At 74.5% G+C, this 44,178-nt stretch carries 42 protein-coding genes (1 of these 42 cut by a window edge); 24 read left to right on the forward strand and 18 right to left on the reverse strand.

Annotated features, from left to right (window positions below; translation table 11 throughout):
• The 7 genes in view from QWY28_RS10375 to QWY28_RS10405 are tightly spaced (each overlapping or abutting the next) and all read left to right on the forward strand, a layout consistent with a single transcriptional unit that may run on beyond the window.
• Positions 1-1,009: the 3' portion of a branched-chain amino acid ABC transporter permease gene (locus QWY28_RS10375; protein ID WP_300952457.1), read on the forward strand. The gene continues 5 nt to the left of window position 1, outside the view; 1,009 of the gene's 1,014 nt are visible here — the last part of the coding sequence; the start codon falls outside the window, past its left edge; it ends in the stop codon at positions 1,007-1,009.
• Positions 1,006-2,055 (forward strand): branched-chain amino acid ABC transporter permease, encoded by a 1,050-nt coding sequence (locus QWY28_RS10380; protein ID WP_300952458.1) that lies wholly within the window; start codon positions 1,006-1,008, stop codon positions 2,053-2,055. The genes QWY28_RS10375 and QWY28_RS10380 overlap by 4 nt, the downstream gene beginning before the upstream one ends.
• Positions 2,052-2,771 carry an ABC transporter ATP-binding protein gene (locus tag QWY28_RS10385; RefSeq protein ID WP_300952459.1) on the forward strand — a complete coding sequence of 240 codons (720 nt, stop codon included), beginning with the start codon at positions 2,052-2,054 and terminating at the stop codon, positions 2,769-2,771. The genes QWY28_RS10380 and QWY28_RS10385 overlap by 4 nt, the downstream gene beginning before the upstream one ends.
• A complete protein-coding gene (locus QWY28_RS10390; RefSeq protein ID WP_300952461.1) occupies positions 2,768-3,472 on the forward strand; it encodes an ABC transporter ATP-binding protein in 705 nt (234 codons plus the stop codon). The genes QWY28_RS10385 and QWY28_RS10390 overlap by 4 nt, the downstream gene beginning before the upstream one ends.
• Entirely contained in the window at positions 3,473-3,802 is a 330-nt protein-coding gene (locus QWY28_RS10395; RefSeq protein WP_300952462.1) for a muconolactone Delta-isomerase, read from the forward strand.
• Positions 3,802-4,446, forward strand: a complete 645-nt coding sequence (locus QWY28_RS10400; protein WP_300952463.1) for a hypothetical protein — start codon at positions 3,802-3,804, stop codon at positions 4,444-4,446. The genes QWY28_RS10395 and QWY28_RS10400 overlap by 1 nt, the downstream gene beginning before the upstream one ends.
• Positions 4,443-5,837, forward strand: coding sequence for an FAD-dependent oxidoreductase (locus tag QWY28_RS10405; protein WP_300952464.1), 1,395 nt, complete (start codon positions 4,443-4,445; stop codon positions 5,835-5,837). The genes QWY28_RS10400 and QWY28_RS10405 overlap by 4 nt, the downstream gene beginning before the upstream one ends.
• Before the next feature lie 30 nt (positions 5,838-5,867).
• On the opposite strand, the gene QWY28_RS10410 is transcribed toward QWY28_RS10405, so the two are convergent.
• Together QWY28_RS10410 and QWY28_RS10415 are read right to left on the reverse strand one after the other, a co-directional pair.
• Positions 5,868-7,124, reverse strand: coding sequence for an MFS transporter (locus QWY28_RS10410; RefSeq protein WP_300952465.1), 1,257 nt, complete (start codon positions 7,122-7,124; stop codon positions 5,868-5,870).
• Between the two features lie 120 nt (positions 7,125-7,244).
• The gene (locus QWY28_RS10415; RefSeq protein WP_300952466.1) at positions 7,245-8,117 is read right to left on the reverse strand and encodes an oxidoreductase; all 873 of its coding nucleotides are present in this window, start codon (positions 8,115-8,117) and stop codon (positions 7,245-7,247) included.
• A 100-nt stretch (positions 8,118-8,217) separates the two neighbouring features.
• Between QWY28_RS10415 and QWY28_RS10420 the strand changes: the two genes are divergently transcribed.
• Positions 8,218-9,078, forward strand: a complete 861-nt coding sequence (locus tag QWY28_RS10420) for a helix-turn-helix transcriptional regulator (protein WP_300952467.1) — start codon at positions 8,218-8,220, stop codon at positions 9,076-9,078.
• A gap of 99 nt (positions 9,079-9,177) precedes the next feature.
• On the opposite strand, the gene QWY28_RS10425 is transcribed toward QWY28_RS10420, so the two are convergent.
• Both QWY28_RS10425 and QWY28_RS10430 read right to left on the reverse strand, forming a co-directional pair.
• Positions 9,178-9,939, reverse strand: coding sequence for a Type 1 glutamine amidotransferase-like domain-containing protein (locus QWY28_RS10425; RefSeq protein WP_300952468.1), 762 nt, complete (start codon positions 9,937-9,939; stop codon positions 9,178-9,180).
• Between the two features lie 12 nt (positions 9,940-9,951).
• Positions 9,952-11,232, reverse strand: coding sequence for an endo-1,4-beta-xylanase (locus QWY28_RS10430; protein WP_300952469.1), 1,281 nt, complete (start codon positions 11,230-11,232; stop codon positions 9,952-9,954).
• 115 nt (positions 11,233-11,347) lie between these two features.
• Between QWY28_RS10430 and QWY28_RS10435 the strand changes: the two genes are divergently transcribed.
• Genes QWY28_RS10435 through QWY28_RS10475 form a run of 9 tightly spaced genes read left to right on the forward strand, consistent with a single transcriptional unit; the run spans position 11,348 to position 20,322 of the window.
• A complete protein-coding gene (locus tag QWY28_RS10435) occupies positions 11,348-12,640 on the forward strand; it encodes an ABC transporter substrate-binding protein (RefSeq protein ID WP_300952470.1) in 1,293 nt (430 codons plus the stop codon).
• Between the two features lie 7 nt (positions 12,641-12,647).
• Complete coding sequence (locus QWY28_RS10440) at positions 12,648-13,646, forward strand: carbohydrate ABC transporter permease (protein WP_300952471.1); 999 nt, start codon at positions 12,648-12,650, stop codon at positions 13,644-13,646.
• Positions 13,643-14,545, forward strand: a complete 903-nt coding sequence (locus QWY28_RS10445) for a carbohydrate ABC transporter permease (RefSeq protein WP_300952473.1) — start codon at positions 13,643-13,645, stop codon at positions 14,543-14,545. The genes QWY28_RS10440 and QWY28_RS10445 overlap by 4 nt, the downstream gene beginning before the upstream one ends.
• A gap of 11 nt (positions 14,546-14,556) precedes the next feature.
• Positions 14,557-15,639, forward strand: a complete 1,083-nt coding sequence (locus QWY28_RS10450; RefSeq protein ID WP_300952474.1) for a LacI family DNA-binding transcriptional regulator — start codon at positions 14,557-14,559, stop codon at positions 15,637-15,639.
• On the forward strand, positions 15,636-17,942 hold the full coding sequence (locus tag QWY28_RS10455) for a beta-glucosidase family protein (RefSeq protein ID WP_300952475.1): 2,307 nt from the start codon (positions 15,636-15,638) through the stop codon (positions 17,940-17,942). Before QWY28_RS10450 ends, QWY28_RS10455 begins: the two co-directional genes overlap by 4 nt.
• A 3-nt stretch (positions 17,943-17,945) precedes the next feature.
• Entirely contained in the window at positions 17,946-18,935 is a 990-nt protein-coding gene (locus QWY28_RS10460) for an acetylxylan esterase (RefSeq protein ID WP_300952476.1), read from the forward strand.
• Positions 18,936-18,960: 25 nt separating this feature from the next.
• On the forward strand, positions 18,961-19,359 hold the full coding sequence (locus tag QWY28_RS10465; RefSeq protein WP_300952477.1) for a hypothetical protein: 399 nt from the start codon (positions 18,961-18,963) through the stop codon (positions 19,357-19,359).
• A gap of 10 nt (positions 19,360-19,369) precedes the next feature.
• Positions 19,370-20,020, forward strand: a complete 651-nt coding sequence (locus QWY28_RS10470) for an AzlC family ABC transporter permease (RefSeq protein ID WP_300952478.1) — start codon at positions 19,370-19,372, stop codon at positions 20,018-20,020.
• Entirely contained in the window at positions 20,017-20,322 is a 306-nt protein-coding gene (locus QWY28_RS10475) for an AzlD domain-containing protein (protein WP_300952479.1), read from the forward strand. Before QWY28_RS10470 ends, QWY28_RS10475 begins: the two co-directional genes overlap by 4 nt.
• Here the strand turns inward: QWY28_RS10475 and QWY28_RS10480 are convergent.
• The 3 genes from QWY28_RS10480 to pgm form a co-directional block, all read right to left on the reverse strand.
• A complete protein-coding gene (locus QWY28_RS10480) occupies positions 20,279-21,229 on the reverse strand; it encodes an SMP-30/gluconolactonase/LRE family protein (protein ID WP_300952480.1) in 951 nt (316 codons plus the stop codon). The two genes, QWY28_RS10475 and QWY28_RS10480, sit on opposite strands and share 44 nt — an antisense overlap.
• Positions 21,230-21,635: 406 nt before the next feature.
• A complete protein-coding gene (locus QWY28_RS10485) occupies positions 21,636-22,034 on the reverse strand; it encodes a VOC family protein (protein ID WP_300952481.1) in 399 nt (132 codons plus the stop codon).
• A gap of 421 nt (positions 22,035-22,455) precedes the next feature.
• Positions 22,456-24,096, reverse strand: a complete 1,641-nt coding sequence (pgm, locus tag QWY28_RS10490) for a phosphoglucomutase (alpha-D-glucose-1,6-bisphosphate-dependent) (protein ID WP_300952482.1) — start codon at positions 24,094-24,096, stop codon at positions 22,456-22,458.
• A gap of 184 nt (positions 24,097-24,280) precedes the next feature.
• On the opposite strand from pgm, the gene QWY28_RS10495 reads away from it, so the two are divergent.
• Entirely contained in the window at positions 24,281-25,075 is a 795-nt protein-coding gene (locus tag QWY28_RS10495) for a crotonase/enoyl-CoA hydratase family protein (protein ID WP_300952483.1), read from the forward strand.
• Between the two features lie 32 nt (positions 25,076-25,107).
• Complete coding sequence (locus QWY28_RS10500) at positions 25,108-26,742, forward strand: hypothetical protein (protein ID WP_300952484.1); 1,635 nt, start codon at positions 25,108-25,110, stop codon at positions 26,740-26,742.
• Here the strand turns inward: QWY28_RS10500 and QWY28_RS10505 are convergent.
• The 4 genes from QWY28_RS10505 to QWY28_RS10520 form a co-directional block, all read right to left on the reverse strand.
• Positions 26,739-27,392 (reverse strand): hypothetical protein, encoded by a 654-nt coding sequence (locus tag QWY28_RS10505; protein WP_300952485.1) that lies wholly within the window; start codon positions 27,390-27,392, stop codon positions 26,739-26,741. The two genes, QWY28_RS10500 and QWY28_RS10505, sit on opposite strands and share 4 nt — an antisense overlap.
• Positions 27,393-27,459: 67 nt before the next feature.
• Positions 27,460-28,392 carry an oxidoreductase gene (locus tag QWY28_RS10510; RefSeq protein ID WP_300952487.1) on the reverse strand — a complete coding sequence of 311 codons (933 nt, stop codon included), beginning with the start codon at positions 28,390-28,392 and terminating at the stop codon, positions 27,460-27,462.
• Positions 28,389-29,204 (reverse strand): maleylpyruvate isomerase family mycothiol-dependent enzyme, encoded by an 816-nt coding sequence (locus QWY28_RS10515; protein ID WP_300952488.1) that lies wholly within the window; start codon positions 29,202-29,204, stop codon positions 28,389-28,391. The genes QWY28_RS10510 and QWY28_RS10515 overlap by 4 nt, the downstream gene beginning before the upstream one ends.
• A gap of 21 nt (positions 29,205-29,225) precedes the next feature.
• Positions 29,226-30,995, reverse strand: coding sequence for a GAF domain-containing SpoIIE family protein phosphatase (locus tag QWY28_RS10520; protein WP_300952489.1), 1,770 nt, complete (start codon positions 30,993-30,995; stop codon positions 29,226-29,228).
• A gap of 63 nt (positions 30,996-31,058) precedes the next feature.
• Here QWY28_RS10520 and QWY28_RS10525 point away from each other — a divergent pair, with 63 nt between their 5' ends.
• A complete protein-coding gene (locus QWY28_RS10525; protein WP_300952490.1) occupies positions 31,059-32,822 on the forward strand; it encodes an NHL domain-containing thioredoxin family protein in 1,764 nt (587 codons plus the stop codon).
• A gap of 7 nt (positions 32,823-32,829) precedes the next feature.
• On the opposite strand, the gene QWY28_RS10530 is transcribed toward QWY28_RS10525, so the two are convergent.
• Positions 32,830-33,435 (reverse strand): LysE/ArgO family amino acid transporter, encoded by a 606-nt coding sequence (locus tag QWY28_RS10530; RefSeq protein WP_300952491.1) that lies wholly within the window; start codon positions 33,433-33,435, stop codon positions 32,830-32,832.
• Positions 33,436-33,527: 92 nt separating this feature from the next.
• Here QWY28_RS10530 and QWY28_RS10535 point away from each other — a divergent pair, with 92 nt between their 5' ends.
• Positions 33,528-34,403, forward strand: a complete 876-nt coding sequence (locus QWY28_RS10535) for a LysR family transcriptional regulator ArgP (protein WP_300952492.1) — start codon at positions 33,528-33,530, stop codon at positions 34,401-34,403.
• On the opposite strand, the gene QWY28_RS10540 is transcribed toward QWY28_RS10535, so the two are convergent.
• A complete protein-coding gene (locus QWY28_RS10540; protein WP_300952493.1) occupies positions 34,396-35,457 on the reverse strand; it encodes a hypothetical protein in 1,062 nt (353 codons plus the stop codon). The genes QWY28_RS10535 and QWY28_RS10540 overlap by 8 nt on opposite strands.
• Before the next feature lie 158 nt (positions 35,458-35,615).
• Positions 35,616-37,487 (reverse strand): acyl-CoA dehydrogenase, encoded by a 1,872-nt coding sequence (locus QWY28_RS10545; RefSeq protein WP_300952494.1) that lies wholly within the window; start codon positions 37,485-37,487, stop codon positions 35,616-35,618.
• Between the two features lie 244 nt (positions 37,488-37,731).
• On the opposite strand from QWY28_RS10545, the gene QWY28_RS10550 reads away from it, so the two are divergent.
• Together QWY28_RS10550 and QWY28_RS10555 are read left to right on the forward strand one after the other, a co-directional pair.
• Positions 37,732-38,640, forward strand: coding sequence for a sulfite exporter TauE/SafE family protein (locus QWY28_RS10550; protein WP_300952495.1), 909 nt, complete (start codon positions 37,732-37,734; stop codon positions 38,638-38,640).
• A gap of 58 nt (positions 38,641-38,698) precedes the next feature.
• Positions 38,699-39,157: an RrF2 family transcriptional regulator gene (locus tag QWY28_RS10555; protein ID WP_300952496.1), complete on the forward strand. Its 459-nt coding sequence runs from the start codon at positions 38,699-38,701 to the stop codon at positions 39,155-39,157.
• Here QWY28_RS10555 and QWY28_RS10560 read toward each other — a convergent pair.
• Positions 39,119-39,895 (reverse strand): hypothetical protein, encoded by a 777-nt coding sequence (locus tag QWY28_RS10560; RefSeq protein WP_300952497.1) that lies wholly within the window; start codon positions 39,893-39,895, stop codon positions 39,119-39,121. The two genes, QWY28_RS10555 and QWY28_RS10560, sit on opposite strands and share 39 nt — an antisense overlap.
• A gap of 116 nt (positions 39,896-40,011) precedes the next feature.
• On the opposite strand from QWY28_RS10560, the gene QWY28_RS10565 reads away from it, so the two are divergent.
• Positions 40,012-40,461 (forward strand): nuclear transport factor 2 family protein, encoded by a 450-nt coding sequence (locus tag QWY28_RS10565; protein WP_300952498.1) that lies wholly within the window; start codon positions 40,012-40,014, stop codon positions 40,459-40,461.
• A gap of 7 nt (positions 40,462-40,468) precedes the next feature.
• On the opposite strand, the gene QWY28_RS10570 is transcribed toward QWY28_RS10565, so the two are convergent.
• The 3 genes from QWY28_RS10570 to QWY28_RS10580 are packed head-to-tail and all read right to left on the reverse strand — an operon-like array spanning position 40,469 to position 43,555.
• Positions 40,469-41,113: a DUF2461 domain-containing protein gene (locus QWY28_RS10570; protein WP_300952499.1), complete on the reverse strand. Its 645-nt coding sequence runs from the start codon at positions 41,111-41,113 to the stop codon at positions 40,469-40,471.
• Positions 41,114-41,142: 29 nt separating this feature from the next.
• The gene (locus tag QWY28_RS10575; RefSeq protein WP_300952500.1) at positions 41,143-42,252 is read right to left on the reverse strand and encodes a hypothetical protein; all 1,110 of its coding nucleotides are present in this window, start codon (positions 42,250-42,252) and stop codon (positions 41,143-41,145) included.
• A 1-nt stretch (position 42,253) separates the two neighbouring features.
• Positions 42,254-43,555 carry a C39 family peptidase gene (locus QWY28_RS10580; RefSeq protein WP_300952501.1) on the reverse strand — a complete coding sequence of 434 codons (1,302 nt, stop codon included), beginning with the start codon at positions 43,553-43,555 and terminating at the stop codon, positions 42,254-42,256.
• Positions 43,556-44,178 lie beyond the last annotated feature (623 nt).

Here is a 44,178-nt window from a genome sequence, read left to right on the forward strand (position 1 = left end):
CGACACCACCACCTCCCCACCGGAGACCCAACCGGACGACGGGAAGACCCGCTCCGGTCGACCGAGCCTGCCGCTGCTGCCCCTGGGCATCGTCGGCGCGGTGGTGGTCGCGCTGCTCCTCGTCTACACCGTCGGGGGCAAGGACTCCGGACTGGTCACCCAGTCGATCGTCACCGGGCTGCTGCTCGGCGGCGTCTACGCGCTGGTCTCGGTGGGCCTCACCCTGATCTTCGGCGTGCTCGGCATCGTCAACTTCGCGCAGGGCGCGATGCTCACCTTGGCGATGTACCTCGTCTACCAGATGGTCGACGCGGGCGGCATCCCCGTGTACGTCGCGACGCTGCTCGCCATCCCGGTGATGTTCCTCTTCGGCGTCCTCGTCCAGGCCGCCCTGCTGAACAAGCTGACGATGGCCGACAACGAGGAGGGCCCGCTGCTGGTGACCCTCGGCCTGAGCCTGCTGATCGTCAACGTGCTGCTGATGATCTTCGGCGGTCGTCCGAAGCGGGTGCCGAGCTCGGTCGAGGGCTCCTTCGAGGTCCTCGACGCGATCGTGTCGTGGGAGCGGCTCATCGCCTTCGCGGGAGCGCTGCTGGTCGCCGGCGCGCTGACGCTGATCCTGCGCGGCACGTCGTTCGGCCTCTCGATCCGCGCCGTCTCGGCCAACACCCAGGGTGCGTCGCTGGTCGGCATCGACGTGCGCCGCATCTACGCGATGACCTTCGGCATCGGCTCGGCCTGCGTGGCCGTGGCCGGCGGCCTGATGGTGCCGTTCCTCAGCCTCACCCCGACCGTGGGCGAGCAGTTCACCATCCTCGCGTTCGTGATCGTCGTGCTCGGCGGCCTCGGCAGCGTCAAGGGAGCCGTGGTCGGCGGACTGGTGATCGGGCTCGTCCAGACCGTCGGGGCGCTCTACCTGCCGGGGACGGGGTCGCTGATCCTCGTCTTCGCGGTCTTCGTCCTCGTCCTGTTCTTCCGTCCGCAAGGGATCTTCGGAGTGAAGCAATGACCGCCCTCACCACCGAGCGCGCACCCAGCGTGAGCTCGGACGACCCGCGGCTGAAGGACCGGTCGACCGCGCGCACCTACCTCGCGCTGGTCGTGCTCCTCGCCGTCGCCGCCGTCCTGCCGTTCGTGCTGGACGAGCAGACCGAGACCGTCGCCGTGCGCACGCTGATCTTCGCGATCATGGCGGTCGGCTGGAACCTGATGAGCGGCTACGGCGGCATGTTCAGCTTCGGCCACGCCGCATTCTTCGGCATCGGCGCCTACACCGACGCCTACCTCCTGGTCGAGCACGGCATCTCGCCGTGGATCGCGATGGTGGTCGGCGCCTCGATCTCGGCGGCGGCCGGCACGCTGATCGCCTTCCTCTGCCTGCGCTACCGGCTGGCCGGCGCGTACTTCGCCCTGGCGACCTTCGCCTTCGCGCAGGTCTTCCTCCTCGTGGTGCAGAACCTCGACTTCCTGCGTCGCACCGAGGGCTTCAACGTCCCGCTCCTGACCGAGAACTCCTGGTGGATGCTGCAGTTCGAGCAGGGCAGCCACTTCTACTACTGGATCCCGTTGGCGATCCTCGGCGCCGGTCTCCTCGGGACGGTCGCGTACGTCAACTCCCGCTCGGGGCAGTACGTCCAGGCGGTCCGCGACGACGAGGTCGCCGCGGCCTCGCTCGGCATCAACGTGATGCGGGTGCGGCTCGTCGCGGTGGCGATCAGCTGCGCGTTCACCTCGCTCGCCGGGGCGTTCTACACGCAGTACTACTTCTTCGTCGGCCCGGAGCAGGCTTTCGGCTCGGCCGTCTCGGTCAACGCCATCGTGCCCGCCGTCATCGGCGGCATCGGAACGGTCTTCGGCCCGGTCGTCGGCGCGATGGTCGTCGGCCCGCTCTCGGAGTGGATCGCGACCGTGCTGCGCGAGCCCCCGCCGTTCCTGGAGTTCCTCCAGGGCGTCACGGGCCTGGACGTCGCCGTCTACGCCGCACTGCTCATCCTGATCGTGCTGTTCATGCCCAAGGGCATCTACGGCACCCTGCGTGATCGGTTCCGCTCATGAGCCTCCTCCAGGTAGAAGACCTCACCAAGTCCTTCGCCGGCCTGACCGCCGTCGACTCCGTCGACGTCACCGTCGCGGACCGCGAGTTCCTCGGGATCATCGGTCCCAACGGCGCCGGCAAGACCACGCTGTTCTCCCTGCTCGCCGGGCAGCTCCCCCCGACCCGCGGCCGAGTGGTCTTCGACGGGCGCGACATCACCGGCTGGTCGCCCGCGAAGGTCGCGGACGCCGGGCTCGTCCGCACCTTCCAGCTGATGCGGCCCTTCGAGTCGATGAGCGTGCTCGACAACGTCGCGATCGCCGCCCACCACCGGCACCGCTCGCGCAAGGCCGCGCGGCGGCACGCGCTCGAGGTGATCGACCGGGTCCAGCTCGACCGCTACGTGCACAGCCCGTCCGGCAGCCTGCCGACCGCCGGGCTCAAGCGGCTGGAGCTGGCCCGGGCGCTGGCCCTCGAGCCGCGCCTGCTGCTGCTCGACGAGGTGCTGGCCGGGCTGGTCCCCGCCGAGCGGGCGCCGATCATCGAGCTGCTGCGCGAGATCCACGCCGACGGCGTCACGGTCATGTTCGTCGAGCACATCATGGCGGCGGTCATGGCGCTGTCCGAGCGCCTGCTGGTCATGGCCGAGGGCCGCGAGCTCGCTCTCGGCGACCCCCAGCAGGTCATCGCCGACCCCCGCGTCATCGAGGCCTACCTCGGAGAGGACTACGCATGATCCTGGAGCTGCAGGACCTGCACGCCGGCTACCGGCGGCTGGAGATCCTCCACGGGCTGTCGATGCGCGTCGACCGGGGCGAGATCGTCTCGCTGATCGGTGCGAACGGCGCCGGCAAGACCACCACCCTGCGGGCGATCCACGGGCTGGTCGCGACGACCGGCGGCCGGATCGTCTTCGACGGCCACGAGGTGCAGAAGATGCGGGCGCACCAGATCGTGCGCTCCGGCCTCGTCCACGTCTCCCAGGACCGGGCGCTCTTCGGCGACCTCCAGGTGGTCGAGAACCTCGAGATGGGTGCCTACACCCAGTCCCGGTCCACGGTCCGCTCGTCCCTCGACGAGGTCTACGAGCTCTTCCCGATCCTCGCCGAGCGGCGCACGCAGCGGGCCGACACCATGTCCGGCGGCCAGCAGCAGATGCTGGCGATCGGCCGCGCGATGATGGCGCGACCCACGTGCCTCACGCTCGACGAGCCCTCCGTCGGGCTCGCGCCGAATCTCGTGGCGCAGGTGCTCGAGGCGATCAAGCGCATCCGCGACACCGGCGTGACCGTGCTGATCGTGGAGCAGAACGCCTCCCAGGCGCTGGCTATCTCCGACCGCGCGTACGTCATCGAGAGCGGGTCGATCGTGCTGGAGGGGACCGGCTCCGAGCTGGCCGACGACCCTCGCGTGCGCGAGGCCTACCTGGGGGTCTGAGTGGCCGAGTTCCTGGTCCACATCGAGATCGTCTGGCCCCCCGACGCCCCGGTCGAGCAGCGCGAGGAGATCTTCGCGCGCGAGCTCGAGCAGGGGCAGCGGCTGGCGCACGCCGGCCAGCTGCGGCGCCTGTGGCGGGTACCGGGCCGCTGGGCGAACTGGAGTCTGTACGAGGTCGCCGACGCCACCGAGCTGCACACGGCGCTGACGTCGCTGCCGCTCCACCCCTGGATGGACATCGAGGTGCACGCGCTCGCCGAGCACCCCAACGACCCCCGCGCGCTGGGCATCGAGCCCACCGCGCCGCGCCCCGAGGAGGGCGTTCGCTGATGCGGATCCTGGCCATCACCCCGATCGTCATCGACGACGCCGAGCTCGCGCGTCGCCAGCAGCGCTACGACGAGCTCGCCCCCGAGGGCGTGACCGTCGTGCTCGAGCACCTCGGCGACGCGGCCGACCTGCCGCGCGCCCTCGAGACCGCCGACGACGTCCGTGCCAGCGAGCTGGCGCTCCTGGAGCGGTACCGGGCCGTGGACCCGGACGGCTGGGACGGCTTCCTGCCCGACTGCGTGCTCGACCCGGTCAGCGGGCTGGACCACGACCTCCCGCGGCCGGTCTTCGGGATCGGTCACCTCGCCTCGGCGTTCGTCGCAGGCCAAGGCGCCAGCCTCGGTGCGGTGGCGCGCAACGAGGCGATCGCCACCGAGCTGGACCGCAAGCTCGCGGAGTACGACGTGGTGCCGGTCGGTCCGACCACCGTCCTGGACCTCTCGGTCGAGGACATCGCCGACGACACGACCTGGGCCGCTGCGGTGACCGACCGCGCCGGCGACCTCGACTGCGACTTCGTGCTCAACGCCTGCTCGGCGGTCGACGTCGCTCCCCAGGAGCGGGCGCCGTACCTGCTCGACCCCACGCGCACCGCCCTCGCGATGCTCGGGCTCCGCGCCCAGGCGACGGGAGCGACCCGGTGAGCGCGCCGACGCGCGCCCCGCAGGACGTCGAGACCGAGGGCCCGGACCTCGTCGTCGCCGGCGCCGGCGGCGGGCTCGTGGCCGCGCTCCGCGCGGCCCAGCTCGGGCTGTCGGTGCTGGTCGTCGAGCGCAACGAGCACTTCGCGAAGGCCAACAACACCGCGATGTCGACGGCGATGGTCCCCGGCGCCGGCTCCCGCTGGCAGCGCGAGGCCGGGGTGGAGGACTCCCCGGAGCGGTTCGTCGCGGACGTGCTCGCCAAGACCGGCGGCACGGCCGACGAGCGGCTCGCGCGGGCTCTGGCAGAGGTCAGCGGCCGCCTGGTCGAGTGGCTCGCCGACGAGGCCGGCCTACCGCTCTCGCTGGTGACCGACTTCTCCTACCCCGGCCACTCGAGCCTCCGTTGCCACACGGTGCCCGGACGCTCCGGCGAGGCCATGCTCGGCGGCCTCGTGCGCGCGGTCCGCGAGCACGCCCTGATCGACCTGCTCGTCCCCGCCCGGCTCGTCGACGTCGTCGTCGACCCCGAGGACGGCGGCGTCCGCGAGGTCGTCGTGGAGTCCCCCCACGGCCAGGAGCGGATCCCCACCCGCGCGGTGCTGCTCGCCACCAACGGCTACGCCGCGGACCGCGAGCTCGTCGCGCGGCATCTCCCGGAGATCGCGACGGCGACGTACCACGGCAGCGAGGGGTCGACCGGCGATGCACTCCGCCTCGGCGAGCGACTCGGTGCGGCCACGGCGTACCTCGACGCCTACCAGGGCCACGCGGCGCTCACCCCCGCGGCGACCCTCGCCGGCTGGGCGACGGTCATGCACGGCGGCGTGGTCCTCGACGTCGAGGGGCGCCGGTTCGGCGACGAGACGAGCGGCTACTCCGAATACGCCGCGCGGCTGGGCGCGCAGCCCGATGCCCGCGGCTGGATCGTGCTCGACGAGCGGATCCACGAGGCCTGCCTGGTCTTCGACGACTACCGGGCGACCGTCGACGCCGGTGCCGTCCGGGAGGCGGCCGACGTCGAGGCGCTGGCCGCCGTGGTCGGCTGCGACGCGGGCGAGCTGGCGCGCACCCTCGACGCCGCCCGGGACAGCGCCGAGGGGCGCGCCGAGGACGCGTTCGGCCGGACCGCCTGGGAGGCGCCGCTGCAGGCGCCGTACCGCGCGGTGCCGGTGCAGCCGGCGCTCTTCCACAGCCAGGGCGGGCTCGTCGTCGACGAGCACGCCCGGGTCCTGACCGAGGCCGGTACGCCGGTGCCGGGGCTGTACGCCGCCGGGGGCGCCGCCGCGGGCATCTCCGGGCACGGCGCGGCCGGCTACCTCGCGGGCAACGGCCTGCTGCCGGCGCTCGGGCTCTCGCTCCTCGCCGCGGAGGACGTCGCCGCGTCCGCCTGAGGGCCGGCCTGCCGGCGTGCGGCCCGGGGGCTAGACGGCCACCCGGGCGTCGGCGTCCGCCTCGGCGGTGGCGGCCGCGGCGGCCTGCACCGCGCGGTGCAGGCGGCCCTGCTGCGTGGTCATCAGGACGACGGCGAGGACGGTCGCGCCGACGGTCACGGTGAACGCCGCGGTGGCGCCGTCGGCGTCGGCGAGCCGGCCTGCGAGGCTCGAGCCGAGCGCGTAGCCCAGCCCCGTCGCGCTCGCGAGCGTCGTCATCGCCGCGCCGACCCGGGCCGGCGGGACGACCCGCTCGGCGAGGGAGAAGACCGCGATCATGTACGGCGCTACCGCGAAGCCCAGCAGCAGCACGGTGACGAACGCGGCGGCCAGCGAGTCGGCCAGCAGCAGCGGCAGCGACAGCACGAGCAGCGACCCGGCCGCCACCAGCGCCCGGCGCTCGTGGCCGATGCGCTCGGGGACGTACGCCGTCGCGATGCCCGCCACCGCGCTGCCGACGCCGAGCGTGGCGTGGACCAGGCCGGCGAGCCCGGGGCGGCCGGACTCGTCCGCGAGGACCGTCGCGCCGGTCTGGGTCGCGCCGAACAGCATGCCGATCGAGACCTGGGCCAGCGCGAGCACCACGAAGACCGCGGTGACGAGCGGGCCGGTCGCCAGCGGGGTGGCGCCGCGGCGGGTGAGCCGCGCGGAGGGGTCGAGCGCGAACGCGGTGCCGAAGACCGCCAGCAGCGCGGCCGCCAGGAGCAGCGCGCCGCCGGGGGAGACCGCCGCGACGGTGACGCCGACGAGCGCCGGGCCGATCGCGAAGGACGCCTCGTCGGCCGCGCCCTCGTAGGAGAACGCCGCGTCGACCAGGCGCCGCTGCAGCGGCCCGGTGCCGTGGGTGAGCGGCCGCCAGCGGACCCGCGCGAGCGGACCGACCTGCGGCAGCACGAGGCCGGTGGCCGCCGCGGTGAGCACGATGAGGGCGTCCGAGGACCCCTCGGCGTGGACCACCGCGACGACCGAGGCCAGGCCGAGGGCGCCGAGGAGGGACTGGACCAGGACGACCGGGCGCTGGCCGGTGCGGTCGGCGACGGCGCCGGCGACGGGCGCGCCGACGGCGTTGGCGACCGCGAGGGCGCCGGCGCTGAGGCCGCCGAGCGCGTAGCTGTCGGTCGTGGTGGAGACGAGCAGGAGGGTGCCGAGCTGGCTCATCGCCAGGGGGAGCCGGCCGAGGAACGCCACGACGACGTACGCCGGGCCGGCGAGCTCGAGGAGTCGACGGTAGGACGCGAGGGGGGTCACGCAGGAGGGCCTTTCGGGTGCGCCGGAACGACGCGCCGTACCCACCTCCGAGAACGCGTTGAACCCTCTGCGCCCCCGATCCTACGACCGCTCTCGGGCGCCGCCGGAATCCCGGACGGCTCAGCCGCCGATGCGGTCCAGTGCGGCCACGTCGTCGGCGGAGAGCACCAGGTCGGCGGCGGCGACGTTCTGCCGCAGGTGCGCCACCGAGGAGGTGCCGGGGATGAGCAGGACGTTCGGCGAGCGCTGGAGCAGCCAGGCCAGCGCGACGGCCATCGGGCTCGCGCCGACCCGCGCGGCGACCGTGTCGAGCTCCGCGGACTGCAACGGCGAGAACCCGCCGAGCGGGAAGTACGGCACGTAGGCGACGCCCTGCTCGGCGAGCGCGTCGAGGAGCTCGTCGTCCTCGCGGTGGGCCAGGTTGTAGTGGTTCTGCACGCACACGACCGGTGCGATCCGCTGCGCCTCGGCGACCTGAGCAGCCGAGACGGTGCTCAGCCCGAGGTGGCCGACCAGCCCCTCGCGCTGCAGCTCGGCCATCGCCTCGACCCGCTCGCCGATGGAGGCGTCGGGCTCGTCCATCACGCGGAGGTTGACCACGTCGATGGCCTCGAGGCCGAGGTTCTCCAGGTTGTCCAGGACGCCGCGGCGCAGCTCCTCGGGCGACTGGGCCGGGAGCCAGGCGCCGGTGTCGTCGCGGCGGCCGCCGACCTTGGTCACCACGACGAGGTCCTCGGCGTAGGGGTGCAGCGCCTCGCGGATGAGCCGGTTGGTGACGTGCGGTCCGTAGAAGTCGCTGGTGTCGACGTGGTCGATCCCCAGGGCGCGGGCCTCGCGCAGGACGGCGAGCGCCGCGTCGGGGTCGGCGGGCGGGCCGAGGACGCCGGGGCCGGCGAGCTGCATCGCGCCGTACCCCATCCGGTGCACGGTGCGGCCCGGCGCGAGCTCGAAGGTGCCGCCGAGGGCGGTCTGCTGGGTGCTGTCGGTGGTCATGCGTCCACGGTCGCGCCGGGGCGGGCGGCGGGGAAGGTCCCGCTGTTCCTGGGGGTCGCAGGGCCAGGGAGCCGGCCGCGGCCGGGGCTACGGTGGCGAGGTGAGCGAGGAGAACCGGCTGGGCGACTACCTCCGCGCCCGCCGCGAGCAGGTGACGCCGGCGATGGTCGGCCTCCCGCCCGGCGGCGTACGTCGGGTGGCCGGCCTGCGCCGCGAGGAGGTCGCGATGCTGGCCGGGATCAGCGCCGACTACTACCTGCGGCTGGAGCAGGGCCGCGACCGCAACCCGTCCGCGCAGGTCCTCGAGGCGATCGCGCGGGTGCTGCAGCTCGACGAGACCGCCACCGACCACCTGCTCCGGCTCGGCGTGCCGCGCCCCCGCCCACGCAGCGTCCGGCTCCGGCCCGAGACGGTGCCGCCCGAGGTGCTCCAGCTGCTCGGCGTGCTCGGTCAGCCGGCGTTCGTCGAGGGCCAGTGGCTCGACGTGCTCGCGGCCAACCCGCTGGCGACCGCGCTCAACCCGAACCTGCGGGTCGGCGAGAACCGCCTGCGCTCGCTCTTCCTGGACCCTGCCGAGCGCGACCTGCACCCCGCGTGGGAGACCCTCGCGCCGCGCCTGGTCGCCGGGTTCCGCCGCCGGGTCGCCGACGTCGCCGACGACCCCCGCGTGGCGCAGCTGGTCGGCGAGCTCACGCTCGGCAGCGAGGTCTTCGCCCGGCTGTGGGCCCGCCACGACGTCAAGCAGGTGCGCGGCAAGACCGTGCGGCTGGACCACCCGCAGGTCGGGGAGATGACGCTCGCGATGTCCAAGCTCGCCGTCGAGGGCTCCGCCGGGCTGCTGCTGGTGGTCCACCACGCCGAGCCCGGCACCGCCAGCGCCGAGCGGCTCGCGCTGCTGTCCTCGCTGGCGGGCGGCGGGGGCGTCGGGGGCGTCGACGATCGTTCAATTGCGCGGTTCTGACGCCTCTACCGGCGGGTAACCGGTCGCCATCGTTCAATTGCGCGATTGTGGCCGAGCACGACACCTGACCGCGCACGACGCCGGACCGACGAACGCCGCTCAGCCGAGGAACCGCACGTCGACCGGCGACTCGGCGACGTCGGGCGCCTCCATGCCGTCCTCGACGTCCAGCGCGTCGCCGGAGAGGTGGACCCGGTAGGCCCGCGCGTCGGGGCGCGAGGAGACCGCCTCGACCAGCTCGCCGTCGCGGAAGACGAGCGCGCAGCCGTCGTCGGCGGCGTACCCGGACGGCAGCCGGCGGGTGCCGACGAGGTCGAGGTACGTCGGGCGCCGCTCGGACTCGCCGTCGTAGTGCGGGCACGCCGACCCGCGCAGGAGGCCGAGGCCGTCGGCCAGCGGGGCGAGCGGGCCGTAGGAGTCGGTGACCGAGCCCTCGAACCAGCAGTTCATCCCGGCGCTGATGCCGGCGAGCACCACGCCGTCCTCGGCCGCCTCCCGGAGGATCGCGTCGAGGCCGTGCAGCCGCCACAGCGCCAGCAGGTTCGCGGTCGAGCCGCCGCCGACGTACACGACGTCCTGGGAGAGGACGAAGGAGCGCAGGTCCTGCTCGGGCAGCCCGGGGATCTCGTCGTAGCGGAACAGCGGCAGCGTGCTGGTCTCCGCCCGACCGGCGAACGCCTCGCGGAACCGGTCCTGGTAGTCGACGGAGTCCCCGCTCGCGGTCCCGACGAAGCAGACCCGCGGCAGGCCGCCCGCTCCGCGCCGCCGCGTGGCCAGCGAGAGCAGGTGGTCGTCGAGCAGCGGGTTGTCCGGCTCCATCGAGAAGCCGCCGCCGCCCAGGGCCATGATCGTGGTGCTCATGACGCGATGGTGTCAGCCGAGCACGACCTCCGCCGCGGAGGCACCGGGCGGGAGCGTGAAGGTGGCGGTGGCGCCGCCGGCGGAGACGGCGTACTCGCCCGCCCAGCCGGAGACCTCGACCTGCCCCGCGTCGTCGGTGCGCAACGGGGTCGCGTCGAGCCACCACTCGCCCCGGACGAGCGAGCGGAGGGCGTCGTACGCCGGCTTGGGGGTGCCGTCGGCGCGGACCAGGCCGGCTGGGGCGCCGAGCCAGGCGCCGCGGTCGGTGATCCCCCAGTACGTCACCGCCGCGACCGCCGGGTGCGACATCAGCGTCCGGTAGTGCGCGACGACCTCCGCGGCCTGCCGCTCCTCGCCCTCCGGCGTCGAGGGCCACGCGTCGACCACGTGGTCGTTGAGGTCCTCGACCTCCGGCGGCATCAGCTCGCCGGAGAGCAGCGTGGTCTCGGTCAGGTGCAGCGGCAGCCCGTGCCGGGCGAACCGGTCGAGCACCTCGAGGGTCCGCTCCTCGCCCCACCAGCCCTGGTGCATGTGGCTCTGCAAGCCGAGGGCGTCCACCCGCACGCCCGCGGCGAGGACCTCCTCGACGAGCCGGTCGTAGGCCGGTGACATGTCGAAGTCGTTGAGGACGTACGTCGCCGCGGGGTCGCCCGCCCGGGCTTCCTCGAAGGCCAGCCGCGCGGTCTCCACGCGGCCGAGCCGGCGGCACAGCCGGGTGATCGCGTTCTCCTGCTCCTCGTTGGCGAAGACCGGCATGATCACCGCCTCGTTGATCGCGTCCCAGGTGCTGACCAGGCCGGCGAGGTCGGCGGTCTCACGGCGGACCCGCGCGCGGACCGTCGCCTCGAGCTCGTCGTCCGGCAGCCCGCGCAGCCAGTCCGGGGCGAGGGTGTGCCACACGAGCGGGTGGCCCTTGACCGCGACGTCCCGGTCGCGGAACCACCGGGCTGCGGCGCGCAGCCGCTCGGTGTCGGGCCGGCCGGGCTCGGGCTCGAAGCCGGCCCAGTAGAACGGCAGCGTGGCGGTGTCGAAGACGCCGAGCCACAGGTCGGCCAGCTCGCGGGCAGCCTCGGCGCCCGCGCCGCCGAAGACGTCGTCGACACCTCCCGGCGCGCTGCTCGGCAGCCCGGCCTCCGCCGCCGCGAGCGGCACGAAGTCGAAGCCGATGCAGCCGAAGGCGACGGCGTGCCGACGCTGCTCGACGACCACCGCCGTGCGGTCGAGGGGCGTGCCGTCGGCGCGACGGACCGACACCGTCGCCGTGCCGCGACGGTGCTCGAGGGAGGACGTCATGGGGCCCGACCGTAGCCGTGGAAAACGTTATCGACAACGATTGACAAGTCGGGTTCGGCGGTGGCACGGTCCTGTGACCCACATCACCGAGGGTGGGGCGGACAAAGGGGTTCAGATGTCGAGGAAGACTCGAGGCGCGGCGCTCGCCGTGCTCAGCGCGAGCATGCTGCTGGCCGCCAGCGCGTGCGGCGGCGACGACGCGTCGTCCGGCGGCGACGCCGACACGGTCACCTGGTGGCACAACTCGAACAACGAGCCCGGCAAGGGCTACTACGAGCAGGTCGCGAAGGACTTCGAGGAGGCCAACCCGGGCGTCGACGTCCAGGTGACCGCCATGGCGCACCAGGACATGGTCGACAAGCTCGCCGCCGGCTTCCAGAGCGGTGACGTCCCGGACGTCTACATGGAGCGCGGCGGCGGCGAGCTCGCCGACCACGTCGAGGCGGGGATGACCCGCGACCTCACCGAGGACGCGGCCGAGGAGATCGGGAAGATCGCCGAGGGCACGCTGGCCGGCTGGCAGGTCGACGGCAAGACCTACGCGATCCCGTACTCCGTGGGCGTCGACGGGTTCTGGTACAACACCGAGCTCTTCGAGCAGGCCGGGATCGAGGCTCCGCCGGAGACGATGGACGAGCTCGTCGACGTCATCGGCCAGCTGAAGGACGCCGACATCACGCCGATCTCGGTCGGCGCCGGCGACAAGTGGCCCGCCGCGCACTACTGGTACTTCGGTGCGGTCCGCACCTGCTCGCAGGACACGTTGAACTCCGCCATGGAGAGCATGGACTTCTCCGACCCCTGCTTCGTCGAGGCCGGCGAGGTCGTCGACCAGGTCCTCGAGACCGAGCCGTTCAACCCCGGCTTCCTCACCACCCCCGGCCAGGAGGGCGCGAGCTCGGCGTCCGGCCTGCTCGCCACGGGCAAGGTCGCCATGGAGCTCCAGGGCCACTGGGAGCCCGGCGTCATGCAGGGCCTCACCGACGACGGGAAGGGCCTGGGCGAGAAGACCGGCTGGTTCCCGTTCCCGCAGGTCGAGGGCGGCGAGGGCGACCCGGCCGGCCAGCTCGGCGGCGGCGACGCGTGGGCGGTCGCCGAGACCGCTCCGGACGTGGCCGTCGACTTCGTGAAGTACCTGTTCTCCGACGAGGTCCAGCAGGGCTTCGCCGAGAACGACATGGGCCTGCCGACCAACCCCGCCGCGATCGAGTCGCTGTCCGACCCGGCGCTGGCCGACCTCATCCAGGTCCGCGACGAGGCGGCGTACGTCCAGCTGTTCTTCGACACCCTGTTCGGCCCCTCGGTCGGTGGCGCGATGAACGACGCGATCGCGCTCCAGTTCGCCGACCAGGCCACCCCGCAGGACGTCGTGGACGCGACCCAGCAGGCCGCCGACCAGGAGGGGTGAGCGACCCGTGATTTCCACCGGCGCCGCCGTCGCGGCCACCCCGGCGGCGGCGCCGGTCGGCGAGCACGGCACCGGCGACCCCTCCGGGCGGTCCCCGGTGCCGGGCAGCCCTCCCGGCAGCTCCCGGTGGCGGCAGCGGCTCGAGATCGCGCTGTTCGTCACCCCCGCGCTGGCCCTGATGGCGACCTTCGTCGTCTGGCCGGTCGTCTCCGCGGTCCGCATGTCGTTCTTCCGCTGGAAGGGCTTCGGCCCGATGGACGACTTCGTCGGCCTGCGCAACTACGAGCAGGTGCTGGGCGACGCGGTCTTCCGGGACGCGGTCGTGCACAACCTGACGATCGTCGGGCTGTCGGTCGCGGTGCAGCTGCCGCTCGGCCTGCTGCTCGCGGTCCTGCTCAACCGCCGCATCCGCGGCCGCGGGCTGCTCCGCACGATCGTGTTCGTCCCGTACGTCCTGGCCGAGGTGATCGCCGGCGTCGTGTGGTTCCAGCTCCTCCAACCGCGCAGCGGCCTGGTGGAGGAGATCCTCACGACCGTCGGCATCACCCCGCCCGAGCAGGGCTTCCTCGGGACCCCGGGCCTCGCGCTGTGGACCGTCTTCGTGGTGCTGACCTGGAAGTACCTCGGCCTCGCCGTGCTGCTCTTCCTCGCCGGACTCCAGGGCGTGCCCGACGAGCTCTACGAGGCCGCGCAGCTCGACGGCGCCAGCTGGTGGCAGGTCCAGCGCCGGGTGGCGCTCCCGCTGCTCGGCCCCACCATCCGCACCTGGGCGTTCCTGTCGATGATCGGCTCGCTCCAGCTCTTCGACATGGTGTGGATCCTCACCGGCGGCGGGCCGGCCAACGCCACCACGACCATGGCGACGTACCTCGTCAGCCAGGGCACCCAGCGCGGCAACTACGGCATCGCCGGCGCCGCCTCGGTCGTGCTGTTCGTGATCGCCTTCGTGATGGCGCTGCTCTACCAGGTGCTCGTCCTGCGCCGGGACACAGGAGACCAACGATGACCACGCTCCAGACCCCCCTCGACGCGCCCCCGGCGGCACCCGACGGCCCGCCCGGGCGGGCCCCGCGGCAGAAGGGCAGCGCCTTCGGCGGCGGCGGGCCGCTCGTCTACGGTCTCGCGCTGGCCGTCGTGGCGCTCACCCTCGGGCCGGTCGTCTACGGCGCGCTCGGCGGGTTCCGCAGCAACGAGCAGCTGATCCGCGACCCCGCCGGGCTGCCCGACCCGTGGGTGAGCGGCAACTACGAGAAGGTCGTCACCAACGGCGACTTCTGGGGCTACGCGCTGAACTCCACCGTCATCGCGCTCATCACGACCGCGGTGGCCGTGGTCGCCGGCGTGATGGCCGCCTACCCGCTGGCCCGGTACCGGTTCCGGCTGCGCGAGCCGCTGTTCATGGTCTTCGTGCTGGGGCTGCTCTTCCCCGTGGCGGTGGCGATCATCCCGCTGTTCATCCTCATCACCCGCGACCTCCAGCTCGGCAACACCTGGTGGGGCGTGGCCCTGCCGCAGGCGGCGTTCGCGCTGCCGACGACGGTGGTCATCCTGCGGCCGTTCCTCATGGCGCTGCCGCGGGAGCTGGAGGAGGCGGCGTTCATCGACGGCGCCTCGCGGATCGGCGTGTTCCGCCACATCGCGCTGCCGCTGGTCGCCCCCGGCCTGGTGACGGTCGGCGTGCTGGCGTTCGTCGCCTCGTGGAACGCCTACCTGCTTCCGCTCCTGCTGCTGCAGGACGACATGCGTACGCTGCCCCTCGGCGTGGCCGACTACTCGACGCAGTACTCGGCCGACACCGCCGGCGTCCTGGCGTTCACCACGATCGCCATGATCCCCGCGCTGGTGCTCTTCCTGGCCATGCAGCGGCGGATCGTCAGCGGCCTGCAGGGCGCGGTGAAGGGATGAGGGGCTCCGAGGTGGATCTGGACCAGCAGGCCGACGACCCGGGCGTGCCCGTCGCTCCCGGTGGTGCCGGGGGCCGCGTGACGATGCAGCAGGTCGCCGCCGAGGCCGGGGTCTCGGTCTCCACGGTCTCCAAGGTGCTCAACGGCCGGTACGGCGTGTCCCCGGCGACGGCCCAGCACGTCACGGGCGTCATCACCCGCCTGGGCTACGAGGCGAGCCTGGTCGCGCGCAGCCTGCGCAACCGGCGCACCAACGTCATCGGCGTGCTCGTCGCGGACTTCGAGCCGTTCAGCACCGAGGTGCTCAAGGGCGCCGCCGACGCCATCCGCGACTCCGGCTTCGAGCTGGTCGCCTACTCGGCCGGCGGCCGCGTCGACGAGCACGTCGGCTGGGAGCGGCGCTACCTCTCCCGGGTGATGGGCACGCTCGTCGACGGCGCGGTGCTGGTCACCCCGACGGTCACCGACGTGCAGTACGACGGACCGGTCGTCGCCGTCGACCCGCACACCGGCCGGTCGAGCCTGCCCACCGTGGCCGGCGACAACCTGCAGGGCGCGCGGCTCGGGGTGGACCACCTCCTCGGGCTGGGCCACACCCGGATCGGGATGGTCACCGGTCGCCCGGACCTGGTCTCGGCGCAGCTGCGCGAGCGCGGCTACCGCGAGGCGCACGCCGCCGCCGGCCTGCCCGTCGACGAGTCGCTGCTGGCGCTCGGCGCGTTCGAGGCCGAGCAGGCGCGCGAGGCCGCCCACCGGCTGCTCGCGCTGCCCGACCCGCCGACCGCCGTCTTCGGCGCCAACGACCTCTCCGCGCTGGCGGTCCTGGAGGTCGCCGCCGAGCGGGGGCTCGACGTGCCGCGCGACCTGTCGGTCATCGGCTTCGACAACGTCCCCGAGTCGGCGCTCTCCGACCCCCCGCTGACCACCGTCGAGCAGCCGATCCGCCGGATGGGCCGCGACGCGGTGGCGCTCCTGCTCGCGCTGCTCGACGGCGCCGCGGTCGCCGACACCCAGCTCACCCTCCCCACCACGCTGGTCACCCGCCGCTCCACCGCGGCCCCGGCCGGCCCTACCTCGAACGGAGCGGTCTCGTGACCGACCCCTGGCAGGACACCTCCCTCCCCACCGACGCCCGGGTCGCGGACCTGGTGGGCCGGATGACGCTGGCGGAGAAGGTCGCCCAGCTCTCGGGCATCTGGGGGGTCGACCCCGACGTGGGCGACATGGCGCCGATGCTGCGCGAGGCGCTCGCGGCGGGGCAGCGGTTCGAGGACCTGGTCCGCGACGGCCTGGGCCAGCTGACCCGCCCCTTCGGCACCGACCCGGTCGAGCCGGCCGACGGGCTGCGCTCGCTCGCCGAGCGGCAGCGGCAGGTCGTCGCGGCCAACCGGTTCGGCATCCCCGCCCAGGTGCACGAGGAGTGCCTCACCGGCCTCGCCGCGTGGCAGGCCACGGTCTTCCCCAACCCGCTGTGCTGGGCCGCGACGTTCGACCCCGACCTGGTCGAGCGGATGGGCGCGCGGATCGGCACCACGATGCGCGGCCTGGGCGTGCACCAGGGGCTCGCGCCGGTGCTCGACGTCGTGCGCGACCTGCGGTGGGGCCGCGTCGAGGAGACCATGGGCGAGGACCCGTACCTCGTCGGCGCCATCGGCAGCGCCTACGTCCGCGGCCTCGAGAGCACCGGCGTCGTCGCCACGCTCAAGCACTTCGCCGGCTACTCCGCCTCCCGCGCCGCCCGCAACCTCGCCCCCGTCCCGCTCGGCCCCCGCGAGCTCGCCGACGTGATCCTGCCGCCGTTCGAGATGGCCCTGCGCGCCGGCGCCCGCTCGGTGATGAACTCCTACACCGACACCGACGGCGTCCCCGCCGCCGCCGACCGCGCGCTGCTCACCACGCTGCTGCGCGACACCTACGGCTTCACGGGCACGGTCGTGGCCGACTACTTCTCCATCGCCTTCCTCGAGTCCCTGCACCACGTCGCCGAGGACCTCGACGAGGCCGCGCGCCTCGCCCTCGAGGCCGGCATCGACGTCGAGCTCCCCTCGACCAACGCGTACGGCGAGCCGCTGCTCGCCGCGGTCGGCGCCGGGCTGGTCGACGAGAAGCTCGTCGACCGGGCGCTGGTCCGCGTGCTGCAGCAGAAGTGCGAGCTCGGCCTGCTCGACCCCGGCTGGGCGCCCGTCGAGGCGGGCGACGGCCCGGACGGCGCCGTCGACCTCGACCCGCCGGAGGCCCGCGCGATGGCCCTCGAGGTGGCCCGCCGCTCGGTGGTGCTCCTCGCGAACGAGGGCGACGCGCTGCCGCTCGCGCCGGGTGCGCGGCTCGCGGTCGTCGGCCCCCGCGCGGACACGCCCGAGGCGATGCTCGGCTGCTACTCCTTCCCGATGCACGTCCTCGTGCACCACCCCGGCACCGAGCCCGGCCTGGAGATCCGCACCGTCCGCGAGGCGCTCGCCGAGACCTTCGAGGTCACCTCCGCCCTCGGCTGCCCCGTGCTCGGCGGCTCCGACGCCGACATCGCCGAGGCCGCCGCGGTCGCCACCGACGCCGACGTCTGCGTGGTCGTGCTCGGCGACCGGGCCGGCCTCTTCGGCAACGGCACCTCCGGCGAGGGCTGCGACGTCGCCGACCTGACCCTCCCCGGCCGGCAGGAGGAGCTGCTCGAGGCGCTGCTCGCCACCGGCACCCCGGTCGTCGCGGTGCTCCTCGTCGGTCGCCCCTACGACCTCACCCGCCAGGTCGACCGGCTGGCCGCGCTGGTGTGCGGCTTCTTCCCGGGCGAGGAGGGCGCGACCGCCGTCGCCGACGTGCTCGCGGGCCGGGTCGCCCCGACCGGCCGGCTCCCGGTCTCCTTCCCCGGCCCCGGCTCGACCCAGCCGTCGACGTACCTCGCCTCGGCGCTGGGGCAGCGCAGCGAGGTCAGCGTGGTCGACCCGACGCCGCTGTTCCCCTTCGGGCACGGACAGTCCTGGGCCGCGGCGACCTGGGACGACGCGACGGTGGTGGGCGGGCCGGAGTGGGCCACCGACGGTGCCTGCGAGCTGGTCGTCGGGCTCACCGGCGACCCCGAGCAGGCGACCTCGGAGGTCGTGCAGGTCTACCTCCACGACCGGGCGGCCTCGGTCGTGCGACCGGTGCAGCAGCTGGTCGCCGCGGCGCGGGTCGACCTGGCGGCCGGGGAGCGGGCGGAGGTGCGGTTCGCGCTGCACGCCGACCTGACGTCGTTCACCGGACGCGACCTGGTCCGGCTGGTCGAGCCCGGCGCGGTCGAGCTGCGGGTCGGTGCCTCGAGCGGCGACGTCCGCTCGGTCGTCGAGCTGCGGCTCACCGGCTCCGTGCGGGAGGTCGGGCCCGACCGGGTGCTGGAGCCGACGGTCACCGTCGTCCGCGGCTGAGCCGTGGAGACCGACTGGCCGCTGGAGCAGCTGCGGGCCTACCGGCCCGAGCTGCCCGAGCCGGCCGACCTGGACGCGTTCTGGGACGAGACGCTCGCCCCGCAGCGGGCCCGCGGTCCCCACGCGACGTACGACCGCGTCGAGTCGGGGCTGGTGGCCGTCGAGTCGTGGGCGGTGGAGCTGGCGGGCCACGACGGCCACCCCGTCCGCGCCTGGCTGCACCTGCCGGCGGCGGCGCTGCGAGACGGGTCCGCGCTGCCGGGGGTGGTGCAGTACCAGGGCTACAACGGCGGTCGTGGCCTCCCGCACGAGCACGTCCTGTGGGCGCTCGCCGGCCTCGCCCACCTCGTCGTCGACACCCGCGGCCAGGGCAGCGGCTGGACGGTCGGCGCGACCGGCGACCCGGCCGGCTCGGGTGCCGCGCAGCCGGGGTTCCTCACGCGCGGGATCGAGGACCCGGGCGGCTACTACTACCGCCGGGCGTACGCCGACGCCGTCGCCGCCCTCGACGCGCTGTGCGCCCACCCGCTCGTCGATGGCTCCCGGGTCGCCGTCGCCGGCGCCAGCCAGGGCGGGGCGCTCGCGACGGCCGTGGCCGCGCTGGCGCCGGAGCGGGTGGCGGCCGCGCTCGTCGACGTGCCGTTCCTCGCCGACGTGCGCCGGGCGGCGGCGGTCGCGCAGACCGACCCGTACCTCGAGCTGGTCCGCTACCTCGCCGCCCACCGCGACCGGGTCGAGCAGGCCTTCGGCACGCTGGCGTACGTCGACGCCGCGGTGCTCGCGCGCCGGGCGACCGCACCCGCGCTGTTCTCCGTCGCGCTGCGCGACCGCACCTGCCCGCCCTCGACGGTGTTCGCGGCGTACCACGCCTGGGCCGGCCCGGCGGAGATCGAGGTCTACCCGTTCAACGACCACGAGGGCGGCGGTCCGCACCACGTCCAGCGGCAGGTGGCGTGGCTGCGGTCGGCGCTGGGGGCCAGACTGGCCCCGTGAGGTCCCCCGGGTCGAGGCAGGGCAGATGAGGTTCACCGAGCACGAGCTGACCGCCGCCCTGACCGGCGCGGCCAAGACCGTCTTCGCCGCGCAGGACAAGGACGTACGCCGTGGCCGCCGCGACGTCGACGAGGCGTGGCAGGCGCTGACCACGCTGCAGCGGTTCCGCCTTCTCGACGCGCTGGGCGACCAGGTGCTCCCGGTGCTCGTGGGCCTGCCCGACGTCGACGTCGAGCCCGGGACCCGGCCGGCCTACACCGACGAGGAGGTCACCCGCGTCGTCGAGGAGCGGCTCGGCGACTCCGTCGGGCGGGTCCGCCGCGCGCTCCTCGTCAAGGGCCGTGTCGCCCTCGTCCAGGCCGCCCTCGCCGCCGTGCCGCCCCGCCAGGACCCCGACGCCCTGATCGTGCCCGACCACCTCTGATGCCCGGCCGATGAGCGAGTCGTTCCGTCGGGGGCTGCGGGCGGGCGTGCCCTTCTCGCTGGTCGGCTTCCTGCTCGCGATGTCGTTCGGCGTGCTGGCGGTGCAGGCCGGCTTCAGCGCACTCCAGGCGATCGTGATGTCGGCGGTGGTCCACGCCGGCTCGGCGCAGTTCGCCGCCGCAGCGATCCTGGGTGCCGGCGGCGGCCTGGTGCCGAGCGTGCTGGCGGGCAGCCTGATGAACGCCCGGTTCCTCGCCATGGGCATCGCGGTCGCCCCGTCCCTCCGCGGCGGCCCGGGCCGCCGCGCGCTCCAGGGCCAGACGGTGGTCGACCCGTCGTGGGCGCTCGCCAACCAGGGGGACGGCTCCTTCGACCGGCACCTGCTGATGGGCGCGACCGTGCCGCAGTACGTCGGGTGGGTCACCGGCACCGTGGCCGGGGCGTTCCTCGGGGACGTGGCGGGCGACCCCGACCGGTTCGGCCTCGACGTGGTGTTCCCGGTCTTCTTCCTGTCGCTGCTCGCCGCGGAGCTGAGGGACCCCCGGTCGCGCGGGGTGGCTCTCGCCGGCGCGATGATCGCCCTCGCACTGGTGCCGTTCACCCCGCCCGGGGTGCCGGTCCTCGCTGCCGGGACCGCTGCACTCGTGGGTCTGGCGCGATGACCACCTGGCTGGCGATCGGCGCGCTCGCGGTGACGACTGCCCTCATCAAGGCGTTCGGCCCCGTGCTGGTGGGCGGGCGGGCGCTGCCTCCGAACGCGACGAAGGTGATCGCGCTGCTGCCCCCGGTGCTCCTCGCAGCCCTCGTGGTCACCTCGACCCTCAGCGAGGGCCAGCGGCTGCACGTCGACGCCAGCGCTGCCGGGGTCGCGGTCGCGGGGGTGATGATCTGGCGCCGCCTGCCGCTGCTGGTCGTCGTCCTCACCGCGGTCGCGGTGACCGCCTCGCTCCGTGCCCTGGCCTGACCTGGTGAGCCCGGGCCGTCGGCTGCGGCCGCCCGCCGACCGAGACCTCGGCGACGAGCGTGCGGCCGTCGTGGTCCTGCGGTTCGTCCAGCCCTTCGGTCGAGCTGGTCACGACGAGGACGTGCGGCGCGCCGACGCTGATCGCGATGCTGGTCGGCTGGCGGGCCGGCACCTCGATCCGCTCGACGAGGTCCCCGGACGGGTGGTAGCGGTGCAGGCACGACGACCCGTGGATCGCCGACCAGAGGAAGCCCTCGGCGTCGAGGGTCATGCCGTCGGGCGTCCCGTCCACCTCGACGAACACCTCCCGCCCGCCCAGGTCGCCGGTGGCGGGCTCGACGTCGTACCGGAGGATGACCGACCGCGGGGTGTCCGCGAGCCACATGGTGCGGCCGTCCGCGCTGAACACCGGCCCGTTGGGGACGGTGCACCCGGTCAGCACGGTGGTGACCTGCCCGTCGGGCTCGAGCCGGTGGAGCGCCCCGGCCCCGTCCGTGCTGTCCCATGCCATCGACGTCGCCCAGAACCGCCCCGACGGGTCGGTCGCCGCGTCGTTCATCCGCCGCTCGACGGGGCCCCCGTCCGCCGGCCGCCCGAACCAGCCGAGCTCGCCGGACCGGGCCAGGCGCGCGATCCCGGTTCCCGCCGCAGCGATGAACGCCGGGACCCCGCCCGTCGCCTCGCGCGGTTCGGCGAGCGCGACGGCCCCGAGCGGCACGTCCAGACGCACCAGCTCGCGTGGCGGCTCGTCGCTCCGCGGGTCCGCGCGGAGCAGCCGGCCGGCGATGATGTCGACGAAGTACAGCCGGCCGTCGAGGAACCGCGCCCCTTCCCCGAGCCCGTGGCGCTCGGGGCCGAGGGGACGCCAGTCGCTGCGCAGCACGCTCGCGCGGGAGGTTCCACCCATGCCCGCCCGTCCCCCGGGAGCCCGAGCGTCAAACGGCGGTCACCGTCCGGCGACGCCGGTGGTGCCGGTGGGGCCGCGGAGGCAGTGGCGGCCGTGGGGTCGGTCCAGAGGTGGACGCCGGGGTCGGTGACGGGGTCGAGGGGTCGGTAGCGCCGTCGGGCGTGGGCCTCGAGGCGGTGGTGGCGTCGGCAGGGTGGTGCGAGGTTGCGGGCACGCCAGGGGCGGTCGTCGATCGGCACAGGTCGACGGTGTGCAGAGCGAGCTCGTGAAGGGCTTCTCCGCGCTGAGGGTGAGATCGCCGAAGCGTCTGACCGCGCGTCGTGACCGGGGCGGGGCAGCAGCGGGTCCACCACGCCGAGCGGGTGCACGGCCTGCGCGCGCCGCGGTGGCGCCCGGCGCGCTGCGCTCAGGCGGTCGGCTCGCCCGGGGGGTGCTCGCCGAGGCAGAAGAGGTTGCCCTCCGGGTCGCCCAGGGTCGTCCACCGGACCCACGGCACCTCGTCGAGCACGTCCCACCGGTGCTCGGCCCCGGCGGCGACGAGCCGCTCCACCTCCGCCGCGCGCTCGCCCCACGGCACCGTGAGGTCGAGGTGCACGGTGCTGCCGGACTCGTCGGTGCGCTGCATGAACATCATCCCGAACCCGCCGGGCGTCGGCGGCAGGATCACCAGGCCCGGCATCGGCGAGGTCGAGGGTGCGCCGAGGACCGTCGACCAGAAGGCGCCGAGACGCTCGGGGTCGTGGGCGGCGACGTTGACGGCGCCGAGGCTGATCGTGGCGGGCGAGCTGGTTGCAGGTGTGGTCATGGCCGCACGCTAGGCGGCACCGCCGACGTCACGTCCGGAGTGGGACCCGGTCCCCGCCGTCCCGGCAGCCTCGACGTCCCCCGCGCCCCGGCGGACGGCGGCACGAACTCCGGCCGGGCGGGGCGACCACGCCGGCGAGGACCCCGAGGAGGCGAACCGCCGCGACCGTGAGGCACCCGACGGACAGCCCGGGGGAGGAACGAGTCCTGCACCGCGGTGGGCAGGGACGGGTCGCCGCCGGCGACGACCCGCGCGACGTGCACGGAGTCGCCCGCCTCCTCCGCGCGACCGGTGGCCGGGAACGCGCTCGCGGCTCGGCGCGCGCCGAAGCCCGAGGAGGACCCGACGCCGGCTCGCGCCGGCGGCAGCGCCTGCATGATCGACTCCGTCGCCGACGCCGTGGGCGCCTGGACGAGCCGGATCAGCCCAGCGCGGCGGTGACGAGCGCCTGCGCCTCCTCCTGCACCTGCGCGAGGTGCTCGGGCCCGCGGAAGGACTCGGCGTACACCTTGTAGACGTCCTCGGTGCCGGACGGCCGCGCGGCGAACCAGGCCGAGGAGGTGGTCACCTTGAGCCCGCCGATCGCGGCGCCGTTGCCGGGCGCCTCGGTGAGCGTGGCGGTGATCGGCTCGCCGGCGAGCTCGGTGGCGGTGACGTCGTCGGCGGAGAGCGCCGACAGGGCCGCCTTCTGCTCGCGGGTGGCGGGTGCGTCGATGCGGGCGTACGCCGGCTCGCCGTGCGCGGCGACGAGGTCGGCGTAGTGCTCGGAGGGGGACCGGCCGGTGCGGGCGACGATCTCGGAGGCGAGCAGCGCGAGGATGATGCCGTCCTTGTCGGTGGTCCAGGCGCTGCCGTCCATCCGCAGGAACGACGCGCCCGCCGACTCCTCGCCGCCGAAGCCGAACGAGCCGTCGACCAGTCCCGGCACGAACCACTTGAACCCGACAGGGACCTCGACCATCGGGCGGCCGAGCGACGCCGCGACCCGGTCGATCATCGAGGACGACACCAGCGTCTTGCCGATCCGCGCCCCCTCGGGCCACCCGGGCCGCGCGCCGCCGAAGAGGTGGCCGATGGCGACGGCCAGGAAGTGGTTGGGGTTCATCAGCCCGGCGTCGGGCGTGACGATCCCGTGCCGGTCGGCGTCGGCGTCGTTGCCGGTGGAGACGTCGTAGTCCGCCCGCCGCTCGATCAGCGAGGCCATCGCGTGGGGCGAGGAGCAGTCCATCCGGATCTTCCCGTCCCAGTCGAGGGTCATGAAGCGCCAGGTGGGGTCGACGAGCGGGTTGACGACGGTCAGGTCGAGGCCGTGGCGGTCGGCGATCTCCGACCAGTACGCCACGGACGCGCCGCCGAGCGGGTCCGCGCCGATCCGCACGCCGGCCTGCCGGATCGCCTCGACGTCGACCACCGAGGGCAGGTCGTCGACGTAGGTGCCGAGGAAGTCGTAGGAGCCGGCCGTGGCGCGGGCGCGCGCGAACGGCACGCGGCGTACGTCGCCGAGCCCGCTGGCGATCAGCTCGTTGGCCCGCGCGGCGATCGCCGAGGTGGCGTCGCTGCCCGCGGGGCCGCCGTGCGGCGGGTTGTACTTGAAGCCGCCGTCGGTGGGCGGGTTGTGCGAGGGGGTGACCACGATGCCGTCGGCGAGCCCGGCACCGGTGGTGCGCCCGCCGTTGGCGCGGAGGATCGCGTGCGAGACGGCGGGCGTCGGCGTGTAGCCGTCGCGGGAGTCGACGAGCACGGTGACGTCGTTGGCGACCAGCACCTCCAGCGCCGAGGTCCAGGCCGGCTCCGACAGCGCGTGGGTGTCACGACCGAGGAACAGCGGCCCGTCGTACCCCTGCTCGCGCCGGTGGTCGCAGATCGCCTGGGTCGTGGCGAGGATGTGCGCCTCGTTGAACGAGGTGGACAGCGACGTGCCGCGGTGCCCGCTGGTGCCGAAGGCGACCTGCTGCGCGACGTCGTCGGGGTCGGGCACGCCGGTGTAGTAGGCGGTGACGAGGTGCGCCACGTCGACGAGGTCACGGGGGTCCGCGGGCTGTCCCGCGCGCTGGTCGGCCACGTCGTGATCATTGCCCATCCCGGTGCCGTGGCAACCGGTCCCGGGAAAGCGTCACGGCCGCCGGTGTTCCTCGCACGTGGGGGGACGACGAGGGGGCACCAGCGGCCGTGACGTGCACAAGATACCCGGCCCGGAGCGCTGCGGCCACATCCGGGTCCGGCGAGCCGCTCCCTAGGATCGGGACATGACCGTGACGTGCACCGTCGAGGACGGCATCGCCCAGGTGCGGCTGGCCCGACCGGACAAGCTCAACGCGCTGACGCTGCCCATCCTGGCCGAGCTGGCGGCGACCGCGCACCGCCTGCGGCGGGACCGGTCGGTCCGCGCGGTGGTGCTCGCCGGGGAGGGCGACGCGTTCTGCGCGGGCCTGGACTTCGCGACCGTGCTGCGCCGGCCGGCCGCCATCGTGCCGGCGTTCCTGCCGGTGCCGTGGCGGGGGACGAACACCTTCCAGGAGGCGTGCTGGGCGTGGCGTCGCCTGCCGGTGCCGGTCGTCGCCGCCGTGCACGGGCACTGCCTCGGCGGTGGCCTGCAGATCGCGCTCGCGGCCGACTTCCGGGTGGCCGCGCCGGACTCGCGCTGGGCGGTCCTCGAGGGCAAGTGGGGGATCATCCCGGACATGACCGGCATCCGGTCGCTGACCGAGCTGGTCGGACCGGACACCGCCAAGCTGCTGACGATGACCGCCGAGGTCGTCAGCGGCAAGGAGGCGCACGACCTCGGGCTGGTCACCGAGCTGGCGCCCGAGCCCGTGGAGGCGGCCACCGCGCTGGCCCGCAGGCTGGCCACGCGCTCGCCGGACCAGCTGGCCGCGGCGAAGCGGCTCATCGAGGGCGCGACGACGCGGAGCGCGCGGCGTACCTTCGCGCTCGAGCGGCTCGAGCAGGCCCAGCTGCTGTTCCTCCGCAACACCGCGGCGGCCCGCGCGGCGGCGTTCAAGGGCGTCAGCGCGACCTTCGGCCCGCGCGTCCGGCCCTGAGGCGCCGCCGCCGGACCCTAGGCTCGACCTCCGTGAGGGGCGGGGGGTCCGGGCCGAGGTTCCGGCGCACGATCGCCCTGGTCGCGGTCGCCCTGCTCACCTGGGCGCTCGGCCCGTGGGTGCTCGTCCTCGCCCTCGGCGCCCTCGCGGTGCCGCGCGTACGCCGCTGGCTGCGGCCGACCTGGCGGGTGCTGGCCGGCTGGGCGGCCGCCGTGGCGGTGCTGGTCGGCCTGGTCGTGGTGCTCCCCGACGGCCGGCTTCCGGTCCCGCCGGGCGTGGGCGCGCTGGTGACGCCGGGCTACACCGGGCGGCCCTTCACGCCGCAGCCGTGGGAGCTCGAGGTGCCGCAGAACCCCTTCCTCGCCCCGAACGGCCTCAGCTCGATGCACCACGACGCCTGGGCGACCGACGCGACCGTCCACCCCGGCCCGCTCGGTGAGTCCCCCCGGGTGCGCACCGCGTGGTACGGCCTCGAGGAGTGCGCCACCCTCGCCTTCGACCGCCACGAACGGCTCGTCGCGCTCTGCGGGGACCTGGCGGGCCCGCGGATGCACGTCATCGACCCCGAGACGCTGCGGCCGCTGGTCACCAAGGACCTGCCGGACCGGCCCGACGTCGAGGGCAAGCAGCCGTGGGAGAACCTCTGCGCGGGCGCCTACTTCTACCTCGACGCCGAGGACCGGGCGGTCGTCGCCACCACCGACCGCCGCGTGCTCGTCGTCGGCACCTCCGACGCCGACGGCGACCCCGACCTGACCACCGAGGCGACCTACGACCTGTCCGGGCGGCTGCCGGCCGACGACTGCCTGATCGCGGTGCTGCCGGACTGGCAGGGCCGGATCTGGTACGTCAGCCAGGACGGCCGGGTCGGGTTCGTCGAGCCCGGCAGTGGCGACGTGACCGTGCTCGAGCTCGACGAGGAGGTCGCGAACTCCTTCGCCACCGACGTCGACGGAGCGGTGTACGTCGTCACCACCCACGCGCTCTACCGGCTCGAGGTGTCGCCGGCGGGCGTCCCCCGGGTGCGGTGGCGCACGCCGTACGACCGGGGCTCGCGGCTCAAGGACGGCCAGGTCTCCCAGGGCAGCGGCACCACCCCGACGATCCTGCCGGGCGGGCTCGTCGCCATCACCGACAACGCGAGCCCGCGGATGCACGTGCAGCTGTACGGCACCCGGCGCGGCGAGCTGGTGTGCCAGGAGGCGGTCTTCGCCGACGACGCCAGCGCGACCGACAACTCGCTGGTCTCGGTCGGCACCGGCGTGGTGGTGGAGAACAACGCCGGCTACTCCGGACCGTGGCGCACCGTCCTCGGGCGCACCACGCCGGGCGGCTTCGCGCGGGTGGACCTGGTGACCGGCGAGGACGGCGAGCGCACCTGCGAGACCGTCTGGACCTCCGACGTCGCCGCGCCGACGTCGGTGGCGAAGCTGTCGCTGGCCACCGGCCTGCTCTACGCCTACGAGAAGCGGAGCAGCCCCTGGGGCGCCGCCGCCTGGTACCTCGTCGCGATCGACGTCCGCACCGGCCGCACCGCCTACCGCGTCCGCACCGGCCTCGGCAGCCTGCTCAACAACCACTACTCCGCCGTCACGCTCGCCCCCGACGGCTCCGCGTACGTCGCCACGATGGCCGGCATGGTCCGCGTCCGCGACCGCGAGGACTAGTCGCGCGGCTGCTCGTCGCGCCGGCGGCGGCGGTTCACCTCGCCGCGCGCCACGGCGAACGCCACCGCCAGCGGCAGGACGTAGCCGAGCACGTCGACGACGCGGTCCACCCACGCGGGCCGGTCGGGCAGGTCGGGCCACGGGATGCTCGGCAGGTCCGGCCACGGGATCGACGGGAGGTCGGGCCACGGGATCGACGGCAGGTCGGGCGCAGGGACGGCCGGCAGGTCGGGCAGCAGCGGGTCGAGCAGCCGCCAGAGCAGGCCGAGCAGCAACGGGCCGAGGACGACCGCGGCCGCGATGCCGGTCTGCCACGCGGCGTACCGGTTCGGGTGCGCGAGCAGGCGCGCCTCGTGCTTGGCGGCGGGTGAGCCCTCCTCGGGCACGAGGTCGATGCCGCCGGCCCCGGTGAGCGCGCCGAGGTGGTCGGCGTGCACGCTCGCCCGGCGGGGCGAGCCGAGCGCGCTGAACCTCACCTTGACCGCGCCGAGCCCGGGCCGGTCCTCGTCGTGGAGCTCGACGGAGTCCTCGGCCGAGCGCTTCTCGGCGACCGGCTCGCCGTCGACGTACCACCGCAGTCGGCGGCGCACCGACCCCTCGGCCTCCACCCGGTGGTGGCGGCCGTCGACGGTGCGCTCCCAGACCTGCATGCCCCGACGCTAGGCGCCGCCCACCGCCGGCACATCCGACGGGGGTCGGCCGCGGCGAGACCTTGGTCTAGGGGTAGGCGACCCCGGTCACGTCCTCGCTGATCTCCCACAGGCGCCGCTGCGCGACCTCGTCGTGGGAGAGCCGGTTGCTGCTCACGACCCGCGGCGGGCCGGACATCTCCTGGAGGCCGCCGGGGCCGCAGTACGTCGCGCCGGGCAGGTCGGCCGTCGCCGCCATCAGCGTCGGCTCGGCGCCCGCGGCGGCGGACTGCGAGACGGCGCGGATCGCGGCGTCGAGGATCGTGGCGATGCCGCCCGAGGACCGGCCGTACTGCCCGTTCGCCGCCAGGTGCGTGCCGGCGAAGCCGGGGTGCGCGGCGAGCGCCTTCACCGGCAGCTCGGCGCGCCGCAGCCGGCGGTCGAGCTCGTAGGTGAAGAGCAGGTTCGCCAGCTTGGTCTGCCCGTAGGTGGGCCAGCGGGCGTAGCGGCCCTGCTGGACCCGCGGGTCGCCGAGCGGCGCGCTGCGGGCGAACCGGTGGAACTGCGAGCTCACCGCCACCACCCGGCCGTCCTCGCTCGCGACCAGCTGCGGCAGCAGCAGGCCGGTCAGCAGGAACGGCCCGAAGTGGTTGGTGGCCAGCTGCATCTCCAGGCCGTCGGCGGTGCGGGAGTACGGCGTGCCCATCACCCCGGCGTTGTTGACCAGCAGGTCGATCGGGCCGAGCCCGGCGGCCTCGGCCGCGCCACGGCGCACCGAGCCGAGGTCGGCCAGGTCGACGACGAGCTTCTCCAGCTGCGCGTGTGGGACCTCCTCGCGGATGGTCTGCTCGGTGGCGTCGAGCTTGGCGGCGGTCCGCCCGGCGAGCACCACGCGCGCACCGCGGCGGGCCAGCTCGAGGGCGGTGTGGTGGCCCAGCCCGCCGACGCTGGTGCCGGTGACGAGCGCGGTGCGGCCGGCCTGGTCCGGGATGTCGGCCAGGGTCCAGGCGTCGGCGCTCACGGGGTCGTCGCCATCTGCGCGAGGACCTGCCGGCCGAGCTCCTGGTCGCCCTCGACCGTGGCGGCCTTCGCCGCCTCGGGCCGGCGCCCGCCGGCGAGGACGACGAAGGTCTCGCGGTCCATCCGCAGCGTCACCGTCGGGTCGGCGGGGAGCGCGTCGAGCAGCTGCCCGCGGCCCTGGTCGTTGACGGCGAAGGCGCGCGGCACGCTCCCGTCGACCTCCAGCAGCAGGGTGGTGCCGGCGGGCGCGCCGACCCGCTTGGCCAGCACGAAGCCCATGCTCTCGGCGAGGTAGTCGGCCGTGTGCTGAGCCGCCGGGCTGTCGAGGCCGCCGGGCCGGCCGACCGCGCGGCGTACGTCCTGCTCGTGCATCCACACGTCCAGCGGCCGGTTGCGCAGCAGCGTCTCCCAGCTCCACGGGACGCCGCCGAGGACCCGCTCCGGCTTGGCGGAGGCGTCGGTCGGCGGGTCGGCGAGGAGGGCGGTGTGCCGGGCGGTGGCCGCCTCGCGCAGCTCCATGATCAGCTCGTCGGCGGTGGCGGTACGCCGGTTGGCCGGGCCGATCTCGGTGTAGAGGCCCATCATCGACGTGACGTGCGCCGGCTCGCCGACCTCGGCGTGCTCCTCGACGCCGGTGGCGAGCACCTTCTCCAGGTGGGCGACGTGCGCCACGACCGCGCGGACGTCCCATCCGGCGAGGTCGGTCGGCCGCGACCAGTCCTCCTCGGGCAGCTTCTCCAGCAGGCCGGTGAAGTCGTCGACCGCCCGCCACCAGACCTCGACGTACCCCGCCAGCCGTTCCTGATCGCTCACGCGTCGGAGCCTACTGACCCCTCATCCCGGCTGCTCCTCCCCGAACCGCACCGCGAGCACCGCGACGTCGTCGGAGGCGCCAGAGGCCCCGAGGTCGAGCAGCACGTGGTCGAGGAAGTCGGCGACGGGCTCGGCGACGTGCCGGGCCGCGGCGGCGGCGAGGCGGTCGAGGCCGAGGAGGAGGTCCTCGCCGCGGCGCTCGACCAGCCCGTCGGTGTACAGCAGCAGGGTCGATCCGGGCGCGACGTGGGTGCGGTGGTCGCCGCGCGGCACGCCGGGGGAGACGCCGAGCATGAGGTCGGGGGTGCCCTGCAGCCAGCGGGTCGTGCCGTCGGCCTCGACGAGCAGCGGCGGCGGGTGGCCGGCGTTGGTCCACCGCACCACGCGGTCTCCGGCGGCGTCCTGCTCGAGCCGGGCGTAGACGAGGGAGGCCATCGCGTCCACGTCGAGGTCGCGGACCGCGCGGTCGAGCCGGGCCACGTTGAGCGACGGCGCGTCGTCGACGGCCCACGCGATCGCGCGGAGCATCGTGCGCAGCTGCCCCATGACGGCGGCCGCGGCGATGTCGTGGCCGACGACGTCGCCGATCATGAGCGCGGTGACCCCGTCGGGCATGACGACCGCGTCGTACCAGTCGCCGCCCACCTGGTGTCGCTTGGCCGACGGGCGGTAGCGCGCCGCCAGCTGCAGGTCGTCGGGCTGGGGCAGCCGCGGCAGCATCGCGCTCTGCAGCGTCACCAGCGCCTCGTTGCGCTCCTGGTGGAGCCGGCCGCGGACGACGGCTTGGGCTGCGTACGCCGCCATCGCCCGGTACGTCGCCAGGTCGCCGTCGCTGAAGCCGCGCCGCTCGGCCCACACCAGCACCAGCGTGCCGATCTGCCGCTTGCGCACGGCCAGGGGCAGGAACATCCGCGCCTCGCCGACCTGCGCCTCGGTCGCGAGGGCCGGCCACCGCTCGTTCTGCTCGGCGACCGACCCGAACCACAGCGGCGCACCGCCCAGCAGGGCCAGCCCGACCGGGTTCGTCGCGTCGGCCGGGAGCGCGGCGTGGCGGGTGGCGGACTCCCAGGGCGACCCGGTCGGGACCGGCTCGACGTAGCGCAGCACCTCCGGCGCCGCGTCCGGGCCCTCCGGGCCGAGGTCGGCGGTGACCGCCGCCCGGTCGTGGTGCAGCCACAGCCCGGCGCGCAGGCAGTCGACCTGCCCGAGGGAGACCTGCTCGACGGCCGCGGCGACCTCGCCGAGGGTCTGCGTGGTCGAGAGCTGCTCGCTGAGCGCCAGCAGGATGCGGCTGCGGCGGGCGAGCTCCTCGGCGTCGCGCTGGCCGGCGACGGCCTCCTCGCGCAGCCGGCGCTGGGCGATCTCGGTGGAGCAGGCGGCGGCGAGGTCGGCGAGGCTGTCGAGCTCGTCCTGGCGCCAGAAGTGCGGCTTGTCGTCGATCGCGCACAACGAGCCGACGACGGCGCCGGTGTGGTCGGTGATCGGCCACCCGGCGTACGCCACCACCCCGAGGTCCGGGATCGCGAGGTTGTCGCGCAGCCGGTCGTCGAGCCGGGCGTCGGCGACGACCAGCGGGGCGCGGTCGGCGACGACGTACTGGCAGAAGGAGTGGGACAGCGGCGTCTCGCGCGTCGACTGGTACGGCGCCGGGAGCCCCACCGCGCCGGGGAACACCTGCCGGTCGGCCTCGACCAGGGAGACCAGCGCGACCGGCACGTTGAGGGCGCGGCGCACCATCCGGGCGTAGCGGTCGAAGGACGTGTCGACCTCCAGCGAGCTCGTCGCGGTCATGCATCCCCTCCCCGGCGAACCCGACGCCGATGAGACTACCGACCGTGCGTGAGGATGGTCCCCATGCGCGTGCGTGCTCCCGAGCTGGTCGGTCGCGGCTGGCTCAACACCGACGGGCCGCTGCGGCTGGCCGACCTGCGCGGCCGGTTCGTGCTGCTCGACTTCTGGACCTTCTGCTGCCTCAACTGCCTGCACGTCCTCGACGAGCTGAAGCCGGTGGAGGAGAAGCACGCCGAGGAGCTGGTGGTCATCGGCGTGCACTCGCCGAAGTTCGTCCACGAGGCCGACCCCGACGCCCTGCGCGCGGCCGTCGAGCGCTACTCGGTCACCCACCCCGTCCTCGACGACCCCGAGCTGGTCACCTGGCAGGCCTACACCGCACGGGCCTGGCCGACCCTGGTGCTCGTCGACCCCGAGGGGTACGTCGTCGGGCAGTACGCCGGTGAGGGCCACGCACACGCCATCGACGCGCTGCTGACGCAGCTGGTCGAGGAGCACCGGGCGAAGGGCACGCTGCAGCCGGGAGACTCGCCGTACGTCCCTCCCGTCATCGAGCCCACCGACCTCCGCTTCCCGGCCTCGGCGGTGCCCCTGCCCCCTGCGCACGGGGGGCGCGTGCTGGTCGCCGACGCCGGCCACGACGAGGTCGTCGAGCTGGACGCCGACGGGACGGTGGTGCGCCGGTTCGGCGGCTTCCGCGAGCCCAACGGGCTCTGCCTGCTGCCGGCCGACGTCGCCGCCGAGGTGGGGTACGACGCCGTGGTGGCCGACACCGTCGGGCACCGGCTGCACGGGCTGGCGCTCGCGGACGGCTCGACCCGGGTGCTCGCCGGCGACGGTCAGCAGTGGATGGCCGGGGACGGCACCGACCGGCTCTCCAGCCCCTGGGACGTCGCCTGGTGGCGCGACCGGGTCTGGGTCGCGATGGCCGGGATCCACCAGCTGTGGACCCTCGACCCGCGCACCGGCTCGGTCGAGGTCGCGGCCGGCACCGGCAACGAGGGGCTGCTCGACGGGCCGCTCGGCGAGGCGTGGTTCGCCCAGACCTCCCGGCTCGCGCCCGCCGGGGACCGGCTCTGGATCGCCGACAGCGAGACCTCCTCGGTCCGCTGGCTCGAGCAGCGCCCCGACGGCACGCTCGAGGTCCGCACCGCGGTCGGCACCGGCCTCTTCGACTTCGGCTTCCGCGACGGCCCCGCCGACCAGGCCCTCCTCCAGCACCCGCTCGGGGTGACCGTGCTGCCCGACGGCTCGGTCGCGGTCTGCGACACCTACAACGGCGCCGTCCGCCGCCTCGACCCCGCCGCGGGCGAGGTCACCACCCTGGCCGGCGGCCTCGTCGAGCCCAGCGCGGCGTACGTCGACGGGTCCGACCTGGTCGTGGTGGAGTCCGGCGCGCACCGGCTGACCCGCGTGCCGCTCGGGTCGGCCGGCACCCGCACCGACGGCTTCGCGCACACCACCCAGCGGCCGGTCACCGAGGTCGCCGCGACCCTCGAGCTGGTCGTGTCCTTCACCCCGCCGCCCGGTCAGAAGGTCGACGACCGGTTCGGCCCGCCGTCCCAGCTGCTCGTCGAGGCGACCCCGCCGCAGCTGGTCCGCGAGGGTGGCGGCCGCGGCACCGACCTGACCCGCACGATCGTGCTCGACCCGCACGTCGGCGACGGCGTGCTCCACGTCGCCGCGCGGGCCGCGTCGTGCGACGCCGACGGCGGCGAGGGCGCCGCCTGCCACATGCACCAGCAGGACTGGGGCGTCCCGGTGCGGGTCGTCGCGGGCGCCGACGGCCGGCTCGTGCTGCCGCTGGGCGGGGTCGCGGCCGGCTAGGGGCCGGCTAGTCCCCGAGCGCCAGGCGGACGGCGATCGCCAGCATGGTCAGCCCGATCAGCACGTCGAGCACCTGCCAGGCCCGCGCGCTGGCCAGGAACCGCGCCAGCAGCCGGGCGCCGTACCCCAGCCCGGAGAACCACGCCACGCTCGCCAGGCACGCCCCGGCGGCGAACCACCACCGACCGCCGGACCCGTGCGTCGCCGCGACCGAGCCGAGCAGCAGCACGGTGTCGAGGTAGACGTGCGGGTTGAGCCAGGTGAGCGCCAGCGCCCGCAGCGCGGCCGACCGGCGCGAGAGCCGGGCGCCCCCGGTGGCCGCCAGCGCGTCGGGCCGGCGCGCGCGGAGCAGTGAGGAGACGCCGTACCAGGTCAGGAAGGCGACGCCGAGCCAGCGCACCACGTCGATCGCCCGCGGCGCCTGCTCGACGACGGTGCCGATGCCCGCCACGCCGGCGAGGATGAGCACCAGGTCCGAGACCGCGCAGATCGCGACCACCAGGCCGACGTGGTCGCGGGCGAGGCCCTGGCGCAGGACGTAGGCGTTCTGGGCGCCGATCGCGACGATGAGGGCGAGGCCGGTCGCGGTGCCGGTGAGGACGTGCTCGATCACGCCGCGACGCTAGGTGCCCCAGGCCCGTCACGCCAGCGAAGGATTCTCACGAACCTGTAGCGCCGCTTAAGACCGCGCCTAGGGTGGCCGGCATGCACCTCGACCCCGGCTGGCTCGCCGCGCTGACGGCGATCGCCGACCACGGCACGTTCGACGCCGCCGCGCGGCACCTCCACCTGACGCCCAGTGCGGTCAGCCAGCGGATCCGCGCGCTGGAGTCGGAGGTCGGCCAGGTCGTCGTCCGGCGCACGGTGCCCGCCGAGCCGACCGCGGCCGGCGAGGCGCTGCTGCGGCTGGCCCGTCAGACCACCCACCTGCACGAGGAGGCGCTCCGCGAGCTCGGCGGGCACGCCGCCGGGGTGCCCCGGCTGCCGCTCGCGGTCAACGCCGACTCGCTCGCCACCTGGTTCCACGACGTGCTCGGCGCCGTGGCGGAGCGTGGGGACGCCGCTCTGCGGCTGCACGTGCTCGACCAGGCCTGGTCGGCCGACCTGCTGCGCTCGGGCACCGTGCTCGCCGCCGTCACCAGCGAGCCCGTCGCGGTCCAGGGCTGCTCCGTCGAGCCCCTCGGGACGCTGCGGTACGCCGCCGCGGCGGCCCCGGCGCTCGTCGAGCGGCACCGGCGGGGGCGCGGCGTCGACTGGGCGCGGATCCCGGTCGTCGTCTTCGACGACAAGGACGCCCTGCAGCACGAGCTGCTCGCCGGCCGCGGGCTCGGCCTGCCGCCGGTCGTCCACCGGGTCCCGACGTCGGCGGACTTCCTCGAGGCGGTCCGGCTCGGGCTCGGCTGGGGCGCCCTGCCCGAGCCGCAGCTCGCGCCCGACGAGCAGGCCGGCCGGCTGGTCCGCCTCGACCGGCGCCACCACCTCGACGTGCCGCTGCACTGGCAGCGCTGGCGGCTGCGGTCGACGCTGCTGGACACCCTGACCGACGACGTGCGCCGCGCGGCGCGCCGCACCCTCAGGTGATCGGCACGACGCCGGGCTGCTCGCCCCGCCCGGTGCCGGCGCGGGAGAGGACCTCGACCCGTCCGTCGACGTGCAGCCGCACGAGCACGAGGCGCAGGTCCTCCTCGTCGTGCACGACCGCGAGCACGCTCCGGCGCGACTCCCACACCGGTCCGTCGGGGACGCCGACCTGGTGCCGGCCGGTGAACACCGTCACCGGTCGGCCGGTGCGGGCGTCGCGGACCACGAGCCGGCCGAGGAAGCCGTACTCGGCGTCGGGGGACTCCGGCGTGTCGGTGTAGGTCAGCGCGTACCGGCCGTCGGGCGAGACGTCGTCGAAGCGGTAGCCGATCCGGGTCCAGGACCTCCACCCGCCGCTGCGCAGGGGGATCGCCTTGACACCGCGCCGCCCGGACTCGTCGCGCCACGCCACGCCGGTGCGCACGTCGAGCCCGTCGAGGCTGCCGAGGCGCCGCTCGGTGCGCACCGTGGGCTCCGAGCCCGGCCGCCACACGGCCAGCCGCGGCGCGGGGCCACCGCCGTACCGGTCGACGGTCACCCAGACCCGACCGTCGGCCCAGTCGAGCAGCGTCGCGCCCTGGGTCGCGAAGCGGTCCACCTCAGTGCCGTCGAGCCGCGCGACGACCACCTGGGAGGAATCGTCACCGTCGGTGACGTAGGCCAGGCGTCCGCCGCCGGGGCTCACGAGGAAGTCGAGGTCGAGCCCGCCGCCAGGCTCGTCGGGCTCGCGGGCGATCGTCGACCAGCGCCCGTCGGACCGGATGCGGATGATCCGGGTGTTGTTGATGCCGTACGCCGCCGCGACCCAGCCACCGTCGGCACGCCTGACCCCGACCAGCGGGACCCGCAGCCGCGGCTCCAGCGCGACCGTGCGGCCCTCGCTGTGGATCACCTGCCGGCGCGGGTCGAACCAGCCGCCGCGGGGCGCCGGGCCTCGAGGCGCGCGCTCCAGGTCGACCGACACCCGTGCGGGCGCCGGCGGGGGAGGTGACCCCGTGCCTGCGGACGCGCCGGGGAGGAGGGCCGGGGCCAGGGGGAGGGAGAGGGCGCCCACGAGGGCTGCCGAGACCAGGCTTCGCATACCCGGTACGACGCGCGCGGCGCCCGATTGGTTGGCACCGGTCGCTGCGGCCACCCGGGAGGACGACGACGCCCCCGGTCCCACGAGGGGGCCGGGGGCGTCGTACGTCGTGAAGTGCCGTCAGGCGTGGCTCAGAACGCCGACTCGTCGAGGTCCATCAGCGACAGGTCGGTCGCCTCGGCGATCGCCCGCTCCGCGCTGATCCGCGGCAGGTTGGTGGCCGCGAAGAACTGCGCCGCGGCGACCTTGCCCTCGTAGAACGCCTGGTCGCGGCCCGGGTCGCCCCCGAGCTTCTCCAGCGCCACCTCGGCCTGGCGCAGCAGCAGCCACGCGCAGACGACGTCGCCGAGCACCATGAGGAGCCGCGTGGTGTTCAGGCCGACCTTGTAGATGTTGCGCAGTTCGTCCTGCGCCGACATCAGGTCGTTGATGAGGTGGCCGACGAGCGCGTTGGCGTCGTCGAGCGCGGTGGCGAGCAGCTGGCGCTCGTTCTTCAGCCGGCCGTTGCCGGCCTCGGACTCGATGAACGCCGAGATCTGGGCGGCGATGTGGCCCAGTGCGCGGCCCTGGTCCTTGACGATCTTGCGGAAGAAGAAGTCCTGGCCCTGGATCGCGGTGGTGCCCTCGTAGAGGGTGTCGATCTTGGCGTCCCGGACGTACTGCTCGATCGGGTACTCCTGCAGGAAGCCCGAACCGCCGAAGGTCTGCAGCGACTCGGTGCCCAGCAGCACCCACGAGCGCTCGGAGCCGTAGCCCTTGACGATCGGGAGCAGCAGGTCGTTGACGGCCTCGGCGAGCTTGGTCTCGTCGGTCTCGGTCTCGCCGTTGTGCTGGGCGAGCTGGACCTTGTCCTGCCAGCTGGCGGTGTAGAGCACCAGCGAGCGCATCGCCTCGGCGAATGACTTCTGCACCATCAGCGAGCGGCGGACGTCGGGGTGGTGGGTGATCGTCACGCGCGGCGCGGTCTTGTCCGAGGCCTGGGTGAGGTCGGCGCCCTGCACGCGGGACTTGGCGTAGTCCAGCGCGTTGAGGTAGCCGGTCGACAGCGTGGCGATGGCCTTGGTGCCCACCAGCATGCGGGCGTTCTCGATGACCTGGAACATCTGCGCGATGCCGTCGTGGACCTCGCCGAGCAGCCAGCCGCGCGCCGGCTCGCCGCCACCGACGGAGGAGTCACCGAACGTGACCTCGCAGGTGTTGGAGACCTTGATGCCCATCTTGTGCTCGACGTTGGTGACGTAGACGCCGTTGCGCTCGCCGGTCAGCTCGCCGGTCTCGACGTCGAAGTGGTGCTTGGGCACGAGGAAGAGGGAGAGACCCTTGGTGCCGGGGCCGCCCGCGCCCTCGACGCCCACCGGGCGGGCGAGGGTGAGGTGCATGATGTTCTCGCTCATGTCGTGCTCACCCGAGGTGATGAAGCGCTTGACGCCCTCGATGTTCCAGGTGCCGTCCTCGTTCGGGGTGGCCTTGGTGCGGCCGGCGCCCACGTCGGAGCCCGCGTCGGGCTCGGTCAGCACCATCGTCGCGCCCCACTGACGCTCGATCATGTGGCTGGCGATCTTCTTGTCGCGGTCGTTGCCGTTGCGGTGGACGATGTCGGCGAACGACGGGCCGGCGGCGTACATCCACACCGGGGCGTTCGCGCCGAGCACCATCTCGCCGATCGCCCAGACCAGGCTGGACGGGGCGGGGGTGCCACCGAGGTCCTCGCTGATCTGCAGGCGCCAGTACTCGGAGTCCATCCAGGCCTGGTAGCTCTTCTGGAACGACTCCGGCACCGGGGCGGTGTGCGTGGCCGGGTCGAAGACCGGCGGGTTGCGGTCGCTGTCCTCGAAGGACGCGGCCAGGTCCTCGCGGGCCAGGCGGTCGACCTCGGCGAGGATCGAGCGGGCCGTCTCGGAGTCAACCTCGGCGAACGGGCCGGTGCCGAGGACCTCGTCGCGGCCCAGCACCTCGAAGAGGTTGAACTCGATGTCGCGGAGGTTGCTCTTGTAGTGGCTCACTGCTCCACCTTCGTCTCGTGATGTGTCCGGGGCCTGCCAGCACGCGCGTACTACTGGTCAGTAACTTCAATGGTAGGCCCGGGTCCGGAGCCGCGCAAGCGGTCGTCGCCACCCGCCGTACCGGATCTTCGACACACCGGTAGGTCGGTAAAGTCGACAGAAACACCCGATATACGTGTTACGGTCTTCCTAGTCATGTCCGCTCGGTGGTGGTGCAACCACCGAGAGAACACCTGGAGAACCCATGCGCAAGCTCATCGTCCTGGGGGTCGTCGGCCTCCTCGCCCAGCTCATCGACGGCTCGTTGGGCATGGCGTACGGCGTCACGTCGTCCACCCTGCTCCTCGCCGCCGGCATCGCGCCGGCCGCGGCCTCCGCGGCCGTCCACTTCTCCGAGATCGGCACCTCGCTGGTGTCCGGGTTCTCCCACCACAAGCTCGGCAACGTCGACTGGCGGACCGTCTCGATCCTGGCGGTGCCCGGGTTCGTCGGGGCCTTCGCCGGCGCGACGTTCCTCTCCAACCTCGACGGCGACTCCGCCAAGCCGTGGGTCGCAGGCATCCTGCTCGGCCTCGGCATCTACGTCATCTGGCGCTTCCTGGTCCTCGGCGGCCGACGCCCCACGTTCAAGTCGCGCCCCTCGGCGCGGATGCTCGCGCCGATGGGCCTCGTCGGCGGCGCGCTCGACGCGGTCGGCGGCGGCGGCTGGGGCCCGGTCGGCACGACCACGCTGCTGTCCTCGGGCCGCCTCGAGCCCCGCAAGGTGGTCGGCTCGATCGACACCTCGGAGTTCGTCGTCGCCGTCGGCGGCTCGCTCGGCTTCATCCTCGCCCTCGGCTCGCAGGGCATCGAGTGGGCGTACGCCGGTGCGCTGCTCGCCGGTGGCGTGGTCGCCGCTCCGATCGCCGCCTGGCTGGTCAAGAAGCTCGCCGCCCGCGTCCTCGGCGTGGCGGCCGGTGGCCTCATCGTGCTGACGAACTCCAAGACCATCGCCGAGTCCCTCGGTGCCTCGGGCATGACCGTCGCGGTCATCGCCGCCGTCCTGTTCGTCGCCTGGGTCACCGGCATCGCCTGGGCGGTCCAGCAGGAGCGCCGCGCCCGCGCCCTCGAGGCGGCGCGCGCGGACGAGCCGGAGCTGGCTCCCGCCGTCTGAGGGGGCCCGGCCGGGAGGAGTCGAGTGTCTGCATCGACTTCTCTGCCAGACTGACCCCATGCGCGTCTCCGCCAAGTCCGACTACGCCCTGCGTGCGCTGATCGAGATGGCCTCCCGCGCGGACGGCAAGGCGGTGAGCGCCGAGGAGCTGGGCCGGCTGCAGGAGATCCCCCACGGCTTCCTCCAGGCGATCCTGGCCGACCTGCGGCGCGCCGGCGTGGTCATCTCCCAGCGCGGCCAGTCGGGCGGGTGGCGGATGGGGCGCCCGGCCGCCGACGTCTCGGTCGCGGACGTGATCCGCGCCGTCGACGGGCCGCTGGTGTCGGTCTACGGGCTGCGGCCCGAGGCGGTCACCTACAACGAGTCGGCCGAGGTGCTCCAGCACGTGTGGATCGCCGCGCGCCGGTCCCTGCGCGACGTGTTCGAGCAGACCTCCATCCAGGCGCTCGCCGACGGCAAGCTGCCCAAGGCGGTGACCTCACGCACCGCCGACGAGGACGCCTGGCAGCCGCACTGAGGCTCCCGGCAGCAGGTCGGCGAGGTCGCCGTGCACGTCGTGGCCGGAGGTCGCGAGCGCGCCGATCCAGGTGAGCGCCAGCCCGGTCAGCCGGGCGTGCTCCTCCTCGCCGCCGGCTGCCGAGGCCGCCGCGGCCGGCGCACCGAGAGGCCCGTGCTCCGGACGGAGCCCCGAGCGGGTGGCGCGCGCGGCGGGGTCCGCGCCCACCACCGCGCCGAACGCGGCCCGCACGCCGTCGCGCGCCACCGGGCGCGGGCCACGGGGCACGACCAGCACGTGCACCCGGGCCGGGTCGCCGACCGCCGGCGCCCAGCGGTCCAGCACGTCGACGAGGTCGGTCGCGGGGTCGCCGGCGTGGCAGTGCGGCTCGGGTGCCGTCACCGTCAGCACGACGTGCGCGCGGAAGCCGACCAGCTGGTCCAGCAGCAGGTCGACCTGCGGACGGGTGAGCCCCGCGAGGAGCCGCTCGGAGACGACGACGGCCCGGGTGCTGCGCCGGTGCCGCCGGCTCTCGCGGCACACCCCGGCCCAGGCGCCCTCCACCTCGGCGCGTCGGAAGCCCCAGGCGCGGTGGTCCCGAGCGAGCTCCACCGCGGCGCGGAAGGCGGCGTCGGGCGTCCCGGCGCGGCGTACCCCTGCGGCGGCGAGGGCTCCGCGGCGGTCGTCGAGCAGCTCGCCGACGAGCTCGGTGCCGAGGCGGGACGGGCCGAGGTGGAGGAAGGCGTCGCGGCGGTCCATGGCGCCCACGGTGACCCGGGCGGCCGACGGGACGTGGGCGGCGCCGTGAACGGCGGGCGAAGCATCCGCGACCGGGAGGACTAGAACGTGTTCTCGTCCGGTCCTACGATGCCCGGGTGATCACCTCCGACGCCATCGTCTGGAACGCCCCGGACGACCCGCACCCGGCCCGCGCCGCCTCGCAGCGCTCCTACTCCGCGGTCGCCAAGGGCGACCTCGCGGAGTGGCTGACGGTCTACGCCGAGGACGCCGTCCTCGAGGACCCGGTCGGCCCGTCGATGTTCGACCCCGAGGGACGCGGCCACCACGGGCACGCCGGCATCTCGGCGTTCTGGGAGAAGGCGATCGCGCCGATCGACACCTTCGAGTTCACCATCGAGCAGTCGATGGCCAACGGCAACACCTGCGCCAACGTCGGGAGGATCAGGACCTCCTTCGCGGACGGCAGCCACACGACGACCGAGCTGGTCATGGTGTATGTCGTGGACGAGGACGGCCGGGTCGCCTCGATGAAGGCCTACTGGGAGCCCGAGCGCACGATGGCGAGCTTCACGGCCGCCGGCTGACCTCCGGTCACACCGTGGTGTGCCGGGCCACCCACTCCACGAGCGGCCGCAGCGCGCGCCAGTCCTCGCGGACGACGTCGACCAGCTCGGCGGTGTGGATCACCGGCTCGAAGCCGATCACGTGCCCCAGGCTCAGCGACCGGTGGCGCAGCAGGTCGATGCGCGGGTGGTCGACGTCGTACCCCCGCGGGGAGGTCTTGAGGCGGTCGCCGCCGCGCTCCCAGCCGGCCGACTCCAGGCCGGTCACGATCTCCTCGAGCTGCGGCCCGAGCTGCTCGTGGTCGACGGCGCCGCGGTACGCCGCGAGCCGGCCCGCGCTCGCCTCGTAGAAGCCGCCGCCGGTGCGCACGCCGCGGGGCGAGACCTCGACGTACCACCCGGTCGACTCCGCGGCCCGGACGAACGCGCCCTGGTGGGTCTTGAACGGCGTCTTGTCCTTGGCGAACCGCACGTCGCGGTGCGGACGGAACACCTTGGCGGCGCCGAACTCCGGCTCGAGCGCCGCGCACAGCGCCTCGACGGGCGCGCGCACCTGGGTGAGGTAGGTGTCCTTGTGCTTCTCCCAGAACGACCGGGTGTTGTCGACCTCGAGGTCGTCGTAGAAGTCGAGCGCGGCGACGGGGATGCCCGCGAACGGCGGAGTCTCGGTCACCGCACCACCCTAGGCAGGGCGGGCGCGCGTCAGCGGACGGGGGCGGAGACCTGCTCGTCGCCACCCTCGCCGAGCGAGGTGACGGTGATCCGCGAGCCGCCGCAGCGGGGAGCGGCGAGGAACGCCGGGCCGCCGTCGGTCTCGTACGCCGTGGACGCGCCGCCCCCGGGTACCCACCGCACCAGCCGGGCCGGGGCGCCGTCGCGGACCGGGTCCTGGGCGAACCAGGCCGCGCCGCCGCAGCCCACGAGCGTGCCCGACGTGCCCGGGCCGAGGTCGACGACCTCCCCGCCCGGGGTGCGGGCCGCGAACCGGGCGGTCTCGACGCGGTTCTCGTCCCGCACCACCGACCAGACCTGCGAGCCGTCGTCCAGCACCAGCGCGTCCCAGCCCTGGCACGCGGGGACGTCGGCGAAGGGGATGAGCGTCGTGCTCCGCGCACCCTCGAGCCTCCCGAGCGTGCGGCACGACGGCCGGCTGTCGTCGAAGGTCATCAGGGCGGCCCCGCCGGCCGTGACCCGCGCGCCGTTGAAGCCGTGCCGCTCCGGCGCGCACCAGCCGAGGGTCGAGGCCCGCGTGCCCAGGTCGACCTCCGCCAGGCAGTAGGAGCCCTCGCTGGTGACCGTCGCGTGCACCAGCCGTCCGGCGCCCATCGCCCACGTTCCGCCGGTGGTCGTCGGCACCTCGCTGCGGCCGTCGACGGTCCAGGTCTCGCCGGTCGCGAGCTCGGTGACCTCGGCGCGGGCGGGCCGGGTCTCCTGGCGGTCCGCCACCACGACGACCGCCCACGCGTCGTCGAGCAGCGCCTCGGCGACCCGCTCGCGTCCGCCGACCTCGGTGCGGGTCGTGCCGTCGGGCCCGGCGAGGGTCGCGACCGTGCCGTCCTCGTCGACGGCCAGCGTCCACCGGCCGTTGGTCGTGGTGGTGTCAGCCGCGTCGCCGGGCACCGGCTCCCAGGCGAGCGGCTCGGTGGCGTCGGTGGTGGTGTCGGGGGTGCTGCCGGGGGCGGCGTCGGCGGAGCGGGTGTAGCGCGCCGGCTCGCCCGGCTCGGTCCCGGCGCCGGGGTCCGAGCAGCCGCTGAGCAGCAGGCAGCCGGTCGCGCCGGCGACGGCGGCGTACCTCCGCAGCGTGCGTGGCACCTCAGACCCCGATGTTGTGCTGGAAGTGGGCCTTGTTCGCGCGGTAGCTCTTGTAGGCGTTGCGCCACTGCACCCGGTCGATGAACGGCTCGGAGGGATCGAACCGCTGCTGGTTCCACGGCTCGAAGAAGCTGATCGCGCTGGGCCGGTCCCCGCGCTTGCTGTAGCCGCGGCCGACCTGGAAGTGCCCCGAGGCGTCGTCGTCGAGGTAGGGGAAGTACTTCCGGTGGAGCACGGGGTGCAGCACGACCGGGGCGCGGTAGTCGGCGAGGTGACGCATCTGCAGCAGCATCCACTTGTTGAACGAGTAGTCGGCGATGTCGAGCACGACGTACGGCCCGGCGTGGGCCTTGCGGTCCCAGCCGGTGTGGTCGTTGACGACGCGGACCATGTCCCAGACCGACGTGCCGTCGGTGGTGGTGCGGAGCTTGTCGGCCCAGTGCGCCTGGCCGCGGTCCTTGCCCTTCCAGCCCCACGCGATCATCTGCATGGCGCCCGGGCCGCACCAGTAGGTGCGGGTCTGCTCGGCGACCTGGTCGGGGTCGAGCACCACGCGCCGCCCGGGGTAGTCGCGCTGGCGCTTGCGGGCGGTCGTGCTCGCGCGGGCCGAGGTGTGGGCGGCGGCGTCGGCGACGGTGGCGCGCGCCTCGGGATGGGCCTCGAGGAAGCCGGCGGGCAGCGGGACGCCCTCGACCTCGTGGCGCAGGAGCCAGACCTTCGCGACCGACCGCGCCGCCATGGTCAGCTCCTCGCGCTCGCGGCGTGCGCGCTCGGCGGGGGACAGGCTGGCGGCCCGCGCCAGGGCGGCGGCCGCGTCCAGGTCGCCGGTGCGCTCCACCGGGCGGCTCCGGGCGGTCGCGGTGCGCGCCGCCGTGGCGACCCGGGCCCGGACCTCGTCCTCGGTCGCGGTGGTCCAGCCGGCGCCCAGGCAGTACCGCTGGCCCTCGAGGTCCGCGCACCGCACCAGGTCCGCGGCGACCGCCCCCGGCGCCCGGCGTGCGGCCCCGGGTCCCACGCGCCCGGCCGCCCGGCCGGCCGCGACGACGCGGTCGACCTCCGCGGCGAGCTCGGGGGTGAGGCGTCCGGCGCCGGCCGTCGCCGACGCCGCCAGCGGCGAGCCGTCGCCGGAGGGGACGAGTGCTCCGTCCGGCTCGTCGTCGCCGCGCGGGACGAACGGTGCTGCGGCGAGCAGGAGGACGAGCGCGCCGACGGCTGCGGTGCGGGCGTTGACGCGGGGTCTGAAGGGTCTGTGGGGGCCGGGTGTGCGGGTCGTGCGGGGGCGGGTCGTGCGGGGGCGGGACATGGGTGGCTCCGTCATCACGGCGGGGAAGGACCGGACGCCACACTGTCCCCAGGCGCCTCTGGTCTAGTCAAGTTCCTCATCCGTCACAGCGATCACGGCGAGCCGGCCGTCGCGGACCGTGCACCGGTCGTGTCCACGATCGTTCAATTGCGCGGTTCTGACGCCTCGGGCGGCCGGAAACCCGTCGCAATCGTTCAATTGCGCGATTGTTGACGCCTCGACCTGTCTGGCCGCACGGAGGACTGGAGCGGATGACGAGACTCGAGCTCGCGACATCGACGTCGGGTGCAGTGTCGCGCTCGTGGGCGCGGCCCCATCGGCGACGCGTGGAGGACTGGAGCGGATGACGAGACTCGAGCTCGCGACATCGACGTCGGGTGCAGTGTCGCGCTCGCGGGCGCGGCCCCATCGGCGACGCGTGGAGGACTGGAGCGGATGAGGAGACTCGAGCTCGCGACATCGACGTCGGGTGCAGTGTCGCGCGGGTGGGCGCGGCCCCATCGGCGGCGCGTGGAGGACTGGAGCGGATGAGGAGACTCGAGCTCGCGACATCGACGTCGGGTGCAGTGTCGCGCTCGTGGGCGCGGCCCCATCGGCGGCGCGTGGAGGACTGGAGCGGATGA

The sequence above is a fragment of the Nocardioides oceani genome (assembly GCF_030412965.1).
Lineage (GTDB): Bacteria > Actinomycetota > Actinomycetes > Propionibacteriales > Nocardioidaceae > Nocardioides > Nocardioides oceani.

What these genes read in the sequence shown, in the direction of transcription:
- QWY28_RS10380 (WP_300952458.1), top strand. Translation starts at nt 1,006, where the DNA reads ATGACCGCCCTCACCACCGAGCGCGCACCCAGCGTGAGCTCGGACGAC.
- QWY28_RS10385 (WP_300952459.1), top strand. Translation starts at nt 2,052, where the DNA reads ATGAGCCTCCTCCAGGTAGAAGACCTCACCAAGTCCTTCGCCGGCCTG.
- QWY28_RS10390 (WP_300952461.1), top strand. Translation starts at nt 2,768, where the DNA reads ATGATCCTGGAGCTGCAGGACCTGCACGCCGGCTACCGGCGGCTGGAG.
- QWY28_RS10400 (WP_300952463.1), top strand. Translation starts at nt 3,802, where the DNA reads ATGCGGATCCTGGCCATCACCCCGATCGTCATCGACGACGCCGAGCTC.
- QWY28_RS10415 (WP_300952466.1), bottom strand. Translation starts at nt 8,117, where the DNA reads ATGACCACCGACAGCACCCAGCAGACCGCCCTCGGCGGCACCTTCGAG.
- QWY28_RS10425 (WP_300952468.1), bottom strand. Translation starts at nt 9,939, where the DNA reads ATGAGCACCACGATCATGGCCCTGGGCGGCGGCGGCTTCTCGATGGAG.
- QWY28_RS10430 (WP_300952469.1), bottom strand. Translation starts at nt 11,232, where the DNA reads ATGACGTCCTCCCTCGAGCACCGTCGCGGCACGGCGACGGTGTCGGTC.
- QWY28_RS10435 (WP_300952470.1), top strand. Translation starts at nt 11,348, where the DNA reads ATGTCGAGGAAGACTCGAGGCGCGGCGCTCGCCGTGCTCAGCGCGAGC.
- QWY28_RS10445 (WP_300952473.1), top strand. Translation starts at nt 13,643, where the DNA reads ATGACCACGCTCCAGACCCCCCTCGACGCGCCCCCGGCGGCACCCGAC.
- QWY28_RS10465 (WP_300952477.1), top strand. Translation starts at nt 18,961, where the DNA reads ATGAGGTTCACCGAGCACGAGCTGACCGCCGCCCTGACCGGCGCGGCC.
- QWY28_RS10470 (WP_300952478.1), top strand. Translation starts at nt 19,370, where the DNA reads ATGAGCGAGTCGTTCCGTCGGGGGCTGCGGGCGGGCGTGCCCTTCTCG.
- QWY28_RS10475 (WP_300952479.1), top strand. Translation starts at nt 20,017, where the DNA reads ATGACCACCTGGCTGGCGATCGGCGCGCTCGCGGTGACGACTGCCCTC.
- QWY28_RS10480 (WP_300952480.1), bottom strand. Translation starts at nt 21,229, where the DNA reads ATGGGTGGAACCTCCCGCGCGAGCGTGCTGCGCAGCGACTGGCGTCCC.
- QWY28_RS10485 (WP_300952481.1), bottom strand. Translation starts at nt 22,034, where the DNA reads ATGACCACACCTGCAACCAGCTCGCCCGCCACGATCAGCCTCGGCGCC.
- QWY28_RS10495 (WP_300952483.1), top strand. Translation starts at nt 24,281, where the DNA reads ATGACCGTGACGTGCACCGTCGAGGACGGCATCGCCCAGGTGCGGCTG.
- QWY28_RS10505 (WP_300952485.1), bottom strand. Translation starts at nt 27,392, where the DNA reads ATGCAGGTCTGGGAGCGCACCGTCGACGGCCGCCACCACCGGGTGGAG.
- QWY28_RS10520 (WP_300952489.1), bottom strand. Translation starts at nt 30,995, where the DNA reads ATGACCGCGACGAGCTCGCTGGAGGTCGACACGTCCTTCGACCGCTAC.
- QWY28_RS10525 (WP_300952490.1), top strand. Translation starts at nt 31,059, where the DNA reads ATGCGCGTGCGTGCTCCCGAGCTGGTCGGTCGCGGCTGGCTCAACACC.
- QWY28_RS10535 (WP_300952492.1), top strand. Translation starts at nt 33,528, where the DNA reads ATGCACCTCGACCCCGGCTGGCTCGCCGCGCTGACGGCGATCGCCGAC.
- QWY28_RS10550 (WP_300952495.1), top strand. Translation starts at nt 37,732, where the DNA reads ATGCGCAAGCTCATCGTCCTGGGGGTCGTCGGCCTCCTCGCCCAGCTC.
- QWY28_RS10555 (WP_300952496.1), top strand. Translation starts at nt 38,699, where the DNA reads ATGCGCGTCTCCGCCAAGTCCGACTACGCCCTGCGTGCGCTGATCGAG.
- QWY28_RS10560 (WP_300952497.1), bottom strand. Translation starts at nt 39,895, where the DNA reads ATGGACCGCCGCGACGCCTTCCTCCACCTCGGCCCGTCCCGCCTCGGC.
- QWY28_RS10580 (WP_300952501.1), bottom strand. Translation starts at nt 43,555, where the DNA reads ATGTCCCGCCCCCGCACGACCCGCCCCCGCACGACCCGCACACCCGGC.